Source organism: Nocardioides lianchengensis, assembly GCF_900101465.1.
GTDB lineage: Bacteria > Actinomycetota > Actinomycetes > Propionibacteriales > Nocardioidaceae > Nocardioides > Nocardioides lianchengensis.
Window position 1 is genome coordinate 391,451 of sequence record NZ_FMZM01000003.1, and the last position, 53,255, is coordinate 444,705.

The 53,255-nt window shown below is 72.9% G+C and carries 46 protein-coding genes and 2 tRNA genes (1 of these 48 cut by a window edge); 17 read left to right on the forward strand and 31 right to left on the reverse strand.

Annotation, left to right across the window (positions count from 1 at the left end):
- Positions 1-103, reverse strand: the beginning of a protein-coding gene (locus BLT76_RS07795) for a winged helix DNA-binding domain-containing protein (RefSeq protein ID WP_090853248.1). 1,076 nt of this gene lie to the left of the window's left edge; 103 of the gene's 1,179 nt are visible here — the first part of the coding sequence; it begins with the start codon at positions 101-103; its stop codon lies off the left edge, out of view.
- 33 nt (positions 104-136) lie between these two features.
- Between BLT76_RS07795 and BLT76_RS07800 the strand changes: the two genes are divergently transcribed.
- Together BLT76_RS07800 and BLT76_RS07805 are read left to right on the forward strand one after the other, a co-directional pair.
- Entirely contained in the window at positions 137-1,342 is a 1,206-nt protein-coding gene (locus BLT76_RS07800; RefSeq protein ID WP_244509305.1) for an MFS transporter, read from the forward strand.
- Between the two features lie 10 nt (positions 1,343-1,352).
- A complete protein-coding gene (locus tag BLT76_RS07805) occupies positions 1,353-2,150 on the forward strand; it encodes a sulfur globule family protein (RefSeq protein WP_090853251.1) in 798 nt (265 codons plus the stop codon).
- Positions 2,151-2,159: 9 nt separating this feature from the next.
- Here BLT76_RS07805 and BLT76_RS07810 read toward each other — a convergent pair whose 3' ends face one another.
- Positions 2,160-4,130, reverse strand: a complete 1,971-nt coding sequence (locus tag BLT76_RS07810; RefSeq protein ID WP_090853255.1) for a TIGR03960 family B12-binding radical SAM protein — start codon at positions 4,128-4,130, stop codon at positions 2,160-2,162.
- Positions 4,131-4,175: 45 nt separating this feature from the next.
- The gene (locus BLT76_RS07815; protein ID WP_090853259.1) at positions 4,176-5,810 is read right to left on the reverse strand and encodes an MDR family MFS transporter; all 1,635 of its coding nucleotides are present in this window, start codon (positions 5,808-5,810) and stop codon (positions 4,176-4,178) included.
- Positions 5,811-5,846: 36 nt separating this feature from the next.
- On the opposite strand from BLT76_RS07815, the gene BLT76_RS07820 reads away from it, so the two are divergent.
- Both BLT76_RS07820 and BLT76_RS07825 read left to right on the forward strand, forming a co-directional pair.
- Positions 5,847-6,968, forward strand: a complete 1,122-nt coding sequence (locus BLT76_RS07820) for a calcium:cation antiporter (protein WP_090853262.1) — start codon at positions 5,847-5,849, stop codon at positions 6,966-6,968.
- A gap of 79 nt (positions 6,969-7,047) precedes the next feature.
- Complete coding sequence (locus BLT76_RS07825; RefSeq protein WP_090853265.1) at positions 7,048-8,112, forward strand: NAD(P)-dependent alcohol dehydrogenase; 1,065 nt, start codon at positions 7,048-7,050, stop codon at positions 8,110-8,112.
- Here the strand turns inward: BLT76_RS07825 and rodA are convergent.
- From rodA to BLT76_RS07860, 7 genes are all read right to left on the reverse strand, one after another.
- Entirely contained in the window at positions 8,099-9,277 is a 1,179-nt protein-coding gene (gene rodA / locus BLT76_RS07830; RefSeq protein ID WP_244509306.1) for a rod shape-determining protein RodA, read from the reverse strand. The genes BLT76_RS07825 and rodA overlap by 14 nt on opposite strands.
- A complete protein-coding gene (mrdA, locus tag BLT76_RS07835) occupies positions 9,274-11,409 on the reverse strand; it encodes a penicillin-binding protein 2 (protein ID WP_090853268.1) in 2,136 nt (711 codons plus the stop codon). Before mrdA ends, rodA begins: the two co-directional genes overlap by 4 nt.
- On the reverse strand, positions 11,409-11,924 hold the full coding sequence (gene mreD, locus BLT76_RS07840; RefSeq protein ID WP_244509307.1) for a rod shape-determining protein MreD: 516 nt from the start codon (positions 11,922-11,924) through the stop codon (positions 11,409-11,411). The genes mrdA and mreD overlap by 1 nt, the downstream gene beginning before the upstream one ends.
- Positions 11,921-12,847 (reverse strand): rod shape-determining protein MreC, encoded by a 927-nt coding sequence (gene mreC / locus BLT76_RS07845; RefSeq protein WP_090853272.1) that lies wholly within the window; start codon positions 12,845-12,847, stop codon positions 11,921-11,923. The genes mreD and mreC overlap by 4 nt, the downstream gene beginning before the upstream one ends.
- Positions 12,847-13,875 (reverse strand): rod shape-determining protein, encoded by a 1,029-nt coding sequence (locus BLT76_RS07850; protein ID WP_090853275.1) that lies wholly within the window; start codon positions 13,873-13,875, stop codon positions 12,847-12,849. The genes mreC and BLT76_RS07850 overlap by 1 nt, the downstream gene beginning before the upstream one ends.
- Before the next feature lie 233 nt (positions 13,876-14,108).
- The gene (gene ndk, locus BLT76_RS07855) at positions 14,109-14,528 is read right to left on the reverse strand and encodes a nucleoside-diphosphate kinase (protein ID WP_090853278.1); all 420 of its coding nucleotides are present in this window, start codon (positions 14,526-14,528) and stop codon (positions 14,109-14,111) included.
- Positions 14,529-14,538: 10 nt separating this feature from the next.
- Positions 14,539-15,219: a pyridoxamine 5'-phosphate oxidase family protein gene (locus BLT76_RS07860; protein WP_090853281.1), complete on the reverse strand. Its 681-nt coding sequence runs from the start codon at positions 15,217-15,219 to the stop codon at positions 14,539-14,541.
- A gap of 68 nt (positions 15,220-15,287) precedes the next feature.
- Here BLT76_RS07860 and pdxR point away from each other — a divergent pair, with 68 nt between their 5' ends.
- Positions 15,288-16,622 (forward strand): MocR-like pyridoxine biosynthesis transcription factor PdxR, encoded by a 1,335-nt coding sequence (pdxR, locus tag BLT76_RS07865; RefSeq protein ID WP_170866972.1) that lies wholly within the window; start codon positions 15,288-15,290, stop codon positions 16,620-16,622.
- Here pdxR and BLT76_RS07870 read toward each other — a convergent pair.
- Together BLT76_RS07870 and folC are read right to left on the reverse strand one after the other, a co-directional pair.
- Positions 16,619-17,002 (reverse strand): DUF4233 domain-containing protein, encoded by a 384-nt coding sequence (locus tag BLT76_RS07870; RefSeq protein WP_244509308.1) that lies wholly within the window; start codon positions 17,000-17,002, stop codon positions 16,619-16,621. The two genes, pdxR and BLT76_RS07870, sit on opposite strands and share 4 nt — an antisense overlap.
- Positions 16,999-18,387: a bifunctional tetrahydrofolate synthase/dihydrofolate synthase gene (gene folC, locus BLT76_RS07875; protein ID WP_090853288.1), complete on the reverse strand. Its 1,389-nt coding sequence runs from the start codon at positions 18,385-18,387 to the stop codon at positions 16,999-17,001. Before folC ends, BLT76_RS07870 begins: the two co-directional genes overlap by 4 nt.
- A 65-nt stretch (positions 18,388-18,452) precedes the next feature.
- Here folC and BLT76_RS07880 point away from each other — a divergent pair, with 65 nt between their 5' ends.
- The gene (locus tag BLT76_RS07880; RefSeq protein WP_090853291.1) at positions 18,453-19,550 is read left to right on the forward strand and encodes an NAD(P)-dependent alcohol dehydrogenase; all 1,098 of its coding nucleotides are present in this window, start codon (positions 18,453-18,455) and stop codon (positions 19,548-19,550) included.
- 36 nt (positions 19,551-19,586) lie between these two features.
- Here BLT76_RS07880 and BLT76_RS07885 read toward each other — a convergent pair whose 3' ends face one another.
- Positions 19,587-20,471 (reverse strand): GNAT family N-acetyltransferase, encoded by an 885-nt coding sequence (locus BLT76_RS07885; RefSeq protein WP_090853294.1) that lies wholly within the window; start codon positions 20,469-20,471, stop codon positions 19,587-19,589.
- Positions 20,472-20,539: 68 nt separating this feature from the next.
- Between BLT76_RS07885 and valS the strand changes: the two genes are divergently transcribed.
- Positions 20,540-23,161: a valine--tRNA ligase gene (gene valS / locus BLT76_RS07890; RefSeq protein ID WP_090853298.1), complete on the forward strand. Its 2,622-nt coding sequence runs from the start codon at positions 20,540-20,542 to the stop codon at positions 23,159-23,161.
- 59 nt (positions 23,162-23,220) lie between these two features.
- On the opposite strand, the gene BLT76_RS07895 is transcribed toward valS, so the two are convergent.
- The 6 genes from BLT76_RS07895 to BLT76_RS07920 form a co-directional block, all read right to left on the reverse strand.
- Entirely contained in the window at positions 23,221-23,874 is a 654-nt protein-coding gene (locus BLT76_RS07895; protein WP_090853302.1) for a hypothetical protein, read from the reverse strand.
- Between the two features lie 284 nt (positions 23,875-24,158).
- Positions 24,159-25,439 (reverse strand): ATP-dependent Clp protease ATP-binding subunit ClpX, encoded by a 1,281-nt coding sequence (gene clpX, locus BLT76_RS07900; protein WP_090853305.1) that lies wholly within the window; start codon positions 25,437-25,439, stop codon positions 24,159-24,161.
- A gap of 91 nt (positions 25,440-25,530) precedes the next feature.
- Positions 25,531-26,193, reverse strand: coding sequence for an ATP-dependent Clp protease proteolytic subunit (locus BLT76_RS07905; protein WP_090853308.1), 663 nt, complete (start codon positions 26,191-26,193; stop codon positions 25,531-25,533).
- A 2-nt stretch (positions 26,194-26,195) separates the two neighbouring features.
- Positions 26,196-26,801, reverse strand: coding sequence for an ATP-dependent Clp protease proteolytic subunit (locus tag BLT76_RS07910; RefSeq protein WP_090853518.1), 606 nt, complete (start codon positions 26,799-26,801; stop codon positions 26,196-26,198).
- 108 nt (positions 26,802-26,909) lie between these two features.
- Positions 26,910-27,386 carry an SRPBCC family protein gene (locus BLT76_RS07915; RefSeq protein WP_170866973.1) on the reverse strand — a complete coding sequence of 159 codons (477 nt, stop codon included), beginning with the start codon at positions 27,384-27,386 and terminating at the stop codon, positions 26,910-26,912.
- A complete protein-coding gene (locus tag BLT76_RS07920; protein WP_170866974.1) occupies positions 27,383-28,522 on the reverse strand; it encodes a lipase family alpha/beta hydrolase in 1,140 nt (379 codons plus the stop codon). The genes BLT76_RS07915 and BLT76_RS07920 overlap by 4 nt, the downstream gene beginning before the upstream one ends.
- Before the next feature lie 76 nt (positions 28,523-28,598).
- On the opposite strand from BLT76_RS07920, the gene BLT76_RS07925 reads away from it, so the two are divergent.
- The 9 genes from BLT76_RS07925 to BLT76_RS07965 all read left to right on the forward strand — a co-directional run bounded on the left by BLT76_RS07925 (position 28,599) and on the right by BLT76_RS07965 (position 43,075).
- Positions 28,599-29,435: a hypothetical protein gene (locus tag BLT76_RS07925; protein ID WP_170866975.1), complete on the forward strand. Its 837-nt coding sequence runs from the start codon at positions 28,599-28,601 to the stop codon at positions 29,433-29,435.
- A 79-nt stretch (positions 29,436-29,514) separates the two neighbouring features.
- Complete coding sequence (locus BLT76_RS07930) at positions 29,515-29,784, forward strand: hypothetical protein (protein ID WP_090853319.1); 270 nt, start codon at positions 29,515-29,517, stop codon at positions 29,782-29,784.
- 203 nt (positions 29,785-29,987) lie between these two features.
- Positions 29,988-31,613 carry a peptidoglycan-binding domain-containing protein gene (locus tag BLT76_RS07935; protein WP_090853322.1) on the forward strand — a complete coding sequence of 542 codons (1,626 nt, stop codon included), beginning with the start codon at positions 29,988-29,990 and terminating at the stop codon, positions 31,611-31,613.
- Positions 31,614-31,711: 98 nt separating this feature from the next.
- The gene (locus BLT76_RS07940) at positions 31,712-31,969 is read left to right on the forward strand and encodes a hypothetical protein (protein ID WP_139175441.1); all 258 of its coding nucleotides are present in this window, start codon (positions 31,712-31,714) and stop codon (positions 31,967-31,969) included.
- 51 nt (positions 31,970-32,020) lie between these two features.
- Complete coding sequence (locus BLT76_RS07945) at positions 32,021-36,316, forward strand: type VII secretion EssC family protein (protein ID WP_090853329.1); 4,296 nt, start codon at positions 32,021-32,023, stop codon at positions 36,314-36,316.
- Entirely contained in the window at positions 36,313-38,772 is a 2,460-nt protein-coding gene (locus BLT76_RS07950) for a fibronectin type III domain-containing protein (protein WP_139175442.1), read from the forward strand. The genes BLT76_RS07945 and BLT76_RS07950 overlap by 4 nt, the downstream gene beginning before the upstream one ends.
- 31 nt (positions 38,773-38,803) lie before the next feature.
- Positions 38,804-39,796, forward strand: a complete 993-nt coding sequence (locus BLT76_RS07955) for an AAA family ATPase (RefSeq protein ID WP_244509309.1) — start codon at positions 38,804-38,806, stop codon at positions 39,794-39,796.
- A 10-nt stretch (positions 39,797-39,806) separates the two neighbouring features.
- On the forward strand, positions 39,807-40,979 hold the full coding sequence (locus BLT76_RS07960) for a DUF58 domain-containing protein (protein WP_090853335.1): 1,173 nt from the start codon (positions 39,807-39,809) through the stop codon (positions 40,977-40,979).
- Complete coding sequence (locus BLT76_RS07965) at positions 40,976-43,075, forward strand: transglutaminase TgpA family protein (RefSeq protein WP_090853337.1); 2,100 nt, start codon at positions 40,976-40,978, stop codon at positions 43,073-43,075. Before BLT76_RS07960 ends, BLT76_RS07965 begins: the two co-directional genes overlap by 4 nt.
- Here BLT76_RS07965 and BLT76_RS07970 read toward each other — a convergent pair.
- The 9 genes from BLT76_RS07970 to BLT76_RS08010 all read right to left on the reverse strand — a co-directional run bounded on the left by BLT76_RS07970 (position 43,065) and on the right by BLT76_RS08010 (position 50,521).
- Entirely contained in the window at positions 43,065-44,696 is a 1,632-nt protein-coding gene (locus tag BLT76_RS07970) for a serine/threonine-protein kinase (RefSeq protein ID WP_090853340.1), read from the reverse strand. The genes BLT76_RS07965 and BLT76_RS07970 overlap by 11 nt on opposite strands.
- A 129-nt stretch (positions 44,697-44,825) precedes the next feature.
- The gene (gene tig / locus BLT76_RS07975; protein WP_090853343.1) at positions 44,826-46,238 is read right to left on the reverse strand and encodes a trigger factor; all 1,413 of its coding nucleotides are present in this window, start codon (positions 46,236-46,238) and stop codon (positions 44,826-44,828) included.
- Positions 46,239-46,277: 39 nt separating this feature from the next.
- Positions 46,278-46,350, reverse strand: a tRNA-Pro gene (locus BLT76_RS07980).
- 33 nt (positions 46,351-46,383) lie between these two features.
- A tRNA-Gly gene (locus BLT76_RS07985) sits at positions 46,384-46,457 on the reverse strand.
- Positions 46,458-46,569: 112 nt separating this feature from the next.
- Entirely contained in the window at positions 46,570-47,673 is a 1,104-nt protein-coding gene (locus BLT76_RS07990; protein ID WP_090853347.1) for a PP2C family protein-serine/threonine phosphatase, read from the reverse strand.
- Between the two features lie 30 nt (positions 47,674-47,703).
- Positions 47,704-48,546 (reverse strand): Fpg/Nei family DNA glycosylase, encoded by an 843-nt coding sequence (locus BLT76_RS07995; protein ID WP_090853349.1) that lies wholly within the window; start codon positions 48,544-48,546, stop codon positions 47,704-47,706.
- Positions 48,539-49,048, reverse strand: coding sequence for a ribose-5-phosphate isomerase (locus tag BLT76_RS08000; protein ID WP_090853352.1), 510 nt, complete (start codon positions 49,046-49,048; stop codon positions 48,539-48,541). The genes BLT76_RS07995 and BLT76_RS08000 overlap by 8 nt, the downstream gene beginning before the upstream one ends.
- Before the next feature lie 12 nt (positions 49,049-49,060).
- The gene (locus BLT76_RS08005) at positions 49,061-49,948 is read right to left on the reverse strand and encodes an alpha/beta hydrolase (RefSeq protein WP_090853355.1); all 888 of its coding nucleotides are present in this window, start codon (positions 49,946-49,948) and stop codon (positions 49,061-49,063) included.
- Between the two features lie 3 nt (positions 49,949-49,951).
- Positions 49,952-50,521 (reverse strand): LURP-one-related family protein, encoded by a 570-nt coding sequence (locus BLT76_RS08010; RefSeq protein WP_090853359.1) that lies wholly within the window; start codon positions 50,519-50,521, stop codon positions 49,952-49,954.
- 71 nt (positions 50,522-50,592) lie between these two features.
- On the opposite strand from BLT76_RS08010, the gene BLT76_RS08015 reads away from it, so the two are divergent.
- Complete coding sequence (locus BLT76_RS08015) at positions 50,593-50,883, forward strand: putative quinol monooxygenase (RefSeq protein ID WP_090853363.1); 291 nt, start codon at positions 50,593-50,595, stop codon at positions 50,881-50,883.
- Here the strand turns inward: BLT76_RS08015 and BLT76_RS08020 are convergent.
- From BLT76_RS08020 to BLT76_RS25650, 3 genes are all read right to left on the reverse strand, one after another.
- The gene (locus BLT76_RS08020; RefSeq protein ID WP_211752788.1) at positions 50,873-51,727 is read right to left on the reverse strand and encodes an acyl-CoA thioester hydrolase/BAAT C-terminal domain-containing protein; all 855 of its coding nucleotides are present in this window, start codon (positions 51,725-51,727) and stop codon (positions 50,873-50,875) included. The genes BLT76_RS08015 and BLT76_RS08020 overlap by 11 nt on opposite strands.
- Before the next feature lie 13 nt (positions 51,728-51,740).
- Positions 51,741-52,028, reverse strand: coding sequence for an excalibur calcium-binding domain-containing protein (locus tag BLT76_RS08025; RefSeq protein WP_090853366.1), 288 nt, complete (start codon positions 52,026-52,028; stop codon positions 51,741-51,743).
- 94 nt (positions 52,029-52,122) lie between these two features.
- Positions 52,123-53,255, reverse strand: a 1,133-nt coding sequence (locus tag BLT76_RS25650) for an HNH endonuclease signature motif containing protein (RefSeq protein ID WP_090853369.1), incomplete at its 5' end; no start/stop codon positions are given.

Sequence of the window (53,255 nt, forward strand, 5' to 3'; positions counted from 1 at the left end):
GCGCACGGGTCGCGGACACCACGTCGGGCAGGCCCGCGTCGCCGGCCAGGCCGTGACGGCGGGCCAGGCGGGACCGGCGCTCGGTGTCGGGGAGGTGCCGCACGCCGCCATCCTGCCGGGTGGCAGCATCGGCCGGGTGTCCCGCCGCACCGTCCCCCTGTTCCTCGTCGGGCTGGTGCTGCTGTCGGTGAACCTCCGGCCCGCGGCGGTGAGCGTCGGACCGATCCTCGACGAGCTCCGGGCGGCCTTCTCGATGTCGCCCGCCGCGGCCGGCCTGCTCACCTCGTTGCCGGTGCTGGCCTTCGCCTGCTTCGGCGCACTCGCACCGGCGGCGGCCCGCCGCGTGGGCGTGCACCGGACGACGCTGCTGGCGCTGCTCGCCCTGGTCGCCGGCCTGGCCGGGCGTACGGCGACCTCCAGCGAGCCCGTCTTCCTCGCCCTCTCGATGCTCGCGCTGGCCGGGATGGCGGTCGCGAACGTGCTGCTGCCGTCGCTGGTGAAGCTGCACTACCCCGACCGCGTGGGGCCGGTGACCGCCCTCTACACGACCGTCCTGTCCGTCGGGCTGACCGCGGCCCTGGTGCTGACCGTGCCGATCTCGGACACCTTCGGCGGCTGGCGCGCCGGCCTGGGCACCTGGGCGGCGCTCGCGCTGTTGGCGGTGCTGCCGTGGGTCGGGCTGGCCGCGCGGGACCGGGCCCTGGAGCCCGCTCCACGCCGGATCGGTTTCACCGACGTGGCCCGCACCCGGCTCGGCTGGGCGATGGCCGGCTTCTTCGGGCTGCAGTCCCTGCAGGCGTACGCGGTCTTCGGCTGGTTCGCGACCCTGTGGCGCGACAGCGGCTACTCGGCGACGACCGCGGGCGTGCTGGTCGGGCTGCTCGCCGCCACGGCCATCCCCTTCTCGCTGTGGCTGCCGGCGGTCCTGGGTCGCTCCCGCGACCCGCGGCGGATGCTGGTCGCGGTCGTCGGCTGTTACCCGCTCGGCTACCTGCTGCTGATCCTCGCCCCGCACACGCTCGCGGTGCCGGCCGCGCTCCTGGTCGGGATCGGGACGACGACCTTTCCCCTGATCCTGACCCTGATCGGGCTGCGCTCGCGGACCGCCGAGGGCACCGCGGCGCTCTCGGCGTTCACGCAGGCGACCGGCTACCTGATCGCCGGCCTCGGGCCGTTCGGGATCGGGCTGCTGCACGACGCGTCCGGCGGCTGGACGGTCCCGCTGGTCGTCCTCGTCGCCCTGACCGTGCCCCAGCTCCTCGTCGGCCTCCGGCTGGCCCGGCCGCGGCACCTCGAGGACGAGCTCGCCGGGTCGCCCTCGGTGGAGCCGTCGAGGCGATAACGTTCCGCCCGTGACCCAGCCCCCGCCGTACCCCGGCACCCCCGAGCCGTCGGACGAGCCGGGCGGCGCCACCCCGCCGCCGATCCCGCCCACCCAGCAGCCGCCGACGTACGGCGCGCCGGCAGCGCAGCCTCCCGCCTACGGCAACCCGTACGGCGCCCCGCAGCAGCCGGCGTACGGCGCCCCCCAGCAGCCCTACGCCCAGCCGTACGGCGGCGCCTACCCGGGCGGCCCGGGCCAGGACCAGCCCTCCAAGGGGATGGCCATCGCCGCGCTGGTGCTGTCGTTCCTGGCCTGCACCTTCGTCGCGGGCGTCGTGGCGATCGTGCTGGCCATCGTGGTGCTGGTGCGCGGCAAGGACGGCCGCAACCACGGCAAGGGCCTGGCCATCGCCGCGCTGGTCATCAGCGTCCTGGTGATGCTCGCGACCGTCGGAGTGATCGTGCTGGCCGCGGACTTCGTCGAGGAGCAGTCGATCGACAACCTCGAGACCGGCCAGTGCATCGACGCCGAGAACCTGACCGACGCCAGCTCCGACTCGATCGGCCTGATCGACAAGGTGTCGTGCACCGGCGACCACGACGGCCAGGTCGTCGCCACCTCCACGCTCACCGCGGCCCAGGCGTCGGCCGCGTCCGACGGGATCGACTGCACGCCCCTGGTCGAGCAGAGCCTGATGGCCACCCTCGACCCGGAGGAGATCGAGATCTACGGCCTCACCCAGGACACCAGCCCGGAGACCGGCGACGCCGTCGCCTGCGTGGCCGTCCGCGCCGACGGGGAGCAGCTGACCGAGAAGCTCGGCTGAGCCCCGCGGTCAGACCACGCTGAGGGGCAGCAGCGTCTTCCCGGTCGGACCGACCTGGATCTCGGTGTTCATCTCGGGGCAGACGCCGCAGTCGTAGCAGGGCGTCCAGCGGCAGTCCTCGACGTCGATCGAGTCGGGGTCGAGGGCGTCCTCCCAGTCGGCCCAGAGCCAGTCCTTGTCGAGGCCGGAGTCGAGGTGGTCCCAGGGCAGCACCTCGTCGTACCCGCGCTCGCGCGTGGTGAACCAGTCGAGGTCGACGCCGGTGCCGGCGAGCGCGGACTCGGCGGCGGCGATCCAGCGGTCGTAGGAGAAGTGCTCGCTCCAGCCGTCGAACCGGCCACCGTCGCGCCACACCTGCTCGATGACGGCCCCGACCCGGCGGTCGCCGCGGGACAGCAGTCCCTCGATCACGCCGGGCTTGCCGTCGTGGTAGCGGAATCCGATCGCCCGGGCGAACTTCTTGTCCGCGCGCACCGTGTCGCGCAGCTTGCGCAGCCGCTCGTCGGTGGTCTCGACGTCGAGCTGGGCGGCCCACTGGAACGGCGTGTGCGGCTTGGGCACGAACCCGCCGATGGAGACCGTGCACCGGATGTCGTTGTGGCCGGTGACCTCGCGGCCCTTGGCGATCACCTTCCGAGCCAGGTCGGCGACCTGGAGGACGTCCTCGTCGGTCTCGGTGGGGAGCCCGACCATGAAGTAGAGCTTCACCTGCCGCCAGCCGTGCGAGTACGCCGCCGCGACGGTGCGGATCAGGTCCTCCTCGGTGACCATCTTGTTGATCACCTTGCGCATCCGCTCCGACCCGCCCTCGGGCGCGAAGGTCAGGCCCGAGCGCCGGCCGTTGCGGGAGAACTCGTTGGCCAGCGAGATGTTGAACGCGTCGACCCGGGTCGAGGGCAGCGAGAGCGAGACGTTGGAGCCCTCGTAGCGGTCGGCCAGGCCCTTGGCGACCTCGCCGATCTCGGTGTGGTCGGCGCTCGACAGCGAGAGCAGCCCGACCTCCTCGAAGCCGGACTTGCGGATGCCGTTCTCGACCATGGCGCCGATGGTCTCGATGGACCGCTCGCGCACGGGTCGGGTGATCATGCCGGCCTGGCAGAACCGGCAGCCACGCGTGCAGCCGCGGAAGATCTCGACGGAGAACCGCTCGTGGACCGTCTCGGCGAGCGGCACCAGCGGCTTGGCCGGATAAGGCCAGGCGTCGAGGTCCATGAGGGTGTGCTTGCGCACCCGGTGCGGGATGCCCGGCCGGTTCGGGACGACGGCCTCGATGGAGCCGTCGGCGGCGTAGGTGACGTCGTGGAAGCGGGGGACGTAGATGTTGCCGCTGACCGCGAGCCGCCGGAGCAGCTCGTCACGGCCGGAGCCCATCTCGCCGGCCGGGCGGCCCTCGGCCTTCCAGTCGCGCACCACCTCGGAGATCGCGAGCACGACCTCCTCGCCGTCGCCGAGGACGGCCGCGTCGAGGAAGTCGGCGATCGGCTCGGGGTTGAACGCGGCGTGCCCGCCGGCGAGCACGACGGGGTCCTCGTCCGTGCGGTCCGCGGCGTGCAGCGGGATCCCGGCCAGGTCGAGCGCGGTCAGCATGTTGGTGTAGCCGAGCTCGGTGGAGAAGCTCAGGCCGAAGACGTCGAACGAGCGCACCGGGCGGTGGGCGTCGACGGTGAACTGCGGGATCGGGCCCTGCGCGTCACCGGCGCGCAGCACCGCCTCCATGTCGGGCCACACCGAGTAGGTGCGCTCGGCGACGATCCAGTCGCGCTCGTTGAGCACTTCGTAGAGGATCTGGACGCCCTGGTTGGGCAGGCCGACCTCGTAGGCGTCGGGGTACATCAGCGCCCAGCGGACGGTCTCGCCCTCGGGAGCGCAGTCCCACTTCTTGACCGTCGAGTTCAGCTCGCCGCCGACGTACTGGATCGGCTTGGACACCGACGGCAGCAGCGGCTCGAGCCGGGGGAAGACGGACGCAGGCGCGGACATGCGGGAACCTCGCAGAGACGGGTGAGCGAAACCCCCAGCCTACCGTCAGACGGGCGGCTCGACCGACTCGTCGGAGCGGGCGGCCGCCTGCGCGGAGGTGGCGCGCAGCTCGACCGCCGGCATCAGCAGGAGCAGCAGGAACGCCACGACGCCGACCCCGGCCGAGATCAGGAAGACGGTGTCCATCGACTCGGCGAAGCCGACCTTGAACGGGTGGGCGACGGCGGGGTCCATCCGGTCGATGATCGAGGAGTCGTCCTGTACCTGCTCCAGGACCTCGGGCGACAGGGCGTCGGGGTCCTCGCGCAGCGCCTGCTGGAAGGCCGGCTCGCCCTGCGCCTCGTCGATCGCGGTCGAGATGTTGCCGCCGACGGTCGCGAACAGCACCGACAGCAGGACGGCGACGCCGAGGGTGCCGCCGATCTGGCGGAAGAAGGTCGCCGAGCTGGTGGCGACGCCGATGGCGCTCGGCGGCACCGAGCTCTGCGCGATGAGCAGCAGCGGCTGCATGCACTGTCCCAGCCCGAGACCCAGCACGAACATGAACAGCGCCACGAAGGCGAGGGAGGTGTCGGCGCTGGTCAGCGAGAGCAGCAGCAGACCGATCACGACGAGGGCCGAGCCCACGATCGGGAAGAGCCGCACGTGGCCGGTGCGGGAGATGACCTGTCCGGAGCCGATCGAGGCGGTCATCAGGCCGGCCACCAGCGGGAGCATCAGGAACCCCGACTCGGTCGGTGAGGCCCCGTGCACGATCTGCATGTAGAGCGGCAGGATCATCATGCCGCCGAACATCGCGACGCCGATGACCACGCTCGCGCCCAGGGTGACCGCCATCGCGCGGACCCGGAGCAGCTTCAGCGGGATCAGCGCGGCGTCGCCGATGCGGCGCTCGACGTACCAGAAGCCGACCAGGCCTACCGCGGCCACGACGAAGCAGGCCAGCGAGCGACCGGAGCCCCAGCCCCATTCGCGGCCCTGCTCGGCGACGGTCAGCAGCGGCACCAGTCCCACGACCAGGGCCAGCGCGCCCCACCAGTCGATGCGTACGGCGCCGGCCGGCCGGGGCGTGCGGTGGACGTGAAGGGTGCGGAAGACGACGGCGAGCGCCGCGATGCCGATGGGCACGTTGACCAGGAAGACCCAGCGCCAGCCGGCCATGCCGAGCAGCTCGTCGCGGCCCGCGAAGAACCCGCCGACGACCGGCCCGAGCACGCTCGACGTCCCGAACATGGCCATGAAGTAGCCGGTGTAGCGGGCCCGCTCCCGCGGGGACACGATGTCGCCCACGATGGCCAGCACCAGGGTGAACAGTCCGCCGGCGCCGAGGCCCTGGAAGGCCCGGAACGCCGCGAGCTGGTACATCGAGGTCGCGAACGAGCAGAGCGCGGAGCCCAGCACGAACAGCGAGATCGCGAACATGAACAGCTTCTTGCGGCCGTAGAGGTCGCCGAGCTTGCCGTAGATCGGCGTCGTGACGGTGGCGGTGATGAGGTACGCCGTCGTCACCCACGCCTGCACGGACAGGCCCTGCAGGTCGTCGGCGATCGTCCGGATCGACGTGCTCACGATCGTCTGGTCGAGCGCGCCGAGGAACATGCCCATCATCAGGCCGGACAGGATCGTGACGATCTGGGCGTGCGAGTACTCGGTGCCGGGGTCCGCGGGAGTGGTTGCCATCGGCAACGATGCTAGTGCTTCCGTAGTGTTCGGCGCATGAGTACGACGGCTGTGCGGGGCAGATTCCAATGGACGGTCGCGGTCCCGATCGCCGCGGTGGTCGTGCTGGCGGCCACCTGGGCGAACCACGAGAGCCCCGTGGTGCTGACCGTGATCGCCGCCCTGCTCGTCGGCGCCATCCTCGCTGCGGTCCACCACGCCGAGGTCGTCGCGCACCGGGTCGGCGAGCCGTTCGGGTCGCTGATCCTCGCCGTCGCGGTCACCGTGATCGAGGTCGGCCTCATCGTGATGCTGATGACCGGCGGCGGCGAGGGCACCAGCACCTACGCCCGCGACACCGTCTTCGCGGCCGTGATGATCACCCTCAACGGCATCGTCGGCATCGCGCTCCTGGTCGGGGCGCTGCGCCACCACCTGGTCAGCTTCAACGCCTCGGGCACCGGCTCGGCCCTCTCGACCGTCGTGGTCCTGGCCGGCGTGACCCTGGTCCTGCCGAGCTTCACGACCTCCGCCCACGGACTGCAGTACTCCGGCTCCCAGCTGGCCTTCGCGGCCGTCGCCTCACTGGTGCTCTACGGCGCCTTCGTGTTCACCCAGACCGTGCGGCACCGCGACTTCTTCCTGCCGGTCAGCAGCGACGAGTTCGGCCGGGTGACCGGCCTCCTCGACGAGGACGAGGACGGCCACGCCGACCCGCCGCCGGTCCGCGAGGCCTGGCTCAGCCTAGGGCTGCTCGTGGTCGCCCTGGTCGCCGTGGTCGGCTTGGCCAAGCTGCTCTCCCCCACCATCGAGGACGGCGTGAAGAGCCTCGGCTTCCCGTACGGCGTCGTCGGCGTCGTGATCGCCCTGCTGGTGCTGGCCCCCGAGTCGATCGCGGCGGTGCGCAACGCCAACCGCGACCGGGTGCAGATCAGCCTCAACCTGGCCTACGGCTCGGCGATGGCGTCGATCGGCCTGACCATCCCGACCATCGCGGTCGCCTCGATCTGGCTGGACGGTCCGCTGGAGCTGGGCCTGGAGCCCACCCACCTGGTGCTGCTCATGCTGACCGTCGCCGTCTCGACCTTCACCGTCGCCCAGGGCCGGGCGAAGGCTCTGCAGGGCGTGGTCCACCTGGTGCTGCTCGCGGCGTTCGTGTTCCTGTCGATCCAGCCGTAGGCCGCCCTCGGGACCCTCGGGACCCTCGGCGCCGGGAGTACGCTCGACAATAAACAACAGTTGTCGGAAAGGCAGTCCCATGCGCGCCGTGGTGTTCGAGAAGTACCAGTCCGCCCCCGTCCTCACCGAGGTGGAGAAGCCGACCCCGGGACCGGGCGAGGTGCTGCTGAAGGTCGCGGGGGCCGGGGCCTGCCACTCGGACGTGGCCGTCTTCCGGGAGTTCGACAAGGAGCACGGCCCGGCGCAGCTGCGGCCCTCCTTCGTGCTCGGTCACGAGAGCTCGGGCTGGGTCGAGGAGATCGGCCCCGGGGTGGGCGCCGGGATCGAGGTCGGCGCGGCGTACCTCGTCTACGGCCCGATGGGCTGCGGCCACTGCCCCGCCTGCTCGCGCGGCCAGGACACCTACTGCGAGAACGCCGCCACCATGCCCCACCTCGCCGCCGGCCTCGGCCGCGACGGCGGCATGGCGGAGTACGTCGCCGTGCCCGCCCGCAACCTGGTCCCGCTGGGCGACGCCGACCCGGTCGCCGCGGCGCCGCTGAGCGACGCGGGACTGACGCCCTACCACGCGATCAAGAAGTCGCTGCCCGTGCTCCAGAAGGGCGGGGCGACCGCCCTGGTCATCGGGCTGGGCGGCCTGGGGCAGCTCGGCGTACAGATCATCCGGGCCCTCACCGGCGCCACCGTGATCGCGACCGACACGAAGCCGGACGCGATGCGCCGGGCCGAGGAGTCGGGCGCCGTCACCGTGCCGGGCGGGCCGGACCAGGCCGCCGCGATCCGGGACATCACGGGCGGGCGCGGCGTGGACGCGGTCTTCGACTTCGTCGGCGCCGCCCCGACCATCGCGCTCGCGATGGCCAGCGTCGCCCTCCAGGGCCGGGTCACCGTCGTCGGCATCGCGGGCGGCACCTACGAGTGGGGCTTCTACGGCGTCCCGTACGAGGTCGAGCTGACCAGCACCTACTGGGGCACCATCGAGGAGCTGCACGAGGTCGTCGCCCTCTACCGCGCCGGCCGGATCACCCCCGACGTGGAGGTCTTCGAGCTCGACGACGCGCTCGAGGCCTACCGGCGTCTGGAGGCCGGCGAGCTGTCCGGGCGGGCGGTGGTGGCCCCGCACGGCACGGTCAGCGCGAGCTGACCAGCCGCACCGGCCGGTCCGCGGCCATCGTGTAGCGGGTGGGCGCGGGCGTGGTGGTGCGCAGGTGGATGTTCTGGAGCAGGCCCACGGCGAGCATGCCCGCGAACATCGAGCTGCCGCCGTACGACACGAACGGCAGCGGGACGCCGGTGACGGGCATGATGCCGAGGCACATGCCGATGTTCTGGAAGGCCTGGAAGCCGAACCAGCAGGCGATGCCCGCGGCCGCGACCCGGCCGAAGACGTCGTCGGTGCGGGTGGCGATGCGCAGCGCCCGCCAGAGCACCACGCCGAGCAGGGCGATCAGCGCACCGGCCCCGACCAGGCCGAGCTCCTCGCCGGCGACGGTGAAGATGAAGTCGGTGTGCTGCTCGGGGACGAAGCCGGAGCGGGTCTGCGAGCCGTCGAAGAGGCCCTGCCCGAAGAGCCCGCCGCTGCCGATCGCGACCCGGGCCTGCTCGACGTTGTAGCCGGCGCCGCGCGGGTCGAGGCCGGGGTTGGTGAACGCCATGAAGCGGTCGACCTGGTAGGCCTTCAGCAGCCCGGCCGAGACGGCGGCGAAGGCGGCGGTGACCGCGCCCGCCGCGAGCAGGACCAGCCAGCGGCGTGGAGCGCCCGAGACGCCCAGGACGCCGAAGACGACGGCGCTCAGCACCAGCATGGTCCCGAGGTCGGGCTGCAGGACGATCAGCGCGGCCGGGACGCCGGCGACGATCAGCATCAGCACCACGTCGGTGAGGCCGACCCGCGCCCGCCACTGCCCGGCGGCCCGCTCGGCGAGCACCAGGGCCATCCCGATCACCACCGCCAGCTTGGCGAACTCGGCCGGCTGGATCGACATCCCGCCGACCATCAGCCACGACTTCGACCCGTTCACGACGGTGCCCATGGTCAGCACCAGCACCAGGCCGGCGATCGAGGCGAGGTAGACGACTGGCGCGACCATCCGGACCCACCGATGGTCGGCCGCGATCACGACCAGCATCAGCACCAGGCCGATGGCCACGTTGACGACCTGCTTGCGCAGGTACGCCGTGGGGTCGCCGCCGGTGAGGTCGTCGCGGGCCGAGGTGGCCGACCAGACCAGCACGGTGCCGAGGACCACCAGGGCGAGGACGGCGACCATCAGCAGCCAGTCGATGCGGGGCGCGCGGGAGGAGCTCACTTCGTGCCCTTCTTCTTGCGGGCCGGCGGCAGGATCGCCCCGTCGTCGGTGAACGTCGGCAGCGTGGCGGGCGCGACCGTGCCGGGGATGGCGGTCTTCTTCGGGTCGACCTTCTCGCCCGTGACGCCGTACAGCGCCTCGTAGATCGCGCGGACGGCCTCGCCGTTGGAGCCCGAGCCGGTACCGGCCTGGCTGACCATCATCACGACCACGTAGTCGTCGGTGTACGACGCGACCCAGCCGGTCGACTGCTTGCCGTAGACCTCGGCCGAGCCGGTCTTCGACCGGATCTGCACCTGGTCGAGCGGGAAGCCGGCCAGCTTCCAGTTCATGGTGCCGCGCGTCGAGACGCCCTTCAGGGCCGTGTCGAGGTAGGACAGCACCTTCTTGGGCAGCCCGACCGAGCCGGCCTTCGTCGGCTTGATCTCCCGCACGACCTCGCCGTCGGGCCCGACGACCGCCTTGGCGATCCGCGGCTCGTAGAGGGTGCCGCCGTTGGCGATGGCGCCGTACGCCCGGGCGAGCTGGAGCGGGGTGACGATGGTGTCGCCCTGGCCGATGGCGAAGTTCACCGCGTCGCCGGCCCGGTAGGCGTAGCCCTCGACGCAGAACTCACGGGCGAACTTGTAGACGAAGTCGCTGGTCTTGCCGTCCTGCGGCTTCTCGGAGATGCCGCAGTAGTAGTCCTTCATCTGCTCGTAGTAGGCGCGCTTCCACTTGCGGTCGGCGATCCGCCCGGAGGCCTCGCCCGGCAGGTCGACACCGGTCTCGGAGCCGAAGCCGAACGTCTTGGCCTCGTCGACGAGCGGGTCCTTCGCGTCGACGTCGTCGACGTCGGAGCCGAGCCGCTGCCAGAAGTCGTAGCCGACGCGGAAGAAGAAGGTGTTGCAGGAGACCTCGAGGGCCCGGTCGAAGCCGATCGAGCCGTAGGCGGCGGACTCGTGGTTGTGGAAGTCGCGGTTGCCGACCCGGAACGACGAGGAGCAGGCCAGCCGGGTGTCGGTGGAGTAGCCGTGGGTCAGGGCGCCGGCCGTCATGAACGGCTTCCAGGTCGACCCGGGCGCGAACTGGCCCTGGGTGGCCCGCCCGAGCAGCGGCGTTCCGGCGTCCTCGGAGTAGAGCCGGGCCAGCTCCTTCTTGGAGATGCCGCCCACCCAGGCCTCCGGGTCGTACGTGGGCTGGCTGGCCATCGCCACCACCCGGCCGGTCTTGGCCTCCAGGACGACGGCCGCGCCCGAGTCGGCCTCGTAGTTGCGCTTGGTCACCGGGTCGTACGTCGCCCGCTGCCGCGCGATGGTCGCGGCCAGCTGCTGCTCGACCACGCCCTGCACCTTCGCGTCGATCGAGGTGACCAGGGTGCTGCCCGGCACCGCCTCGACCTCGCCGTCGTCGCCGAGCACGCGACCCATCGAGTCGACGGCCACCCGCTGGTAGCCGGGCATGCCGCGCAGCCAGGCGTCGTACTGCTGCTCGACGCCGGCGCGGCCGACCGTCGAGGCGCCGTTCAGGGAGGTGTCCTCGTCGGCCTGCGCGGCGTCGTACTCCTCCTCGGTGATGGGGCTGAGGTAGCCGAGCACGTGGGCCAGGTTGACCCCGAACGGCTTCGGGTAGGCACGCACGGTCTGCTGCTCGGCCAGCACCGCCGGGAAGTCCTCGGGCTGCTCCAGCACCCGCAGCGCGACGTCCTGGGGGACGTCGGTCGCCACCGGCACCGCCTGGTACGGCGAGCCGTTCCAGCACTCGCCCGCGACCGACCCGTCGTCGCCACAGGTGACCAGCGCGCGCTCGATCCGGCCCTTGCCCACCCCGACCACGTGGGCGAGCCGCTTCAGCAGCTGGGTCCGGCGCTCCTCGCCCATCCTCCCGAGCACGGTGCGGTCGACCGAGACCACCCAGGACGTGCGGTTGGTGACCAGCGGCCGACCCTGGGCGTCGACGATGAGGCCGCGCTGCGGCTGCACCACGACCTCGCGGACCGACTGGGACGCGGCCTTCGCGGTGTACTCGTCGCCGGTGACGACCTGGAGGTAGTACAGCCGCCCCAGCAGGGTGGCGAAGAGCGAGAAGACCAGGGCCTGGACCACGACCAGCCGGAGCCGGCTGCGGCGGGACCCCTCGGCGGAGGCGGCCATCAGCGCGCGTACGCCCGGTCGGGCTCGAGACGTCGGAAGAGGGTGGCGACCAGCGGCAGCACCAGCGGCGTGAGCAGGACGTCCCACACGACCGCCACCGCGATCACGCCGAGGAGCTCTCCGGTGCCGGTGGAGGTGTCGCCCAGCAGCAGCCCGGAGATCGCGAAGACGGAGGTGCCGACGAACGAGCAGGCGGCGACCGTGGCCACCACCGCCGTGGCCATCGGGCGTACGTCGGGCCGCATCCGGCCCGCGACGTACCCGACGACGACCAGCGCGAGGGCCCAGCGGCCCGCGACGTGGTCCGCCGGCGGGGCCAGGTCGAGCAGCACCCCGGCGCCGAAGCCGAGCAGCATGGCGAACTGGGTGCCGCGGACCAGGGCCGAGGCGACCACCACCAGCAGGCAGAGGTTGGGGACCACGCCGGCCCAGGCCAGGTGCGGGAAGAGGGTGACCTGGAGGACCAGGGCGACGGCGATGAGGCCCATCGCGACCGTCCCGCGCAGCGCGTTCACTGGATGGTCCCGTCGGCCTCGATGACGGCGCGGTCGCTGCCCGTGCCGCTCGGCACCACGACGCCGACGACGTCGAGCGAGCCGAAGTCGACGTACGGCTCGATGACCGCGCGCTGGGAGGAGTCGCGGAGGCTGGAGAAGACGGTGGTCACCTTGCCGACCGGGACGCCGGCGACGTATGGCGCGCCGCCCTCGCTGCCCCAGGTGACCACGGCGTCGCCCTCGGCCGGGACGACCGACTCGTCGACCAGCTCGAGGTCGAGGCGGGCGTCCTCGCCGATCGCGCCGCGACCGTGCAGGAAGCCGACCTGCATGCTGCGCCCGATCCGGCCGCCGACGACCGAGTCGCCGTCGACCAGGAGCAGCACGGTGGCGGTCGAGCGGGTGACCCGCAGGACCCGGCCGACCAGGCCGTCGTCGTTGAGGACCGTCATGTCGGCGCGCAGCCCGGACTCGGAGCCCGCGTCGATGGTGACGGTGCTGGAGAAGGACTGGCTCGGGCCCACGCCGACCACGCGGGCCGGGACCAGGGCGAACCCGAGCTCGGAGGCGGAGGCCGTGAGGGCGTCGTACTCCTGGAGGCGGTTGCGGTCGTAGTCGGCCCGGTTCGCGTCGGCGCGGAGGCGGGCGTTCTCGGCCTCGAGGTCGTCGATCTGGTCGCGCATCCCGTCGCGGGAGCGGAACCAGTCCGGCACCGACGTGAACGGCCGGAGCACGGTCGTCGTCCCGCTCTCGACCGGGCCGAGGACCTCGCCGACCACGCGACGGGCTCCCTCGACCGGCGAGCCGTCGCCGCCGCGGGCGTCGAGCGTCATCAGGCTCAGGCAGGCCAGCACGAGGGCGACGACCAGGGAGGTCGGCGGCCGGCGGCGGTCGCCGTCGAGCCGGTCGGTGCTGCGCCAGCGCTTCTCGGGTGCGGCCATCAGTAGCGCCTCGGCTCGGTCACCAGCACCTGCTGCAGCGCCTCGAACTCCTCCACGCAGCGGCCGGCCCCCTGGGCGACCGAGGTCAGCGGGTCCTCGGCGACGTGCACCGGCATGCCGGTCTCGTGGCGCAGCCGCTCGTCGAGGCCGCGCAGCAGCGCACCCCCTCCGGTCAGCACGATGCCGCGGTCCATGATGTCGCCGGCCAGCTCGGGCGGGGTCTGGTCGAGGTTCGCGCGAACGGCGTCGACGATCGCGTGCAGCGGCTCCTCGAGCGCCTGGCGGACCTCGGCGCTGGAGACCACGACGGTGCGCGGCAGCCCGGAGATCATGTCGCGGCCGCGGATCTCGGCCTCCGGCTCGTCGGGCAGCGGGAACGCCGAGCCGAGGGTCATCTTGACCTCCTCGGCGGTGCGCTCGCCGAGCATCAGCGAGTACTCCTTCTTCATCCACGCGACGATCGCCTGGTCGAGGTCGTCGCCGGCGGTGCGGATCGAGAGGCTGGTGACGATGCCGCCGAGCGAGATGACGGCGACCTCCGTCGTACCGCCGCCGACGTCGACGACCATGTTGCCGGTGGCCTGGTGCACGGGGAGCCCGGCGCCGATCGCGGCGGCCATCGGCTCCTCGACGATGTAGACCCGGCGGGCGCCGGCCTGGTAGCCGGCCTCCTTGACCGCGCGCTGCTCGACCGCGGTGATGCCGCTCGGGACGCAGATGACCATCCGGGGCTTGGCGAGGTAGCGACGCCGGTGCACCTGCTGGATGAAGTAGCGCAGCATCTGCTCGGTCGCCTCGAAGTCGGCGATCACGCCGTCCTTGAGCGGCCGGATGGCGGCGATGTTGTCGGGGGTGCGCCCGATCATCCGCTTGGCCTCGTGGCCGACGGCCAGGATCTCGCCGGTCTTGTCGTTCAGCGCGACGACGCTCGGCTCGTCCAGCAGCACGCCCTTGCCGCGGACGTAGACCAGCGTGTTGGCGGTGCCGAGGTCGACGGCCATGTCGCGGCCGAAGAAGCTGTTCGCCATGCCGGGTGCCTCGCAGGGGTGCGTCGTACGTCGGGGAAGTGAGGCCTCCCCGCACGCACCTCAGTGCACTCACACAGGATCGACCCTGCGAGCGAGCCTAGGTTTCAGCGCTCGCCGTTGCGGGACGCCACGCCGAGACGCATGTGACTCCCGTGACCCCTGTGACTCAGCCTGTGGATGATTCCGCCGAGTCGGCGCACCTGTGCGCCGACTCGGCGACGTTGTCCACAGGGTCAGAGGTTCGGGAACCAGATGCCGATCTCGCGGGCAGCGGACTCCTCGGAGTCGGAGCCGTGCACGAGGTTCTGCTGGACGGCCAGGCCCCAGTCGCGGCCCAGGTCGCCGCGGATGGTGCCCGGGGCGGCACCGGTCGGGTCGGTGGTGCCGGCCAGGGAGCGGAAGCCCTCGATGCTGCGCTCTCCCTCCAGCACGATCGCGACGAGCGGGCCGGAGAGCATGAAGTCGACGAGCGGCTGGTAGAACGGCTTGCCCTCGTGCTCGGCGTAGTGCTCGGCGAGCAGCTCGGGCGTCGCGGTCCGCAGCTCGAGGGCCACCAGGGCGTAGCCCTTGGCCTCGATGCGGCGGACGATCTCGCCGACCTGGCTGCGGCGGACGGCGTCGGGCTTGAGGAGGACCAGGGTGCGCTGGGTCATGCCCCGGAGGCTATCGCCCGTCGTACGACGCCGCGCGCGCGACCACGTCGGCAGGCACCCGGTCGTGCGAGTCCTCCCCCGACACCGCCCCGTCACTGACCATCCGCAGCGGGACGTGGCCGCCCCACACGCCGGCCGCGACGTCGCTCGGCTCGTCGACCGGCCCCCCGGCCCGGGCCTTCATCGACGCCTCGTGCAGGGGTACGGCGAGCACCGCCGTCGCGGCCAGCTCCTTGCGGGTGCTCGGCCGCAGCGTCACCGCCCGCCCGGGGATCATGTGGTCGACGATGAGGTCCAGCGCGTGCGCGCGCTCCGCCTCGTCGTCGACGACCCGGGCCGCCCCGATCACCACCGCCGAGCGGTAGTTCATCGAGTGGTGGAACGCCGAGCGACCGGCGACCAGCCCGTCGAGCTCCGTGACGGTCACGCAGACGGTGGCGCCGGCGGCCTGCCGCAGCCACCCGGCCGCGACCGAGCCGTGGACGTAGAGGCTGCCGCCCTCGTCCGGCCCGTCGACGTCGACCGCGAAGGCGGCCGGGAGCACCAACGGGTGCTCCCCCACCAGGACGCCGAGGTGGGCGACCAGCGCCACGTCCAGGAACCGGTGCAGCTCCTCACGGTCGGCCACCATCCGGTTGCGGCCGCGGCTGACGGTGGTGCGGTCGGTCGGGGAGAGCGGGGTCGTCGTCATGGTCCTATGCTGGCCGACGAGTGGCCTGCATGCACGGGCCAATTCCCGACGATCCGAACAGGACACTCGTGACCACCCTGGCCGTCTCCCTCGACCGGGCCGACCCGCGTCCGCTCAGCGCTCAGCTGGCCGACCAGGTGCGTCATCAGGTGACCGACGGCCGGCTCGCCCCCGGTGATCGGCTCCCGAGCAGCCGCGCGCTCGCCGGCGAGCTGGGCGTCGCCCGCGCGGTGACCGAGCAGGCCTACGGCCAGCTGGTCGCCGAGGGCTGGCTGGAGGGACGGCACGGCAGCGGCACCTTCGTCGCCGCCGGGCGGCCGCTCGCGCGACCGACTGCGGCCCGCCGTACCCCTCGGGCGCCGGAGGCGGACCTGGTCCGCCTCGACGCCGGCACTCCCTGGATCGACCCGCGGCACGCCGCGTCCTGGCGCCGGGCCTGGCGCGACGTCGCCGCCGCCCGCCCGCCCCGGGGGTACGACGACCCGCGCGGCCTGCCCGAGCTGCGCGCCGAGCTCGCCGCGCGCCTGGGCCGCACCCGAGGGCTCCACGTCGACCCCGACGAGGTGCTGGTCACCGCCGGCACCACCGACGGACTGCGCCACCTGCTCGGCGACCTGCCGCCCGGGCCGGTGACGGTCGAGGACCCGGGCTACCGCGCCGCGGCCGCGACGGTCCGGTTGGCCGGCCGCGAGGTGCGGGACCTGCCGGCGCTGGCCCCCGTGACCGACCTGGCCGGCTGCGCGGCGGCGTACGTCACCCCGGCCCATCAGCACCCGCTCGGCCCGACCATGCCGGGCAGCGCCCGCCTCGGCCTGCTCGAGGCGGCGCGCCGCGCGGGCGCCGTGGTCGTCGAGGACGACTACGACTCCGAGTTCCGGTACGACGTCGCGCCGGTGCCCGCGCTGGCCAGCCTCGACCGCGACCGGGTCGCCTACCTCGGCACCGCCAGCAAGTCGGTCGCCCCGAGCATGCGGCTGGGGTGGCTGGTCCCGCCGCCCGCCCTGCTCGACGCCGTCGACCGGACCCGCCAGGTCACCCACGACACCGCGTCCTGGCCGGTGCAGCGGGCGTTCCTCTCCCTGCTGCGCGACGGGTACGTCGACAAGGTGGTCCGCTCCGCGCGTCGGGTGTACGCCGACCGCGCCGCCCGGGTGACCGGCGCGCTCGCGCCCCTGGCCACGCTGCGCGGGCCGGTGGCCGGCATGTACGCCACCGTCGAGCTGGACGCCGACGCGGCTCGCCGGGGTCAGGTCGCCGCCCGGGCCGCGGGCTTCGACGTACCACTGCTGGCGGACTACTGCCGGACCCACCGCCGGCACGGGCTGATCATCGGGTTCGGCGGCTGCACGGACGCGGAGCTGGACGCCGCGCTGGTCGCGATCACGCGGGGGCTGGCGGGTTAGGGAGTCGGCGGGTTGGCCGCGTCGAACGCCGCGAACGCCGCGGCCCGCTCGCGCTCGATCCGCCGGCCGAGCAGGTCGGCGGAGCCCCACAGCAGGGCGAAGATCCCGCCGAGCACGAACATCAGCGGGATCACGAACCCGAGCCCGACGGCGGCGACCTGGACGACCCAGCCCGCCGAGTAGGCCCACTCCTTGCGGAGCATGCCGGCCAGCAGCAGGCAGGCGACGGCCAGGCCGAGCCCGATGGCCAGCGACGTGCCGAGCGACACGTCGGCGACCTGGACGAGCACCGGGGTGGTCAGGCCCAGGGCGATCGCCTCCAGGCAGAGGATCGCCGCGCACATGCCGCGCCGCGGCGACCGCTCGCGCTCGTTGCTCACGCCCGACCCTCCCCTCGTCCGGGACGACGCAGCAGGGTCCGCGCCTCGCCCGCGGTCACGACCGAGCCGGTCACCAGGACGGCGCCGGAGCCGAGCGGCGACCCGAGGGCCTCCCCCGCCTCGGCGAGCGTCGCAGCGGCGTGGATCGCGTCCTCGAGCCGCGCCTCGACGCTGACCCGGTCCTCGTCGAAGATCTCCCGGGCGACCGCGGCGAGCTGCTCGGCGGGCATCGCCCGGTCGGTGGAGTTCTGGGTGCAGATCACGTGGGCCAGATGCGGCTCCAGGGCGGCGAGCAGGCCCTCGGCGTCCTTGTCGGCCATCACGCCGATCACCCCGATCAGCGGCGAGAAGGTGAAGGAGTCCTCGATCGCCGCGGCCGAGGCGGCCGCACCGTGCGGGTTGTGGGCCGAGTCGAGCACCACCGTGGGCGAGCGGCGCACGATCTCGAGGCGGGCCGGCGACGTCACCTCGGCGAACGCCGCACGGACGAGCTCGTCGTCGAGCGGCTGCTCCCGGGCCGCGAACGCCTCGACGGCGGCCAGCGCGACCGCCGCGTTCTGGGCCTGGTGGGCGCCGTAGAGCGGGAGGAAGACGTCGTCGTACCGGCCGCGCAGGCCCTGCAGCGAGACCACCTGGCCGCCGACGGCGGGCACCCTCGAGATGACGCCGAACTCCAGGCCCTCGCGGGCCACGGTGGCACCGACCTCAGCCGCCCGCTCGAGCAGCACCGTGGCGACCTCGGGCTCCTGCTGGGCGAGGACGGCGAACGAACCCGGCTTGATGATCCCGGCCTTCTCGACCGCGATCTCGCCGGGCGTCCCGCCGAGGTACTTGGCGTGGTCGACGGCGATCGGCAGCACCACGGCGACCTGGCCGTCGGCGACGTTCGTCGCGTCCCACGAGCCGCCCATCCCGACCTCGACGACGGCCACGTCGACGGGGGCGTCGGCGAAGGCGGCGAAGGCCATCCCGACCACGGTCTCGAAGAACGAGAGGGGGTGCTCCTCGGAGGCGTCGACCAGGTGCGTGTACGGCGCCACGTCGTTGAACGCCTCGACGAATGCCTCGTCGTCCAGCGGCTCGCCGTCGACCGAGATCCGCTCGCTCATCTTCTCCACGTGCGGGCTGGTGAACCGCCCGGTGCGCAGGTCGAGCGCCCGGAGCAGGGTGTCGATCATCCGCGAGGTCGAGGTCTTGCCGTTCGTCCCCGTCAGGTGGATGACCGGGTACGCCGCCTGCGGGTCGCCGAGCAGCTCGGTGAAGGCGCGGATGCGGTCCAGGGACGGCTCGAGCTTCGTCTCGGGCCACCGGGACAGCAGGGCGTCCTCGACCTCCGCGACGGTCTGGGCGAGGCGGGGGGCGGCGGGGTCTGCGGGCGTCGACATCGAACCCGATCCTACGGTCGGGACTACCGGTGACAGGAACTGAGAACAGGTTCTAGTTTGGCGGCATGAAGACCACGGTCGCGATCGTCAACTCCCCCGGGGCAGCCTTCACCTTCGAGGAGGTGGAGCTGGAGGGTCCGCGCGCCGACGAGGTGCTGGTGCGGATCGTGGCCACCGGCCTCTGCCACACCGACGTCACGATGGGGTCGATGCTGCCCGCCGAGATGTTCCCGAACGTCTTCGGCCACGAGGGTGCCGGCGTCGTCGAGGCGGTCGGACCGGACGTCACCGGCATCGCGGTCGGCGACCACGTGGTCCTGTCGTTCCGCTCCTGCCGGTCGTGCGCCAAGTGCCAGGAGGGCCTGGTCGGCTACTGCGACTCCAGCCTGATGATCAACTACATGGGCATGCGGATGGACGGCTCGACGACGTACACCCGCGACGGGGCCCCGGTCTTCGGCTCGTTCTTCGGTCAGTCCTCGTTCTCGCGGCACGCCATCGCGTACGCCGACAACTGCGTCGTGGTGGACAAGGAGCTCGACCTGACGCTGGCCGCGCCGTACGGCTGCGGCTTCCAGACCGGTGCCGGCACGGTGCTCAACGTGCTGAAGCCCGGGCCCGCCGACAGCCTGGTCGTGTACGGCGTCGGCGCGGTCGGCCTGGCCGCCATCGCGGCTGCGGCCGCGCAGGGCGTCGGCACCATCGTCGCGGTCGACCTGCTGGACAGCCGGCTGGCCGAGGCCGCACTGTTCGGGGCGATCGGCGTCAACCCCTCCGCGCTCGGCGAGCAGTCCGCCCCCGAGCGGGTCAAGGAGCTGACCGGCGGCGGCGCGACGTACGGCATCGACACCACGGCGGTCTCGGCCGTGGTCAAGCAGGCCCAGCAGTCGCTCGGCATCCGCGGCACCCTGGTCGCGCTCGGCCTGGGACCCGACGAGTACGCCATCGATGCGATCGACCTGCTCCAGAGCGGCAAGCGGGTGATGGGCTCCATCGAGGGCGACTCCGACCCGCAGGAGATGGTCCCGCGGCTGCTGGCGATGCGCGCCGCCGGCACCTTCGACGTCGACGGGCTGATCCGGACCTACCCGTTCGAGCAGATCAACGAGGCGGTCGCCGACGTGCACGCCGGCACGGTCGTGAAAGCGGTCCTCACCTGGTGACGGGTGCTCGCCCCTCCGGCGAGGCCGAGCGGCAGCTCAGCTGATCACCAGGTTGGCCATGTCGACGACGGGCCGGTAGCCGACCTCGGCATAGATCTTGTTCGACGTCGGGTTGGCCTGGTCGGTGAACAGGCAGGCCCGGTGCCCGGCGGCGAGGATCCGCGCCGAGACCTGGGCCACGGCCGCGCTCGCGTAGCCGCGCCGCCGGTGCTCGCGCGGCGTGATCACCGGTCCGACGCGCACGACGCCGTACGCCGGCGCGTTGTGGTGGGTCAGGTGCACGACCGTGCCGTCGGGGTCCTCCCAGAGCCAGATCTGCCCGGCCGCGACCCGCGGGGCCATCTCGCCCTCGGTGAGGGTCTCCGAGGCGTGCGGCGAGCTCCGGCCGGCCATCTCGGCGGCCAGCTCCCCGAAGTCGTTCCACCAGGCCGTCGCCAGCGGTACGTCGGTCTCGACCGCCACCCGGAGCCGTCCCGGGGCGTCGTGGGCCACCAGGTCGCCGAGCTCCCAGAGCCGGGTCCGCTCCTCGACGACCACCGTGCCGCCGCCGAGCCGGGCGGTCTCCTCCGCGAGTAGCTGCGCCGGCCGGAGCGCGCCGTTGACCCCGCCGAGCACCTCGCCCCGGGCGTGCAGCTCCCGGGCCAGCGCCACGGCCGCCTCGTCCGGCATCGGCAGCAGGAACGCCGGGAACGGCGCGAACGGCGCCGTCCGCATGGCCACGCCGACCACCCGACCGTCGTCGCCGAGCACGCTCACCCACCACCGCGGGTGCGCGCCGGGAAGCACCCCGCGGGCGTCCTCGTCGACCGCCCGCGCGGTCACCGAGGCGACCACGGTGGTGAGCACCGGATCAGCCGCCAGGTGCTCGCCGGAGAGGGCCAGGAAGGCGCTCGGATCGGTCGTCAGCTCGAGCCGGGTCATGGGTCCACGCTAGGGACGGCGACAACCGGTTTTCGCAGGTGAGCGCCGCCACTCTAGGATTTCGGGTTATGACCGAGACCCCGCAGGACCAGGCCCCCGAGACGACCGACGCACCACGCGCCGTCGTCGTACCGGACAAGCCTGCGCTGGAGGGCCTCGAGCAGCGCTGGGCCGAGCACTGGAAGGCCGTCGACACCTACGCCTTCGACCGCACCCAGCCGCGCGAGAACGTCTACTCGATCGACACGCCGCCGCCCACCGTCAGCGGCAGCCTGCACGTCGGCCACGTCTTCTCCTACACCCACACCGACCTGATCGCGCGCTTCCAGCGGATGCGCGGCAAGACCGTGTTCTACCCGATGGGCTGGGACGACAACGGCCTGCCGACCGAGCGCCGGGTGCAGAACTACTTCGGCGTCCGCTGCGACCCGAGCCTGCCCTACGACGCCGACTTCACCCCGCCGGAGAAGCCGGACCCGAAGCGGCAGATCCCGATCAGCCGGCCCAACTTCATCGCCCTGTGCGAGCAGCTGGTCGAGGAGGACGAGCAGGTCTTCGAGTCGCTGTGGCGCACCCTCGGCCTCTCGGTCGACTGGAAGCAGCACTACACGACGATCGGCGCGAAGTCGCAGGTCGTCAGCCAGCGCGCCTTCCTGCGCAACTTCGCGCGGGGCGAGGCCTACCTGCAGGAGGCGCCGACCCTCTGGGACGTCACCTTCCAGACCGCGGTCGCGCAGGCCGAGCTCGAGGCGCGCGAGTACGCCGGCGCCTACCACCGGGTCGCCTTCCACCGCCCCGACGGACAGCCGCTGCACATCGAGACCACCCGCCCCGAGCTCATCCCGAGCGTCGTGGCCCTGATCGCCCACCCCGACGACGAGCGCTACCAGCCGCTGTTCGGGACCACCGTGACCAGCCCGGTCTTCGGGGTCGAGATCCCGGTGCTCGCCCACCCCGCGGCCGAGGCCGACAAGGGCGCGGGCATCGCCATGTGCTGCACCTTCGGCGATCTCACCGACGTCACCTGGTGGCGCGAGCTGCAGCTCCCCGTGCGCACCGTCATCGGGCGCGACGGGCGCTTCCTGCGCGAGACCCCCGAGTGGCTGGCCGCCGAGCCCGCGGCGGCGTCGTACGCCGACCTCGCGGGCAAGACCACGTTCAGCGCCCGCGAGACGATGGTCGCCAAGCTGCGCGAGACCGGCGACCTCGACGGCGAGCCGAAGCCGACCCAGCGGATGGCGAACTTCTACGAGAAGGGCGACAAGCCGCTCGAGATCGTGGCCACCCGCCAGTGGTACATCAAGAACGGCGGGCGCGACACCGCCCTGCGCACCGAGATGGTCGAGCGCGGCAGCGAGATCACCTGGGTCCCGACTCACATGTTGCACCGCTACGAGAACTGGGTCGGCGGCCTGAACGGCGACTGGCTGATCTCGCGCCAGCGGTTCTTCGGCATCCCGTTCCCGGTCTGGTACCCCCTCGACGCCGAGGGCGAGCCCGACTACGCCCACCCGCTGATGCCGAGCGAGGCCGAGCTCCCGGTCGACCCGTCCACCGACGCCCCGCGCGGGTACGACGAGTCGCAGCGCGGACAGGCCGGCGGCTTCATCGGCGACCCCGACGTGATGGACACCTGGGCGACCTCGTCGCTCACGCCGCACATCGCGGGCGGCTGGGAGAGCGACGACGACCTGTTCCAGCGGGTCTTCCCGATGGACCTGGCCACCCAGGCCCACGACATCATCCGCACCTGGCTGTTCTCGCGCGTGGTCCGCTCCCACTTCGAGAACGGCGTCGCGCCCTGGCACCACGCGCTGATCTCCGGCTTCGTGGTCGACCCGGACCGCAAGAAGATGTCGAAGTCCAAGGGCAACGTCGTCGTCCCGACCGAGATCCTGGAGAAGTTCGGTGCCGACGCCGTCCGCTGGCGTGCGGCGATGTCACGCCCTGGCCTGGACTCGCCGTTCGACGAGAGCCAGATGAAGGTCGGCCGCCGGCTCGCCATGAAGGTCCTCAACGCCTCCAAGTTCGTCCTGGGCGGCGTCGGCGCGACCGAGCTGCAGCCGTTCGCGGTCTCCGCCCCGGTGGACTGCGCCCTGCTCGCGCGGCTGGCGCTGGTCATCCGCCGGTCCACCGACGCGTTCGAGGCCTACGACTACACCACCGCGCTCGAGACGGTCGAGAAGTTCTTCTGGGAGTTCTGCGACGACTACCTCGAGCTGGTCAAGGAGCGCGCGTACGACGAGGACGGCGGCTCGGCCACCGCCTCGGCCAAGGCGACCCTGGCCATCGCGCTCGAGGTTCAGCTGCGGCTGCTCGCGCCGTTCCTGCCCTACGTGACCGAGGAGGTCTGGTCGTGGTGGCAGGAGGGCTCGATCCACCGAGCTGCCTGGCCGACCGAGCTCGACCTGGGCTCCGCCGCGGCCGCCGACCCGGCGACGGTCGACGCCGTCGCCGCGGTGCTCGTCGGCATCCGCGGCGCGAAGTCGCAGGCCAAGGTGTCGATGCGCGCCGAGCTCTCCCGGGTCGAGGTCACCGGCCCCGAGGCGCTGGTCCGGGCCGCCGAGCTGGCCGCCGACGACCTGCGCCGTACCGGCAAGGTCACCGGCGACCTCGTCTTCACCCCGACCGGCGAGACCGGCCAGGAGATCTCCGTGCACGCCGAGCTGGCCGAGACTCCCACCGAGTAGCCCGCCGAGTCGGCGCGAGTTGGGCGCCGAGTCGGCGCGAGCTCGCGCCGACTCGGCGATCAGCGGCGCCCGCGGCCTCCACCGTGGCCATGACCATGGTCGCCACTGCGGCGGTCGCCTCGCTCGTCCCGGTCCCGGCCCCGGTTGCCGCGATCCCGGTCGCCGCGGTCACCGCTGCCCATCTCGGGCTCGCCGTGGCCGCGCCCCTGCGAGTGCCCCGGCGAGTGCCCCGGGCCCCGGTGGCCGGACTTGTCCGGCCTCCCCTGCTTGTCCTGGTGGCCGCGGTGCCCGCGCCCGCGGTCGGGCCTCGGCTCCGGTGCCGGCTCGGTCGAGGGTACGGGCGGGGCGGACGGCTGGGTGGCCGACTGGGTGGCCGACTGGGTGGCCGGCACGATCGGGGCATCGGCGGTGGCGACGCCACTCGGTCGGTCAGGCTTCGTGACCCGGAACTCCCGGACCACCCGGTGCGACCTCGGTGATGCAGGGCCTGGGCGGGTCCGCGGCACGGCCGTGGGCACCGGCCCCAGCGGAGCGGCGGGGGGCTCCGCCAGCCGATCCACCTGGTTGCCCGCCAGCACCGACTGGACCTCCGGCGTCGGGAGGCCCAGGAAGCCGCGGACGGCCTCGCTGCGCAGACCGGAGACGATGATGACCGCGCAGGCCACCAGCACCACCACGAAGGCCAGCAGCGGCCGTCGATGCTCCTTGATCACTCCACCACCTTCCGAGAGCCCCGTCGCGCTCAGGCGAGGCCCGCCGGGTCAACGGGGCCACGTGCCCACGGTGACGCAGGCGCGGGTTTCGATCTCGAACGGTCCAGACCAGTCGTCAGGGTCGGACGAGGCCGGCCTTCCTGCTGGTCGAGAAGCGAGCTCATCGAGATCCGGCCTTTTCGAGACCCAACGCCGGGTCTCGATACGCGCCGTCACGGCCTCGCAAGCTCGGCCGTGGGCGCACTCGACCTCCGCCTTCCGACGGAGCCGCTGACGCGTCTCCGTCAGGCGGACTTCTTCTTCGGCTTCGACTCTCGGGGGACGAGGGTGGGCGGGACGTCGTCGGTGACGGTCTCGCGGGTCACGATCACCTTGGCGACGTCGCCGCGGGAAGGCACGTCGTACATCACGTGGAGGAGGACCTCCTCGATGATGGCGCGCAGCCCACGGGCACCGGTCCCGCGCTCCATCGCCGAGTCCGCGATCGCGGCGATGGCGTCCTCGGTGAACTCCAGGTCGACGCCGTCGAGGTCGAAGAGCTTCTGGTACTGCTTCACCAGGGCGTTGCGCGGCTCGGTCAGGATCTGCACGAGGGCGGCCTGGTCGAGCTTGGTGACGCTGGCGATCAGCGGCAGTCGGCCGATGAACTCGGGGATCAGACCGAACTTGGTGAGGTCCTCGGGACGGACCAGCGAGAGCAGGTCCTCGGCCTCCTTCTCGGCGGCGCCGCGGACCTCCGCGGTGAAGCCGAGGGTCTTCTTGCCGACCCGCTGCTCGATGATGTGCTCCAGGCCGGCGAAGGCGCCGCCCACCACGAACAGGATGTTCGTGGTGTCGATCTGGATGAACTCCTGGTGCGGGTGCTTGCGACCGCCCTGCGGCGGCACCGAGGCGGTGGTGCCCTCGATGATCTTCAGCAGCGCCTGCTGGACGCCCTCACCGGACACGTCGCGCGTGATCGAGGGGTTCTCCGCCTTGCGGGCCACCTTGTCGATCTCGTCGATGTAGATGATGCCCGTCTCGGCCTTCTTGACGTCGTAGTCAGCGGCCTGGATGAGCTTGAGCAGGATGTTCTCGACGTCCTCGCCGACGTAGCCGGCCTCCGTCAACGCGGTCGCGTCGGCGATCGCGAAGGGGACGTTGAGCATCCGCGCGAGGGTCTGCGCGAGGTAGGTCTTGCCGCAGCCGGTCGGGCCGATCACGAGGATGTTCGACTTCGCGACCTCGACGACCTCCTCCTTGCTGTGCTTGCCCGACACGGGCTGGAGGCCGGCCTGGACCCGCTTGTAGTGGTTGTAGACCGCGACCGCGAGCGACTTCTTCGCCTGCTCCTGCCCGATGACGTAGGAGTTGAGGAACTCGAAGATCTCCTTGGGCTTGGGCAGCTCCTCGAGGCTGACCTCGGCGCCCTCGCTGAGCTCCTCCTCGATGATCTCGTTGCAGAGGTCGATGCACTCGTCGCAGATGTAGACGCCGGGACCGGCGATCAGCTTCTTGACCTGCTTCTGGCTCTTCCCGCAGAACGAACACTTCAGCAGGTCGCCACCGTCACCAATACGTGCCACGGCAGGTCATCCTCCACTCGACAAGGTGCAAAAACTCAGAAGCGACGGTACCCCGTGCCGACCCCGCAGGGGGGCCGACACGGGGCATTCGTCAGGACGGGCTGAGGGCGGGGGTGCCCTTGAGCGACTCGAGGACCGAGTCGATGAGGCCGTACTCCACGGCGCCCGCGGCGGTCAGGATCTTGTCGCGCTCGATGTCGCGGCTGACCTGCTCGATGTCGCGGCCGGAGTGGTCGCTGATCATCTTCTCCAGCAGCTCGCGCATCCGGAGGATCTCGTTGGCCTGGATCTCGATGTCCGAGGTCTGGCCGAACGTGCCCTCGGTGTAGGGCTGGTGGATCAGGATCCGGCTGTTCGGCAGCGCGAGGCGCTTGCCGGCGGTGCCGGCGGCCAGCAGCACGGCCGCAGCCGACGCCGCCTGGCCGATGCATACCGTCTGCACGTCGGGCTTGATGAACTTGATGGTGTCGTAGATCGCCGTCAGCGCGGTGAACGAGCCACCGGGGCTGTTGATGTAGATGCTGATGTCCTGGTCGGGGTTCATCGACTGCAGGCAGAGCAGCTGGGCGATCACGGCGTTGGCCACGTCGTCGGAGATCGGCGTGCCGAGGTAGATGATGCGGTCCTCGAACAGCTTCCCGTAGGGGTCGATCCGGCGGAAGCCGTACGACGTCCGCTCCTCCCACTGCGGGATGTAGTAGTTGGCGCTGGGGCCGCTGGGCGCCAGGCCGCCGGGGGCGGTGATGTCAGCCATGATCAGTCCTTCTTGTGGGCCGGGCGGCCGTCGTCGGCGGCTTCGCGGGCGCTCTTGACGACCTGGTCGACCAGGCCGTACTCGAGGGCCTGCTCGGCGGTGAACCACCGGTCGCGGTCGGCGTCGGCGATGACCTGCTCGATCGGCTGGCCGGTGTGCTCGGAGATCAGGTCGAGCAGCACCTTCTTGATGTGCAGGGACTGCTGGGCCTGGATCTTGATGTCGGAGGCGGAGCCACCCATGCCCGAGGAGGGCTGGTGCATCATGATCCGCGCGTGCGGCAGGGCGTAGCGCTTGCCCTTCGTGCCGGCGCAGAGCAGGAACTGGCCCATCGAGGCGGCCAGGCCCATGCCGACGGTGGCGACGTCGTTGGGGATGTAGTTCATCGTGTCGTAGATCGCCATGCCGGCGTCCACGGAGCCACCCGGGGAGTTGATGTGGAGGAAGATGTCCGCCTCCGGGTCCTCGGCGGAGAGCAGCAGCAGCTGGGCGCAGATCGCGTTGGCGTTCTGGTCGCGCACCTCCGAGCCCAGGAACACGATCCGCTCACGCAGAAGACGCTGGTAGATGTGGTCGTCGAGGACGTTGAGGCCGCCGCCACCACCCATCCGGTGGTCGAGCGAGTCGCTGGAGTACTGGGTCACGCTGCGACCCTAGCCCGAAGGTCCGACACTTCCACGGACAATCCACGGCTGTTCGCCAACAGCGGATTTCCCTCAGTCCCCCGCTGCCGGCACGGCGTCCCGCAGCCGTTCGGCGGTCTGCCGCATCCCGGCCTCCAGCTCGTCGGCGTGGCCGGTCGAGCCGCCCAGGAAGGCGGTCGCGAACACCGCGCTCAGCCGGGTGAGCCGGCGCGGCACCGGGCGGCGGTGCACGACCGTCGTCCCTGAGCCCGTGGGCGCCAGCTCCCAGATCCAGCGGGCGCCGCTCGACCGGGTCTCCCAGGCGAGCACGCGACCCGGGTCGAGGCCGACGACGACGTTACGCGTCGGCCACACGACCGCTCCGCGCCGGTTGACGCCGAGGTACTGCTGCCCGAGCCGCAGCCCGCCCGGCAGGAGCGGCACCATCCGCACCAGCTCCGGGCTCCAGTCGGACATCCGGCGCAGGTCGATGAGCACCTCCCACACCCGCGCGGGCGGGGCGTCGACGTGTACCTCGGCCCGCAGCTCGCGGTCGGCAGCAGCACTCACCCGAGCCACTCTCGCAGAGCACGGTGGACCCGCGGGTGGTTCAGCAGCCCGAAGTGGTCAGTGCGACCCAGGTGCAGCACCGTCGCCCCCGGGAAGAGGCCGGCGCCCCAGCGGTCCCGGCCGTACGCCGAGGGCACCCGCACCAGCAGGTCGCCCACCACGTGGCCGACCGGGTGCCGCGGCGACGCGGTCAGCGTCGCCGCCACCAGCCGGTACGACGCGTGCGGCAGCGGCGGGACGTCCTCGGCCAGGCCGGCCACCAGGTCGTGCACGCCGACCGAGCGCCAGTCCAGGATCCGGCCGAACGCCGCCGTCTCCGGCAGCCGGCCGAGCCCGCGCGAGCCGTGCCCGATCCCTTGCGCGATCGGCGCGCCGAGGTGCGGGGTGCCGAGTGTGACCACGTCCGACACCAGCTCGGTCCAGGGGCGCTGCGAGAGACTCGGATCGGTCGCCACCGCGCCCGCCGCCCGCAGGATCAGCCCGCCCATCGAGTGGCCGACCAGCGCGATCCGGGTGACCTCCTCGGGCCACTGCGCCACGAGGTCCCGCAGGAGCGCGGCCAGCGCGACGCCGTTCTCGCGCAGCGGCAGTCCGGTGTTGGCGCGCAGGAAGACCGGTGTCCAGCCCTCGTCGGCCAGCATCTCGCCGTACGTCGTGCCGAGCTTCTCGCGCCCCCTGCGCCAGTAGGCCTCGGTCTCGCAGAGGCCGTGCAGGAAGACCACGACGCGCCCGGTGGCCGCGGGGAACGTCGCGGCCAGGGCGTCCCGCTCGAGCACGACGTCCCGTCCCTCGTGGCGCACCGCCATCTCGATCGCCAGGCGCGGTCTCTCGCGGACCAGCCGGTCGCCGATGAGCCCGTTGACCGCGGAGCTGACGAACCGGCCACGCGGCCCGTCCTCCAGCCCGGGCCCGAGGCCGGCGGCGGCCGCCTTGTCGAGCCCGCGCGACGCGACCCGGAGCCCGGCGCCGACGCCGGCGTACACCGCGGACGCCACGCCCTGGCCGGGGTGGCCGCCGAACCGGTCGGCCCAGGCGAGGTGGGTGTCACGCACGCTGCGCACCACGAGCTCGTCGGCAGCCTCGGAGAGCAGGGACAGGGCGTCCAGGAGCCGCGGTCCGGTGCTGGCGGTGGTCATCCATCGAGCATAGGAGTCGAGTGAACGCTTGTACACTGACATCTGGATGCCATGTGGCTGTGGTTGGATGCGCAGCATGCTTCGAGTGACGCTGCGAGGCTCGGGCCTCCCCACCGTCACGCTCGGCTCGGGCGAGACCCTCCTCTTCGGACGATCTCCCCACGATGCCCTGCCCGAGGACGACTACGAGGACGCGCTGCGCACCACCGCCATCGCGCTCCCCCGCTGCGCGCCCCACGTCTCGCGGCTGCTCGGCGAGCTCGTGGTCGGCGACGAGATCGCCCGACTGCGCTGGCACGGCTCGGGCGAGACCCAGGTCTCCAGCCTCTTCGACGCCCCGGGCGGCGCCCGCCGCGTCACCCTCGCCGAGGGCATGTCGCTGCTGCTCGACGAGGGCGAGAACCAGCTGGTCGTGATGCGCGGGCGCCAGGTCGCCCCCACCCAGTACGACGACCTCTCCATCATCGTCGAGGTCACCCCGTCCGCCCCCGCCCCGGCCCCGCGCACGCCCCCGCGCGGGACCGACCTGGAGGAGGACCGCACGGTGCCCGCGCCGCACCTGCCTCGCCTCTCGCGCGAGTGGTACGTCGCCCTCGCGCTGTCCGAGCCCTGGCTCTCCGGGACCGACGACTACCCGAGGCCGCCGTCCAACCGCGAGATCTACGAGCGGGTCCTGCACTGGCACGGCTACGCCTGGAACCTCGAGCGCGCCCAGCGGGTCGACGACGCGATCCGCTCCATCTCCTCGCTCGCGTTCGGCCCGAAGGACGACCCCTTCCGCGCGGGCAGCGGGCGGGCCCAGAACGTCCGCTTCGCGGTGGGCCGTCGTACGGCGGAGGTCCGACTGGTCACGGTGGACGACCTGGAGACCGTGGAGCGGGCCGCGTCCGCGAGGAACGTTCCGCCGTCCTGACCCTGGCTCCGCCCGCACCGCCCGGCCTACGTTCGCGACCACGGACGTCCCGGTAGCCACAGCGCGAGGAGGAGCAACGATGAGCAACAGCATGCAGGGCATGGACACCGACCAGGGCCGCGAGGTCGGGCAGAACATGGGGTCCCAGGCCGGGCAGGTCGCCGGCATGGTCTCCAGCATCAGCGCGATGATCCAGGGCCTGAAGTGGACCGGCTCCGACCGGGAGACCTTCGAGAGCGACTGGAGCGGCAGCTTCGCCCCCCAGGCGAACAACGCCTCGCAGACCCTCGAGGAGCAGGGCCGCACGTTGGTCTGGCACGCCGACCGGCAGGACGCCGCCAGCTCCTGACCCGCAGCTCCACGCAGGGCCCGCACGAGGGGCCGTCGGACATCGTCCGGCGGCCCCTCGTCATGTGCGGAAACCGTTGTCCCGACACCCGAGGAGGACGGAACTTTCCGCACACGCGGCTCTCGACCACGGGATACGTGGCTGCCTAGCGTCATCGCCATCGCCACCGATCGGGAGGTGGCCCCAGACATGAGGAGGTGCCGATGTCGTTCCTGGGAGCAGACACCGATGAACTCCGCGAGGCTGGCCAGAAGTGCCAGGAGGGCAAGGACGTCACCGACCAGGTGATCCAGTACCTCCGCGCACTGATCGCCATCCTCCGGGCCGCGTCGTTCTTCAGCGGCGGCGCCAGCGCTGCGTACGCCCAGTACCTGGAGACGGTGGTCGCGCCGTGGCTGGAGAAGATCTCCGCCGCGCTCGGCCTGTTCGCCCAGGTCCTCGGCGCCAACGCCGACGCGCAGGACCAGGCCAGCCAGGGCGAGAGCGTCGACTTCGGCGCGCTGCCGACGTACACCTCGCAGGTCGGCGGCGCGAGCAGCGCGGTCACCCCGTTCAGCGGCTCGCTGATCGGTGACGCGATGGCCGGTGTGCAGATGGTCGAGGACATCGTCGACGTCATCAACGGCGAGTCGGGCGAGCAGGGCACCGGCAACGCCGACTCGGTGACCAGCCCGGCCGCGGCGCCCTCCACGGTGGGCGCGACCGGCGGCATCGACGGCACCTCCGGGCGCGAGGTCAGCGAGATGACGCTGCCCCGCGAGACCTCGACCGGCGCCGGCAGCATCGACGGCGGCTCGGGCGGTGGCTCGGGCGGCGGGACCGGCGGCGGCTCGGCCGGCGGCGCCCTCGGCAGCGGATCCATCGACGGGGCCGGCAGCGACGCCGGCACCACCACGGCCCACAGCAGCCCCTCCACCGCCGGCGACTTCGGCGGCACGGGCACCCCGGGCTCCGAGACCCTCGGCGCCGGCGGGCTGACCGGTGGCACCGGTGAGACCACGGCCGCGGGCGGCTCCGACGGCGGTCCGTCGTACGGCGCGGCCGCGGGCATCGCCGGTGGCGCCGCGGCCCTCGGGCTCGGCGGGGCGGCGCTGGCCAACCGCGGCAGCGGTGGCGGCGACCCGCGCATCGACCAGCTGGCCGGGCAGAACGCCCGCGGCAGCAAGGGCGAGGGCGTCCGTGAGCTGCAGGAGCGGCTGACCGGCGCGGGCTACGACACGAAGGGCGCCGACGGCACCTGGGGCCCCAACACCCAGGCTGCCTACGACGCCTACCGGGCCGAGAACCCGCTCCAGATCACGCCGGGGCAGGGCTACAGCAGCCCGAGCGGCTACGACTACACCCAGATCACCGGCGTGCAGGGCAACCCCAACGTCACCCCGGAGTTCCTGCGGGAGGTCGAGGGCGTGGCCCAGCGGGTCGGCGCCCAGCCCGAGCACCTGATGGCGGCGATGAGCTTCGAGACCGGGGGCAGCTTCGCGTCCGACGTGCAGAACCCCCGCAGCTCGGCCACCGGCCTGATCCAGTTCATGGACAGCACCGCCAAGGGCCTCGGCACCACCACGGGCCAGCTCGCGCAGATGAGCCCGACCGAGCAGCTGCAGTACGTCGAGAAGTACTTCGAGCCGTACCGCGGCCGGCTGAACGACCTGGAGTCGGTCTACACGACGATCCTGGCCGGCAGCCCGCACGAGTCCGGCGACGTGCTGTTCAGCCAGGGCGAGAAGGCGTTCGGGCCGAACCGCGAGCTCGACGTCAACCACGACGGCCGCATCACGGCCGCCGAGGCCACGGCCCACGTCCGCGACCGCATGGGCGCCGGGCGCTGAGCCACCCGCTGAGCCCCCTCAGCACCACCCACCGTTCACCCACCCCACACCGCAACACCCCACCGCAGTAACCGACGAAGGGAAGCAGAACCATGGCCATGAAGGGTATGGACGTCGAGGCAGGTCGTCAGTCCGCGCAGCAGATCACGCAGGGCGCCTCCGAGCTCGAGCAGCTGACCGGTCGCCTCACGCAGGTGATCGAGGGCTTCGAGTGGATCGGCCCCGACGCCGAGCGCACCCGGCAGTCCTGGCAGTCCGACTACCGCACGATGCTCGCCCAGGTGACCAACTCCCTCCAGGAGTTCTCGACCCTGATCAACAACCAGGCGCAGGAGCAGGAGCAGGTTTCCAACTGATCCACCCCTGGTAAGACGCCTGCACGCCAGAACGACCGACGGAGGCCCGACATGCAGAGCTGGATCCTGTCCCTCAGGCCGGCTCCCGAGTCGGGCCTCCCGTCGGTCGACGTGCATGTCCAGGCCCGTCCGGGCGCGACGGTCGCCGACCTCGCCCGGGCCTTCGGCCGCCACGTGGCCCCCGACCAGGCGAGCCTGCACCTGGTCCCCCTCGACGGCGGCCACCCCTGGCCCGCCGACCGGCCGCTCGCCGAGTGCGGACTGCGCACCGGCGACCTGGTCGACGTCGTCAGCGCCCCGCCCTCGTGGCTCACCCGCGCCGGCAACGCCTCCCGGCCCCGGGCCGTCCTCCGCGTCACCGACGGCCCCGACCGCGGCCAGCGCCTGCACGTGCGCTCGTCCTCGCTGACCCTGGGCCGGGCGTCGACCTGCACGCTGACGCTCACCGACCCCCTGGTCTCCCAGCAGCACGCCCGGATCGTCCTCGGCACCCGCCCCACGGTGTACGACGAGGGCTCGGCCAACGGCACCACCGTCGCCGGCGAGGCGATCACCACCGCTCGCGAGATCGACTGGGGCACGCCGATCCGGCTGGGCCGCAGCACCCTGGTCGTCGAGCCGGGCGAGGTCCCCGGCGACGACCCGGCCGTCTCGGTCTACCGGCCGCCCCGCTTCGGCGAGCCGCTGGTCACCGACGTGCTCGACTTCCCGTCGCCGCCGACGAAGAACCGGCCGTCGCCCCTCCCGTGGGCGATGCTGATGCTGCCGATGGTGATGGGCATCGCGATCTTCATGCGCTCCCAGAGCGCCTACAGCGTGATCTACATGCTGGCCTGGCCGATCCTCGGCTTCGTCGGCTGGCGCCAGCAGAAGCGCCAGGCCGAGAAGCAGTTCCAGGAGGACCTCGCCGACTGGCGCACCGACGTCGACGAGATGCTCACCCTGCTCGACGCGCAGGCCGTCCGCCAGCGGCGTCAGTTCCACGACGACTACCCCGACCCCGAGACGGTCCGGGCCCGCGCGGCGTCCCGCGACAAGTACCTGTGGGCACGCGCCGAGGACCGCCAGGCCTTCCTGGCCACCCGGCTCGGCATCGGCACCGTCCCGGCGATGCTCCGCGGCTCGATCAAGGACGGCGGCGACCGGACGGCCCGCCGCGGCGTGGCGGGCGAGCTCGCCGAGCGCGACGCCCTCCCCGACATGCCGGTGCTGGCCGAGATCGCCCAGCACACGGTCGTCGCCCTCACCGGCGACCCCGACCGGGTCGACGCGCTGGCCCGCTCCATGGTGCTGCGCCTCGCCTTCGACCACTCCCCCTCCGACCTCACCGTCGCCGGCTGCTTCGGCCGCGGCCGCAGCCACCACGAGGCCTGGCTGCGCTGGCTGCCGCACGCCACCACCCGGCTGGGCGGTCAGCCGCCGGTGGCCATCGGCGCGAAGGCCGCGACCGCCCTGCTCGACCACCTGGTCGCCGAGGACGCGGACCGCGGCCACACCCTCTGCATCGTCGACGAGGGCGCGGGCATCCCCCGCCGTACCCTCGAGTCGGCCGCGGCGGCCGCCGCCGCCCGCAACCTGCACCTGGTCTGGCTGGGCTCGACGCCCGAGGAGGTCCCGGCCGCCACCGGCCTGCGGATCGACCTGGCCACCGGCGAGGTCGGGGTCCGCGACCGCGGCGGGATCAGCGTCCTCGACGTGCCCGACGCCGTCACCCTCGACCACGCCTGGCGCAGCGCCCGCTCGATGACCGGGTACGTCGACGAGGCCGCCGTCCTGCCCGCCAGCACGGCGATCCCCTCGGTCGTCCGGCTGCCCGAGGTCAGCAGCGACTTCTCCGACCTCGACGACATCGTGGCCGTGCTGCGCCGCTGGTCGCAGTCGTCGGGACTGCGCGCCCAGATCGGCGCCGGCGTCGACGGCGTGGTCACCATCGACCTGCGCGAGGACGGCCCGCACGGCCTGGTCGCCGGCACCACCGGCTCCGGCAAGAGCGAGCTGCTGCAGTCGCTGATCTGCTCGCTGGCGCTCAACAACCCGCCGTCGCGGATCAACTTCCTGCTCGTCGACTACAAGGGCGGTGCGGCCTTCCGTGAGTGCGCCGACCTGCCGCACACCGTCGGCTACATCACCGACCTCACGCCCGCCCTGGTCTCGCGGGCTCTGACCTCGCTGGGCGCCGAGATCACCGCCCGCGAGCACCTGCTCGGCGAGTACGGCGTCAAGGACCTGGTCCAGCTGGAGCGCGAGCACCCCGAGGCGGCCCCGCCGGCGCTGCTGATCTGCGTCGACGAGTTCGCGGCGCTGACCAGCGAGGTGCCCGACTTCGTCGACGGCATGGTCAACCTGGCCCAGCGCGGCCGCTCGCTCGGCATGCACGTCCTGCTGGCCACCCAGCGGCCGGCCGGCGTCGTGACCGGGCCGATCCGGGCCAACACCGACCTGCGGATCGCTCTGCGCGTCTCGTCGGTCGACGACTCGCGCGACGTCATCGACTCCCCCGAGGCGGCCCGGATCTCCCGTCGTACGCCGGGGCGCGCGTGGATCCGTCGTACCGGCCACGGCACCGCCGACCTGGTGCAGTCCGCGTGGACCGGCGCCCGGCAGGCCGTCGACGGGGCGGAGTCCCCGGTCCGGGTCCAGGCGTTCAGCGCCGCCGGTGCCCTCGACCACGGCCCGGGAGAGGACCTCCGCCTCGACCCGCGCACCGACCTCGAGCGCTGCGTCACCACCATCCGCACCGCCTTCGCCCGCACCGAGGCCGCCCCGCCGAAGCGTCCGTGGCTTCCGCCGCTGCCCGGCGAGCTGCTGCTCGAGCCGGACGCCGTGATGGCCGCCGCCGCCAGCCGCTCCACCGGGCGGGTCGTGCTGGGCCGGGTCGACGAGCCGGCCAGTCAGACCCAGCCGGAGCTGATGCTCGACTTCGCCTCCGTCGGCCACGTGCTCGTCTACGGCGCCTCCGGGTCCGGCAAGACCGAGCTGCTGCGCACGACGGTCCTCTCCGCCTCCCTCGGCGACGCGTACGGCGCCCAGGGCGTCGCGCCGTACGTCTACGGGCTCGACTTCGCGGGTGGCGGGCTCGCGGCCATCGCCGGGCTGCCGACGGTCGCGGCGATCGTCCCGGAGAGCCAGCAGGGTCGGGTGCTGCGCCTGCTGCGGCTGCTGCGTCGTACGGTCGCCGACCGCACGTCGGCCCTGGCCGCCCGAGGCTGCTCCGACCTCGACGACCTGGCCCGGATGGGCACCGTCCTGCCACGGGTCTATGTCGTCATCGACAACCTCCCGGCGCTGGTCGACAGCCTGGAGTCCTCGGGCGGCGTCGCCCGCGAGCACCTCGACCACGTCTCCAACGTGCTCCAGAACGGCCGTCGCGTCGGCATCCACGTGGTCGCCACGGCGCCCGGCCGCACCGGTGTCCCGACCTCGATCGGCGCCACCTTCGGCCGCCGGATCATCCTGCGGATGACCACCACCGACGACTACCTGATGCTCGGTGCCCCGGCCAACGTGCTCGACGCCGACAGCCTGCCGGGAGCCGGCATGCTCAACCGCAGCAGCGTCCAGGTCGCCACGACCGGCGGCGCCGGCACTCCCGTCCAGGCCGAGCGGGTGCGCGCCATCAGCGACCTGCTCGCGCCCCGGGTGGCCGGCCGCGGCACCGCCGCCGTTCCCAACATGCCGGCGCGCCTCGACCAGGACCAGCTGCCCGCCCCCACCGGCAGCCGGGTCGCCCTCGCCGTCGACGCGGACGCCGTCGCCGTGGTCGAGGTCGACCTGCTCGGCGCCCCGGTGCTGGTGGCCGGCCGCTCCCGCTCGGGGCGTACGACGGCGCTGGCCGGTGTCGAGGCACTGGTCCGTCGGTCCGAGCGGCCCCCGCGGGTGATCCGCGGCGACGACCTGGTCGCCGCCGCCCGGGAGGTCGAGGCCTGGTCGGCCCGCGACACCGAGGACCCGGCGACCGAGGACTGGGCCCTGCTGCTGATCGACGACGCGCACCTCTGGGACGCCCGCACCGACGAGGAGACCCGCGCCGCGCGCGAGGTCGTCGTACGGGCGATGGGCGACCGGGGACGTCGGCTCGGTGCCGTCGTCACCGCCGACGTCACGGTCGCCAAGCAGCGGGGCGGACCGGAGGGCATCGTCAGCGCCGCACGCGCCGGGCGACGGGGTTTCATCGTCGGACCCGAGTGGAACGATGGCGATGTCCTCGGCGTGACCGTGCCCAGCAAGACGACCGAGCCACTGACCGGCCCCGGCCGGGGTCTGTGGTGCGAATCGGGCTCGTCCTGGGTGGCGCAGCTGGTCACGTCGACGATCGAGGACACCACGCACGCTCGGGAGGCGTCATGAGCTGGGCTCGGGACACAGCAGGTCGATGGCGCGCGCGGGTGCCGCGGCGCCGGGAGTCCTCCCGGCTGCGCACCGGCCGAGGCGCCGCCGAGGTCTCGGTGGTCGTCGTGACCGCCTCGCTGATCGCGGGCGTCCTCTTCGGCAACGGCCTGACCCGCACCTCGGTCGACATCGCCGACGGGCTGACGTGGTTCGCGGACGATCCCACCGGTGAGGTCATCCAGGTCAACCCCGCCACCGGCCGCCCCGAGGTCCGGGTGAAGGTCGGCGAGAAGGGCGACGAGCTCAGCATCGAGCAGTGGGACGGCCGGATGGTCGTCACCAACCGCAGCACCGGCGAGCTCACCTCGTGGGACCTCGCCAACATCCTGGCCTCCGGCCAGCGCCGCGTGGCCCCGGGCAGCGGCAGCGAGGTGCTCCACCACGACGGCGACATGTTCCTGGTCGACCGCGACCGCGGCACGCTCGCCGCCGTGGACGAGGTCTCCACCGACGCGATCGGCGAGATGTGGAACGCGCCCGCCGGCATCGCCGACGCGGTGGTCGACCGCGACGGCCGGATCTGGGCGCTCGACTCCGAGGGCCTGCTGAGCGAGCTGCGCTGGTCGCCCGAGACCGACGGCGGCACCTTCGTGGTCGAGGACGAGCGTCGCATCGACTACGCCGGAGCGCGCTCGGTGCTCGTGGCGCACGACCGCGGCGTCACCGTCTTCGGCGCCGACGCCGGGATCGTCGTCCAGGTCGGGACCGGCCACGACGTGGTCGCCGACGCCGCCCAGCTCTCCGGCGACCTGACTGCTCCCGCCTTCGCCCCGGCCGAGCTGGTGCCGGTGTCCTCCCCCCAGACCGGCACCGTCGCCATCGTCGGCGACCAGCGGGTCGTCGAGGTGGGCGTCACCGACATCGGGTGCCGCAAGCCCGCGACGCCCGAGGTCTTCGAGGGCGTGGTCTACGTCCCGTGCCCCGGCGACGGCAAGGTCGTCCGGCTCACCCCGGACGGCGCTCGCGCGGGCGGCGACATCGCCGTCGCGGAGGACGCCGTCCCCGACCTGGTCCTCGACGACGGCCAGCTGCTCATCAACGTCCCGGGCGACGCCCACGGCGCCGTCGTCCACTCCGGGGGCAAGGTCGAGACCATCGTCCGCTACGACGAGGACCTGCCGACCGTCGCCGCCGGAGGCCTGAGCGAGATCGCCCCGCCGGCCCCGGAGGTCGTCCCCCAGGCCGCCCAGCAGGAGACCGCCCCGCCCCCGCCCGAGCCGACGACGACCGAGCCGTCGGACGAGGAGCAGGGCGAGCAGGAGAACTCCGACGAGGACGAGGTCGACGACGGCAGCGACGCCTGCATCCTGGGCATCGCCTGCGTCGGCGGCGGCGAGTCCGAGGGTCCCTCCGACGGCCCCAGCAGCAACGGAGGCCACGGGAACGGCAACGGCGGCAACGGCAACAACAACGGCAACGGCAACAACCACGGTGAGGACGAGGGCGGTGAGGACGAGGGCGGCCAGCAGCCGGCCACGCCCGAGCCGATGCAGGCCCCGAGCACCGTGGTCGCGACCGAGCTGCCCGACGGCACCGTCCGGGTCACCTGGACCCACCGAGGGACACCCGCCTCCAGCTTCCAGGTCGAGGAGGTCGGCGGAGCCATCGAGTCGACCGTGACCGGCGGCTACCGCCAGACCACCGTCGACGTCGAGCCCGGCCCGCACCGGTTCGTCGTCACCGCCCTGGCCTCCGGCCAGCCGCCGGTGTCCTCCACCCCCTCCCCCGAGGTCGTGACCACCGGACGCCCCGGCGAGGTCACCGGCATCACCGGCACCGCCACCGGCAACGAGGTCGACACCACCGCGCTCGTGCAGTTCAGCTGGGAGGCCGCGCCTGACAACGGCTCGCCGATCGTGCGCTACGACATCCAGGTCACCGACACGGTCAACGGCACCTTCACCCTCCCGCCGAGCACCTCCACCTCGGCGAGCTACACCGCGACCTGCGCCGCGACCTACTGCGACCCCGGACCGGTGCGGGTGACCATCACGCCCGTCAACGCCAAGGGCACCGGCCCCGCCACCACCGGCACCCTGGCCTACGACGGGCCTACGGCGCCCCCGCTGCCCGCCGCCGGCAAGAAGGTCGCGACCGCCCAGAACACCTCCTGGAACGGCCTCGGCTACGACGGCAAGGGCCGGACCACGCTGACCCTCGCGCCGCCGCCGGACTGGTCTGGTTTCCAGGGCACCTGCACGTGGGTACACCGAGGCAACGCGAACGGCGAGACCAAGGGCACCATCCCCTGCGACGCCAAGCAGCTGGTCCTCCCGGTCTCCCACGGGTGGGTGAAGAAGAACGAGAGCCCGGTGCGCAAGCACTCGATCGTCTTCACGGCCAGCAGCTCGCAGGGCTCGGTGACCAGCGCGACGTACGCCTGGGAGTTCCGCCAGCCCGTCCCCAACAGCTGAATCCTTCCCCCGAGGACCCCTGAGGAGCACCGTGACCGCACTGGCCGGCCCCCTGACCCCCACCGAGGCCGACATCGCCGAGTTCCGGCAGCTGCACCAGCGCCTCGGGGACGCCGTCGAGTCCGCCGTGCACGGCAAGCGGGCCACGGTCGACCTGGTCCTCGACGCCGCCTTCGCCGGCGGGCACGTGCTGCTCGAGGACGTGCCCGGCACCGGCAAGACCACGCTGGCGCGCGCGGTGGCGCAGGCCCTCGGCGGTCAGGTACGACGGGTGCAGTTCACCCCCGACCTGCTGCCGAGCGACGTCACCGGCACCACCGTCTTCGACCCGCGGGACGGCCAGATCCGGTTCCGCCCCGGTCCGGTCTTCGCCCACGTCGTGCTCGCCGACGAGATCAACCGGGCGTCGGCCAAGACCCAGTCGGCACTGCTGGAGGTGATGGAGGAGCGGACCGTCACCGTCGACGGCGAGGCCCACCTGGTGCCCGAGCCGTTCCTGGTCATCGCGACCCAGAACCCGGTCGACCTCGACGGGACCTACCGGCTGCCCGAGGCGCAGCTCGACCGGTTCCTGATCCGCACGTCGCTGGGCTACCCGGACGCCGAGCACGAGATCGAGGTGCTGCGCCCCGGCAGCACGGCCGGTCGCGTCGCCGACGTCCCGGTGGTCAGCTCCCCCGACGAGGTGGCCCTGATGGCCCAGCGGCTGACCGGTCTGCACGTCGCCGACCTGCTGCTGCGCTACATCCGCGAGATCGGCGTCGCCGTCCGCCACGACCCCCGGGTCCGGCTGGGCGCGAGCACCCGCGGCCTGCGGGCGCTGGTGCGCTGCGTGCAGGTCTACGCCGCCGCCCAGGGCCGCAACTACGTCGTCCCCAGCGACGTCCAGCGGCTCGCCGAGCCGGTGCTGGCGCACCGCACGGTGCTGACCCGCGACGCCGTGCTCGCCGGCCACACGCCCACCTCCGTGGTGCACGAGGCCCTCGACACCGTCGCCCCGCCGCAGCCCGACGACCACCACTGAACGGCCGGCCGTGCGCAGGACCTGGTCGGTCGTCACCACCCGGGGGCGGCTGACCGCCGTACTCGGCGGTCTGCTGCTCGCCGCCGGCCTGAGCTGGGACTACCCGCTGGTCGCCGCGCTCGGTGGCGCGCTGCTGCTGGTCGTGCTCGCGGAGGTGGTCTCCGTGCTGCTGGCCAGTGACATCGTCGTGCACCGGGAGGTCACACCGCCGGTCGTCGTACGCCACGAGCACTGCGAGGGGGCGCTGCACCTCACCGGCCGACGGCGCCAGGGTCTGGTCCGCGTCGACGCGAGCGACTCGGTCGACGGCCGGCTGGTGCCGGTCGAGCTCCCGGAGGGGGTGCGCGGCGCCGCCGTGTCCGTCCGCTACCCGATCCCGACCCCGCGCCGGGGCCTGCTCGCGGTCGGTCCCGTGCACCTGCGGCGCTACGGACTGTCGGGGATGGCCGCGACCACGTCCGAGGTGGGCTCGGTGGACCGGGTGCGCGTGCTGCCGCGCCGGGTCCCGATCGCCTCGGTGATGCCCGGTCGCCGACGGGCCACGGCCGGCGGCGACCGCAGCGACGACTTCGGCGGTACCGACCTGGTCGGGCTGCACGAGTACGCCATGGGCGACGACCTGCGCCGGCTGCACTGGGCGACCAGCGCCCGCACCGGCAGCCTGATGGTGCGCGAGGACGCCGACCCGTCCGAGCCGCACGTGTGCGTGCTGCTCGACGACCGGCTGAGCAGCTACTACGGCGCCGAGCAGCCGGCCGACTCCTTCGAGGAGGCGGTCGAGCTCGCCGCGGCGCTGTGCCGGGTCACCGTCGACGGTGGGCACCCGCTGCGCTTCCGCACCCTCTCGGGCCGGCACGAGGTCGAGGTGCCCGGGTCCCCCACCCGCACCGCACGGCGCGAGTCCCGCGAGCTCGACTGGCTCTTCGCCGAGGTCGTCCAGGTCACCGACGACCGCGAGCCCGCCGCCGTCGCGCACGGGTACGACGTCGCGGCGGCCGTCACCGGCGTCGGAGCCGACCTGCGCAGGCTCGGCCTGCTGCTCGGCGACGTGCCGAGCGCGACCGTCACCGTGGTCGACGAGCGGCCGGCCGTGGGTGCCGAGCAGCAGGCTGGCGTGCTGGTGCTGCGCGGCACCACGTCGTACTCCCTCGCGGCCGCGTGGGACGAGGCGGCCCAGCGATGACCGCGGCCGCCGTGCACCGGGCCGCTCCTCCGGAACCCCGGGTCCGTGCCACCCAGTCCCCGTGGCTGCTCACCGTCTGGGGCGCGTCCCTGGTCGCGGTCGGCAGTCTCGGGCTGGCCGCGGCGTGGCATCACTGGCTGCCGGCCGTCGTGCTGGTGGTGGCCGCCGTGCTCCCGCTGGTCCTGCTCCGGACCGTGGTCTCCCTCGGGATCTCCCGGTGGGCGGCCAGCTCGGTGCTGTCGCTGCTGCTGCTCCTCGCCGCCTACCTGATGGCCGCCGGCAGCGGCACGCCGTTCCGCGATCTGGTCGCCGACTCGGTGCCTCTGCTGCTCACCGAGCCACAGCCCTACGACGTCCGCGCCGACCTGCTGGTCGCGCCGGTCCTGCTGACGGGGCTGCTGTCGCTCTTCGCCGGCCTGCGCCTGGAGAGCCGGACCCGCGTGGGTCCGCTCGCGGCCGCGCTGGCCCTCTACGTCTGCGGCGCGCTGCTCTCGACCGGCACCGCCGACCGCTGGGGCCTGCTCGCGGTCCTGCTGGTCGTCCTCGGCCTGCTGGGCTGGGTGCTGCTCGACGAGCACACCGAGCCCACCGTCCAGCGGCTCGCGGTGGCCGGACCGTCGCTGGTCGTCCTGGTCGGCGGCATGGCCGCGGCCGCGCTGCTGCCGTCGACCGACCCGTTCGAGCCACGAGGCCTCGTCGACCCGCCGATGGTCGTCGTCGAGGCGGCCAGCCCGCTGCCCCAGCTCGGCGCCTGGCAGCAGAACCCCGACACCCCCCTGCTCCGGGTGGCCGGCGACCGGGTGCCGCTGCGACTGGTCACCCTCGACCAGTACGACGGCGCGCAGTGGCGGGCCGCGACCCGCTACGCCCCGTTCGGCACCATCGGCGAGCCCGTCCTGCCGCCGGGCGACCTGCGTCGTACGGCCACGGTGGCGGTGGCCTTCGAGGGCCTCGGCGGCCGCTGGCTGCCCGCGCCCGGCGACCCGGTCGACGTCAGCTCCGAGGACGCGGTCGTCGACCCGCGCACCGGCACCCTCTACGACCCCGAGGCCGGCGGCGAGACCGCCTACGAGGTCACCGCCGTCCGCGACGCCCCCGAGCCCGAGGCCCTCGTCGGAGCCACCGTGCCCGGGACCGCGGCCGCCCAGCGTTTCCTGACGCTGCCCGAGCTGCCCCTGCGGCTGGCGTCGTACGCCGAGGAGGTGGTGGCCGGTGCGCACACGCCCTACGAGCAGGCCATGGCCATCGAGTCCGCGGTCAAGCAGGGCCGGACCCTCTCGGGACAGTCGATCTCCGGGTCGGCGTACTGGCGCATCGACAAGTTCCTCTTCGGCGAGGCGGGCACGTCCGGCGCCCAGGTCGGCACGTCCGAGCAGTTCGCGACCGCTTTCACGGTCCTGGCCCGGCACGCCGGCCTGCCGACCCGGATGGTGGTCGGCTTCAAGCCGGGCGACGCCCAGACCGACGGCAGCCGGATCGTCCGCGGCAGCGACGCGCTCGCCTGGCCGGAGGTCTACTTCGACCGGCTCGGCTGGGTCCCGTTCTCGCCCACCCCGAAGGACGACACCTTCACCCAGGATCGGCCCGAGGTCACCACGGCCCCGCCGGTCGAGGACCAGGCCCCGCTCTCCCCCGGCGGCTCCAGCACCAAGCCCGACCCCAGCACCACGACCCCGACGACCGCCGGGGCCGGCCCGGAGCACGGGTCCCGCGCCTGGTGGCCGTGGATCGTGGCGCTCTCCGGGGGCCCATTGGTGCTGCTCGTCGGCGCCCGCCGGGTCCGGTCCCTGCGGCACCGGCGGCGCGGCGCCCCGGGCGCCTGGGCCGAGGTGCTGGACGCCCTCGCGCTCGCCGGCACCCCCGCGCCGCGGTCCGCCGCGGCGACCGCCATCGCCGACGGCGCCGACCGACGCTGGGGCACCACCGCGACCCGGCGGGTCGCCGACCTGGCCGAGCGGGTGGCCTTCGGCCCGAGCCCGTTCACCGATGCCGGGGTGCGCGCCGAGCTCCGCGAGGTACGACGTGCCGCGCGCCGCTCGGCGCCCTGGTGGCGCCGGCTGGTGTGGTCGGTGGACCCCCGCGTGTTCAGGCGGTGAAGCAGCGCCGGTTGCTGACGCCGAAGCCGCCGTCCGCGTCGGTCACCGTCATCACGAAGCAGTAGCGGGTCCCCGGCACGGTCGGGAAGCTCACCGTGCCGGTGGTCACGGTGCCCGACCACGGACCGAACAGGTTGGGGTCCGGCAGCCGCTGGGCGAGCGTGTAGACGCCCTGACCGTCGGCGGCCTCGCTCCACTTCAGGGTGAGCGTGGAGCCGTCGGAGGTGAGCTTCAGGAAGTTGAAGGCCAGCTCCGGGTCGGCCCGCTGCGGCTGGGCCGGGCCGCTCTGGAGCGGCTTGGTCGGCGCGGTGGGCAGCAACTGCCCCACGTTGGAGTCGACCGACGCGCGCGGTGTCGTCGTCGGCTCGTCATCGCGCAGGGCGGCCCCGGCGATCCCGAGGGTCAGCCCGATCAGCAGCGCCGCGCCGCCGAGGACGAGCACCAGCCGCTTGCGCCGTCGTACGGCGGGGTCCGGGCGGTCGTCGCCGGGCGCGACCGGTCCGTCGGCGACCGGGGGTGCCGGCGGCTGCGGGGCATCGGGGCGAGCACCGGTGGCCTCCGCGGGCCGGAGCCCGGTGGCGTCGGCGTCGCGCACCGGGGCCGGTGCGTGAGCGAGCACCGAGAGCGCGACCGGCTTCACGGCCGGGGTCGGCGGGGGTACGGCGGGCGTCTGCGTGGGGCCGACGGGACGGACCGGGGCCGCGGCCGGAGCGGCCCCCGGCTCCCAGGCCGAGACCCGGAGCTCGGCCAGCGCGTCGCGCAGCTCGGCCGCGCTGGACCAGCGCCGGTCGAGGTCCTTGGCCAGGCAGCGGTCGATGACGGGGGCCAGCCGGTCGGCTCCGGTGACGGCGAGCGGACGGTGCGGCTCGGTGCGGGCGCGGCGCAGGTAGGCCAGCGCGGAGTCGTCGTCGGGATCGTCGCTGGCGAACGGCGGCCGCCCGTCGACGAGCGTGTAGAGCGTCGAGCCCAACCCCCACAGGTCGTCCGCGGGCGTCGGCGCGAGGCCGTCGAGGATCTGGGGCGAGGCGTGCCGGTAGGTGAACGTCTCGACGGACGCCGTGTGCTCGGAGTCGGCGAGCCGGGCGATGCCGAAGTCGGCGAGCACCCACGACGTCGGGAGCACCAGGACATTCTGGGGCTTCACGTCGCGGTGCAGCACTCCCCGGTCGTGGGCGAACGCGAGGGCGTCCGCGAGCACCACGCCGAGCTTGACGACCTCCTCGGGCGGCAGCGGGCCGAGCGCCTGGAGCCGATCGTGCAGGCTGCCGGCCTCGTAGAAGTCCATGACGATCGCCGGTCGGCCGGCATCGGTCGTGCCGACGGCGAGCACGTTGACGATGTTCGGGTGCTGGCGGCCCAGGTCGACGGTGATCTCGATCTCGCGCCGGAAGCGCGCGACCCGATCGGGGTCGTCGACGAGCAGCACCTTCACCGCGACGTCGCGCTGCAGGGCGACGTCGCGGGCGCGGTAGACGACCGAGTCGCCGCCCTGGCCGACCTCGGTCAACCGGTCATAGCCGGCGAGCGTCTCGGTGGCGGCGGGCGGGGGTGTCGGCGGAGCGGGGGGTGGGCGCCAGCCAGCGTCGGCGGACGCGTCCGCCCCCGAGACATTGGCAGCCATGCCTGCGCTCCTACCCCGGTCCCGTCGGGGTCATGCCTGACCGGCAGGTGAACGACAAACGCCGAGTCGGCGCGAGTTCGCGCCGACTCGGCAGCGAACTCACGCCGACTCGGCGTGTCCGGGAGGAGGTCAGGCCTTCTCGTCGGTCTCCTCGGTCGCGGCCTCGTCGGCAGCGGCGGTGTCGTCGGTGTCCTCGACCTCGGCCTCGGGCTCACCGATGGTGCCGTCGGGGCGCAGGTTCTTCAGCTCCACCGCGTTGCCGGAGGCGTCGGTGACGACCGCGGTCTCGACGATGGTCGCCAGCGCCTTGCCGCGCAGGATCTCCTGGACCAGGTCCGGGATGTGGTTGTGCTCGAACATGTGGTTCGCGAACTCCTGCGGGTCCTGGCCGGACTGCTGGGCGCGCCGCACGAGGTGCTGGGAGAGCTCGTTCTGGTCGACGCCGAGCTCCTCCTTCTTGGCGATCTCGTCGAGGATGAACTGGGCGGCGACGGCATCGCGGACCCGGCGCTCGAGGTCGGCCTCGAACTCCTCGACGGTCTGGCCCTCGTCCTCGAGGTACTTCTCCATCGTGATGCCGGCCATCGCGAGCTGCTGCTCGACGTTCTGGCGGCGGGCGTTCAGCTCCTCGGTGACGATGCTCTCGGGCAGCGGCACGTCGACCTGCTCCAGCAGGACCTCGAGGACGGCGTCGCGCGCGGCGGCGGCCTGCTCGAGGCGCTTGCCGTTGGCGAGGCGGACCCGGACGTCGTCGGTCAGCTCGCCGACGGTGTCGAACTCGGAGGCCAGCTGGGCGAAGTCGTCGTCGAGCTCGGGAAGCTCCTGCTCCTGGACCTGCGAGATGGAGACCAGCACCTCGACGGGCTCGCCCACGAGGTCACCACCGACCAGCTCGGAGGAGAAGGTCTTCTCCTCGCCCGGGGTGAGGCCGGTCAGGGCCTCGTCGAGGCCGTCGAGCATGCCGCCGCGACCGACCTGGTAGGACATCCCGGTCACCTCGGCGCCCTCGAGCACCTCGCCGTCCTGGGTCGCCTTCAGGTCGAGGACGACGAAGTCGCCGTCGGCGGCCGGGCGCTCGACGTCGGCCAGCGTCGCGAAGCGCTCGCGGAGGGCCTGGACCTGCTCCTCGACGTCCTCGTCGGAGACGACGGCGTCCTCGACCTCGGCCGTGAGGCCCTCGTAGCCGGGGAGCTCGATGGTCGGCTTCACGTCCACCTCGGCGGTGAACTCCAGCACCTCGTTGTCCTCGAGCTTGGTGACCTCGACCTCGGGCTGGCCGAGGGGCTCGAGCGAGTTCTCCTGCAGCGCCTCGATGTACTTCTTCGGGAGCGAGTCGTTGATGGCCTGGTCCAGCACGGCGCCGCGCCCGACCTGGCGGTCGATGACCATCGGGGGCACCTTGCCCCGGCGGAAGCCGGGGACGTTGATCTGCTGGGCGATCTGCTTGTACGCCGCGTCGAGGCTCGGCTTGAGCTCCTCGAAGGGCACCTCGACGGTCAGCTTGGCCCGGGTCGGGCTCAAGGTCTCGACGGCGCTCTTCACAGGTCTTCTCCTACTTGCTGGTGGATGGTGGGTGGTGCGTCGGGGCGACAGGACTCGAACCTGCGATCTCCTGCTCCCAAAGCAGGCGCGCTAGCCACTACGCTACGCCCCGCCAAGTTGCCCTCCGGTCGCCCGCAGAGCCGCCTGGAGCGGATGACGGGAATCGAACCCGCGTAGCCAGTTTGGAAGACTGGGGCTCTACCATTGAGCTACATCCGCACACACGGGGGCTTCGCCCCCGTGGACCCCCGGACCGTGGTCACGGCCGTGGGAATCGGCCCCGATCCTGCCACACGGGCCCGCGACGGCCCCAAACGGCCCGGCCCCGGGGTCAGGCCCGGTTGACGACCAGCATCGCCCGGTCGTCGTTGCGCGACCCGAGCGCGTCGACCAGTCGGTCCGCCGCCCCGACGAAGTCGCCGCGCAGCAGGCTCTCGGCCTCGCCCATCATCCGGTCGATGCCGAGGTCGATGTCGCGCCGCGGCTCCTCGACCATCCCGTCGGTGTAGAGCAGCACCGCATCGCCCGCGCCGAGGATCCCGCGGGCGCAGGTGAACTGGGCGTCCTGCATGAGACCGAGGACCGGACCCTCGGTCTGCAGGACGGTCCAGCGACCCGAGCCCGAGGCACGGTGGACCGCCGGCGGGTGGCCCGCCGTACGGATCTCGAAGGCGCCGGTGCGCAGGTCGAGGCTGAGGTGGACGGCGGTCGCGAAGCCCTCCTCCCAGTCCTGACGCAGCAGGTAGTCGTTGGCCGCGCCGAGGAACTGATCGGGCGGCAGAGCGCCGAGCAGACCGCCGAAGGCTCCCGACAGGAGCAGGGCGCGGGTGCCGGCCTGCTCGCCCTTGCCGGAGACGTCGACCACGACGACCTCGAGCCGCTCGGCCCGTGAGGGCTGGGTGGCCACCAGGAAGTCGCCGGCGAACGGCGTCCCGCCGGCCGAGCGGAGCGCTGACTCGACGTACCAGCCGTGGGGCAGGTCCGGGATGCCGCCCTGGTTGAGGATCCGGTCGCGGAGGTCGACGAGCATCGACTCCCCCATCGCGCCGCCCACGCCGAGGCGGGTACGGCGGAACGACGCCAGCAGCACGATGAAGCCCATCAGGAACTGGATGGCCGTCGCGCCGATGATCCGCGGGGTGATCGACGCCTGATTCAGCAGCGCGATCATCAGCATCAGCATCACCCAGATGACGAACCACTGGAGCTGGCGCGGCCCGAGCAGCAGGCTCCCCACCAGCAGCGGCACCATCAGGGAGGTGAACGGGAACACCGTCGGCGACACCGCGACGCCGACGTTGATCAGCACCGTTACGGCGATCAGGGCCCCGACGAGGCGGTACTCGCGGACGTAGCCGCTGCGGTACGACGAGCGCCAGCGCCGGCCGAGCGCGGTCGAGCGCGCCGGCCGCAGGTCGTCGTACGCCGCGTTCATGGCTGGTCCTGTCCTCGGGTGCGGGCCACCCTACTGCGGCGGGCGCGGGCGGTGCCGTCGCTGGCAGCGCGGGCACCAGAAGAGGTTGCGGCCCTGCATCACCTCGGTGCGCACGGCGGTGCCGCAGACCAGGCAGGGCTGGGTGTGCCGGCGGTAGACGTAGACCTCGCCGCCGTGGTCGTCCTGGCGCGGCGGGCGGCCCATCGCCTCCGGGGTGTGCTCGGGACGGACGGTGTCGATGCGCCCGGTCCGCACCCCCTCGGCCATCAGCAGGACCAGGTCGTCCCACATCGCCTGCCACTGGCTGCGGCGCAGCGTGCTGCCCGGGCGGAACGGGTCGATCCGGTGCCGGAAGAGCACCTCGGCGCGGTAGACGTTGCCGACGCCGGCGAGCACCGACTGGTCCATGAGGAGTGCGCCGATCGCGACCTTGCTGCGGCGGACCCGCTCCCAGCCGCGGGCGGGGTCGGCGTCGGGGCGGATCGGGTCGGGGCCCGAGCGGGCGACGATCGCGTCCCGCTGCGCGGTGGTCAGCAGCTCGCAGGCGGTGGCGCCGCGGAGATCGGCGTACGACGTGCCGTCGGCGCGCACGATCCGGAGCCGCACCTGACCGACCGGGTCCGGCACGTCGGCGACCCCGTCGTGGACGTCGAGCTTGCCGTAGAGCCCGAGGTGGACGTGGACGAACCGCTCGCCGGGGAACCCGACGAACAGGTGCTTGCCCCACGCCTCGGCGGACTCGAGCACCTGTCCGTCCAGGAGCACTGCTGCGTCGGCGAAGCGGCCCTGCGGGCTGCCGACCCGGACGGCGTGGCCCGCGAAGGCGCGGTCGAGCTCACCGGCGAGGCGGTGGAGGGTGTGCCCCTCAGGCATCGGGCCCGCGGCCGACCGCGGAGTCGGGCAGCGGGGGCAGCTCGTCGGTCGTCTCGTACGACGCCAGCTGGCCGATCCGGCGCACGTGCCGCTCGTCGCCGCTGAAGTCGGTGGTCAGGAAGACCTCGACGAAGCGGGTCATGTCCTCGAGCGAGTGCATCCGGCCGCCCACCGAGACCACGTTGGCGTCGTTGTGCTGGCGCCCCAGGGCCGCGGTCTCCTCCGACCAGGCCAGGGCGCAGCGGATCCCGTCGACCTTGTTGGCCGCGATCTGCTCGCCGTTGCCGGAGCCGCCGATCACCACGCCGAGGCTGTCTTGGCCCTCGGCCTGCTCGGCGGCGACGGCCGCGGCCGCCCGCAGGCAGAAGACGGGGTAGTCGTCGAGGGCGTCGTAGACGAACGGCCCGTGGTCGACCGGCTCGTAGCCGTGCTCGGTCAGCCAGCGGGTGAGGTGGTCCTTCAGGTCGAGGCCGGCGTGGTCGGAGCCCAGGTGCACGCGCATGGAGGGATCTTCTCAGCCCTCGTGGAGGCGCAGGAACCCGGCCACCTGGCGCATCAGCGGCTCGGCACTGGTGAACACCGCGTCGTGGCGCCAGAAGCCGTGGACCTGGCCCAGGTAGCGGGTCGCGGTGACCTCCACCCCGGCCTCGGCGAGCAGCCGGGCGAGGTGCTCGCCCTCGTCGCGGAGCGGGTCGTGCTCGGCGGTGACGACGAGGGTCGGCGGCAGCGTGCCGAGCCGCGGCGAGAGCAGCGGGGCCAGATCGGGGTCGGTCAGGTCGGCGTCGGTGGCGGCGTATTGCTGCCAGTACCAGGCGGCCTCCCGCGGGTCGAAGCCGTCGGCGGCGGTCTCATAGGACTCGAACGACGCCGTCGGGTCGAGGAACGGGTAGATCAGCGCGACGGCGGTGAACCGGCCGGGGTGGCGTAGGGCCGCGACCAGGGCCAGGTTGGCGCCCGCGCTGTCCCCGTGGGCGTACGACGGGCCGCCCAGCCCGTGCTCGTCGGCGTGCTCGTCGAGCCACGCCAGGACCGCGTCGACGTCGTCGGGGGCGGCCGGGAACCGGTGCTCGGGCGGGCGGCGGTAGTCGACGCTCAGCACGGCCAGGCCGCTGCGGTTGGCCAGCCGGCGAGCGCTCGCGTCGTGCACCTCGACGTCGTTCAGGACGAACCCGCCGCCGTGCAGGTGGACCACCACCCCGGGCCGCGCCCCGACCGGGCGGTAGAGCCGGACCGGCACGCCGCCGGCGTCCAGGTCGCGCACCTCGGCGACGTCCTCGCGCGGCTGCTCCAGCGCCGCCGCGCGGGCGCGCTCACGCTCCGCGGCGACGTCGTACGACGGGTCGAAGACCGGCAGGTCGCCCGCGGCGTACTCGACGGCGCGGCGGGCGTCGGGGAACAGCACGGCTCAGCGCTGCATCAGCGCGTCGAGCCCGACCGCGACAGCGGCGGCGACCCGGAAGTCGATCTCGGGGTGCGGGACGTGAACGGTGTACTTGTCGCGGACCGACCCCTGCCGCTCGACGCCGAGCAGGGGCTGGCCGTTCGGGCCGACGAAGTCGAAGTGGATGGGCAGGAACGGGATGTCGGTGAACCGGCGGATGATCGCCACCGCCTGGCTGCGCTCCTGGCCGGTGCCGGCGTAGCCCGGGCCCTCCAGGTGGAAGGTCGAGCGCATCAGGCTCTTGCCGAAGTCCTTGCGGAAGAACCCGATCTGGGCGCTCTGCTCGTCGAAGACGTCGTAGCCGGAGTTCAGGTCGACCTTCTTGCGGGCCTTGAAGCTGAACACGGGGCGGGACTTGGTCTCGTCGCTGTAGAACGTGACCTGCTCCTTGAACGCCAGCCGCTTCTGCTGCGCGAAGCCCATCAGCTGCCCGAAGCTGCCGTCGGGGTTGGCCGCGAACAGCTGGTACTGGTTGGTGGTCATCGCGAACTTCTGCTTGACGTAGAAGGTCGGCAGGTACATCTCAGCGGGCATGCGCGGAAGCCTAGTCACGCGCTGCGGTCACCCCGACGATGAGTCCGGCAGCCGGCGCCGGTCCACCCGTCATGCTCATCGTCTCCGGCCACCTGTCCGTCGACCCCGCCGAGCGGGCGTCGTACCTGGAGGGCTGCCGACGCGTCGTCGAGCTCGCCCGGGCGGCGCCGGGCTGCCTCGACTTCGCGATCTCGGGCGACCTGCTCGACGACGGACGCATCAACGTCCACGAGCGCTGGGAGACCCAGGCCGACGTCGAGGCCTTCCGCGGCTCGGGGCCCTCGGGCGAGCAGCAGGCGGCGCTGCTGGCCGCCTCGGTGGCCGAGTACGACGTCGCGGGGTGGCGCTCCCTCACGGAGTGACGCGGCGCGGGTTCGTCGCCTCGGGCGCGAGTCCCAGCGCGGCGACCAGGTGCGGCCAGGCCGCCGCCCCGAGGGCCTGGTCGGCCATCGGCGTACCGCCGCGGCGCATCGACATCCCTCCGCGGACGACCGCCTCGCCCGGCAGCACCGTCCGGTGGCCCGCCACGGGGTGCTCGACCACGGTCGTGGCGAGCCCGTGGGCGGCACGCCGTACGGCGATCGCCCGTGCGTGGTCCGACGACGGCCAGACCTGGTCGTCGCCGCCGGCCACCAGGACGAGATCGCCGCCGATCCGCTCGACCGGGATCGTGGCCGCCTCCCGCACGGTCGCCGGCGCCGCGTCCAGGCTCCGGGCGTAGTGGTCGCGGAAGGCAGGTGGGTCCTCCGCGGGGGCCCAGTCAGCGACGAACGGGACGCACGGCAGCGGGAGGCCGGCGCGCGTCCAGTGCGAGGTGGCGCGCTCCCCGTCGTACCCGGTCCACACGACGGACGTCGGGGCGAAGGCGACGCACGCGTCGACCGGGCCGTCGTACGACGCCGTGAGGAGCGCGGCCTCCGCACCGAAGGACGTGCCGACCACCGCGAGGCGGTCAGCCTCGGAACGCAGCCGGTCGAGGGCCTCGGCGAAGAGCTCCAAGGGCACGTCGTACGGCGCGGGCTGCTGGCCCGGTCCCCCGAACCACCGGATCGCCCAGACGGTCGCACCGGCCGCGGCGAGCACCCGCGCCCGCCCCTCGTCCACCCGTCCGCTGGACCCGGCGAGCAGCAGGACCGCCGTCCCGACGTCGCGGGCCGCTCCCGGACGCACGAGGAGCCCGGGTGGCTCGGCGGTGATCTCCTCCACGCCTCGAGGCCAGTCAGGCCTTCTCGCAGGCGATCCCGTCCTTGTCACGGTCGCTCTTGGCGTTGGCCTGGTAGAGCGCCTTGCTGCGCTTGAAGCTGGTCACCGGCTTGCCCGAGGTCTTGTCGCGCGCGCCCGGCTTGCCGACCCCGTGCGGGTAGACGCGGTGCATCGCGTCGCAGTTGGCGAAGACGCGCGGCTTGGCCGCCTCGGCCGAGGCGGACGTGGAGACGAGCACGACCGGGGTGGCGGCGAGGGCCAGGCCGAGGACGGTCGTGAGGGTGCGGGACGGGCGGGTTGCCATGGGTTCCTCCAGGTGGTGAACCTGGAGTGTGCGCGCGACGGGCTCGCGACGTGACCGTTTTGGGCATACCCGTGGCCCTGAAGGCCGATGGCGATCAGGGCTGCGGGGTGATGGTGCCGGTGTGGTCGCGAACGAACGTCAAGCCGTTCGGACTTCGCCAGACGAACGTCGTGTCGTCGACCTTGTCGTAGCGCCAGCGCGTATGTGTCTTGGCGCGGTGATGTCGTCGGCAGAGGGGTGCGATGTTGCAGTCGCACGTCGCGCCGCCGTGGGCGGCGGGGTCGCTGTGGTCGTGGTCGCACGACCGGGCCCTGCGTCGGCACCACGGGAAGACACACGAGTGCTGGAGGAGCGCCTGGCGTTCCTTCAACCGGTCGGGGACCTCGTAGGCATCGACGTGGACGTGGCCGGCCAGATCGATCACCGGCTTGATGATCACCTGACTGTCGCCGTCCTGGCACCATCCCTTGACCTGCTCGACCGAGATCATCGACCGGGTGTTCTCGACGCGGGCGATGGCCGCGTCGGCGAGGTGCACGTGCACCACGACCTGGCGGGGTCGCTTGCGGTCCGGGTCCATTTCGGCGTTGAGATCCAACGTCAGCTGGCGGCGGGCAAGGTCACCGACCGCGATCGAGCGACGCGCATCGAGCGACAGCCCGTCGGCGATGGTCCCGAGGTAGGACGCACCCCGGGCGACCGCGTCCTCGAGGTCGAGTGCGTCGACCAAGTCCAAGGTGCCGCGGACCTCGACGTGACCGTCGAAGGAGACCTGCTGGACCTCGATGTCGAAGTGCCGCACCTCAGCCGCGTCCCGCGCCCGCTGGGCGGCTTCGTCGGGGTCGAAACGGACCCGGGCTTCTTCGATGGTCCGGTCGAGTTGGGCAATCGAGATCTTGTGCGCCACTGAGGCGACGTGAAGGTCGACGAACTCCGCGCCGTCCTCAGGCAGGTCGATGGTCTCGGCGGCGATGCGTCGGGCCTTCCACACCGGCAGGTCGAGGGACTGGACCCGCTCGTAGACCCTGGGGAGTCGGTGGGCGAGCTCGACGGCGTGGCCGAGGTAGATCCGCCCCGAGTCCGACGACAGGCCCAGTGCGGCGGAGAACTCCAGGACCGAGAACTCCGCGATCAACGGTGCCCCAGGACCGGCGATGGCCATCTCGTCTTCACAACCGGGGATCCACACGGCTGCGGCGTCCGGCAGGGAGTCGGTGGAGTGCATCC

Bases quoted from the DNA above. Each gene is read 5' to 3' on its own strand.
- BLT76_RS07810 (WP_090853255.1), bottom strand. From the start codon at position 4,130: ATGTCCGCGCCTGCGTCCGTCTTCCCCCGGCTCGAGCCGCTGCTGCCG.
- BLT76_RS07815 (WP_090853259.1), bottom strand. From the start codon at position 5,810: ATGGCAACCACTCCCGCGGACCCCGGCACCGAGTACTCGCACGCCCAG.
- BLT76_RS07820 (WP_090853262.1), top strand. From the start codon at position 5,847: ATGAGTACGACGGCTGTGCGGGGCAGATTCCAATGGACGGTCGCGGTC.
- BLT76_RS07825 (WP_090853265.1), top strand. From the start codon at position 7,048: ATGCGCGCCGTGGTGTTCGAGAAGTACCAGTCCGCCCCCGTCCTCACC.
- mrdA (WP_090853268.1), bottom strand. From the start codon at position 11,409: ATGGCCGCCTCCGCCGAGGGGTCCCGCCGCAGCCGGCTCCGGCTGGTC.
- mreC (WP_090853272.1), bottom strand. From the start codon at position 12,847: ATGGCCGCACCCGAGAAGCGCTGGCGCAGCACCGACCGGCTCGACGGC.
- BLT76_RS07850 (WP_090853275.1), bottom strand. From the start codon at position 13,875: ATGGCGAACAGCTTCTTCGGCCGCGACATGGCCGTCGACCTCGGCACC.
- ndk (WP_090853278.1), bottom strand. From the start codon at position 14,528: ATGACCCAGCGCACCCTGGTCCTCCTCAAGCCCGACGCCGTCCGCCGC.
- BLT76_RS07860 (WP_090853281.1), bottom strand. From the start codon at position 15,219: ATGACGACGACCCCGCTCTCCCCGACCGACCGCACCACCGTCAGCCGC.
- folC (WP_090853288.1), bottom strand. From the start codon at position 18,387: ATGTCGACGCCCGCAGACCCCGCCGCCCCCCGCCTCGCCCAGACCGTC.
- BLT76_RS07880 (WP_090853291.1), top strand. From the start codon at position 18,453: ATGAAGACCACGGTCGCGATCGTCAACTCCCCCGGGGCAGCCTTCACC.
- BLT76_RS07885 (WP_090853294.1), bottom strand. From the start codon at position 20,471: ATGACCCGGCTCGAGCTGACGACCGATCCGAGCGCCTTCCTGGCCCTC.
- valS (WP_090853298.1), top strand. From the start codon at position 20,540: ATGACCGAGACCCCGCAGGACCAGGCCCCCGAGACGACCGACGCACCA.
- BLT76_RS07905 (WP_090853308.1), bottom strand. From the start codon at position 26,193: ATGGCTGACATCACCGCCCCCGGCGGCCTGGCGCCCAGCGGCCCCAGC.
- BLT76_RS07910 (WP_090853518.1), bottom strand. From the start codon at position 26,801: ATGGGTGGTGGCGGCGGCCTCAACGTCCTCGACGACCACATCTACCAG.
- BLT76_RS07920 (WP_170866974.1), bottom strand. From the start codon at position 28,522: ATGACCACCGCCAGCACCGGACCGCGGCTCCTGGACGCCCTGTCCCTG.
- BLT76_RS07925 (WP_170866975.1), top strand. From the start codon at position 28,599: ATGCTTCGAGTGACGCTGCGAGGCTCGGGCCTCCCCACCGTCACGCTC.
- BLT76_RS07930 (WP_090853319.1), top strand. From the start codon at position 29,515: ATGAGCAACAGCATGCAGGGCATGGACACCGACCAGGGCCGCGAGGTC.
- BLT76_RS07935 (WP_090853322.1), top strand. From the start codon at position 29,988: ATGTCGTTCCTGGGAGCAGACACCGATGAACTCCGCGAGGCTGGCCAG.
- BLT76_RS07940 (WP_139175441.1), top strand. From the start codon at position 31,712: ATGAAGGGTATGGACGTCGAGGCAGGTCGTCAGTCCGCGCAGCAGATC.
- BLT76_RS07945 (WP_090853329.1), top strand. From the start codon at position 32,021: ATGCAGAGCTGGATCCTGTCCCTCAGGCCGGCTCCCGAGTCGGGCCTC.
- BLT76_RS07950 (WP_139175442.1), top strand. From the start codon at position 36,313: ATGAGCTGGGCTCGGGACACAGCAGGTCGATGGCGCGCGCGGGTGCCG.
- BLT76_RS07965 (WP_090853337.1), top strand. From the start codon at position 40,976: ATGACCGCGGCCGCCGTGCACCGGGCCGCTCCTCCGGAACCCCGGGTC.
- BLT76_RS07970 (WP_090853340.1), bottom strand. From the start codon at position 44,696: ATGGCTGCCAATGTCTCGGGGGCGGACGCGTCCGCCGACGCTGGCTGG.
- BLT76_RS07990 (WP_090853347.1), bottom strand. From the start codon at position 47,673: ATGAACGCGGCGTACGACGACCTGCGGCCGGCGCGCTCGACCGCGCTC.
- BLT76_RS07995 (WP_090853349.1), bottom strand. From the start codon at position 48,546: ATGCCTGAGGGGCACACCCTCCACCGCCTCGCCGGTGAGCTCGACCGC.
- BLT76_RS08000 (WP_090853352.1), bottom strand. From the start codon at position 49,048: ATGCGCGTGCACCTGGGCTCCGACCACGCCGGCCTCGACCTGAAGGAC.
- BLT76_RS08010 (WP_090853359.1), bottom strand. From the start codon at position 50,521: ATGCCCGCTGAGATGTACCTGCCGACCTTCTACGTCAAGCAGAAGTTC.
- BLT76_RS08015 (WP_090853363.1), top strand. From the start codon at position 50,593: ATGCTCATCGTCTCCGGCCACCTGTCCGTCGACCCCGCCGAGCGGGCG.
- BLT76_RS08025 (WP_090853366.1), bottom strand. From the start codon at position 52,028: ATGGCAACCCGCCCGTCCCGCACCCTCACGACCGTCCTCGGCCTGGCC.